Consider the following 57,089-nt stretch of genomic DNA (forward strand, 5'->3'; position numbering starts at 1 on the left):
CCTCCATCGCAACCTCCAGCACTGAGGAGGTTCCTAGGAATCACACACCGCACCGAAAGGGAATCCTACAAGCCCGATCTTCAAGCGATTGCCCTGAGCGTTGCGCCCGCCGGCGCGATCTTGACAATATTCCTATGATTTGCGAATCTGGGCTCCGCAACGGGCGGAGTGCGCCCGCGCACCCCCACACCACCCCTTCCCCGCCGCCGTGCGTCCTCCCCGGGCGGGCGCCAGGAGCCCGTGCGCCATGCCCCAGCCCGTTTCCCTGTCCGACGCCGTGATGCTTCCGGTCGCGGCCATCGCCCTACCCGACACCCTGGCCCGCCGCCGCATCGACCCGGAAGGCGTGGACGCCCTGGTCCGCTCCATCGGCGAGCATGGGTTGCTGCAGCCGGTGCTCGTCCGCCCGCTACCCGACGGCCGCTACGAGTTGCTGGCCGGCCTGCGGCGCCTGCGCGCGGTGCAGGCGATCCGCCAGAGCACCGTCCCGGCGCGCCTGCTTCCCACCGGCGCGCCGGCCGTGCTGTCGCTGGTCGAGAACCTGCAACGCGACCCCCTCGACGCGCTGGAGCTGGCCGAGGCGCTGAAGCGCCTGGAGGACGATGGCCGCAGCCGCGCCGCCATTGCCGCGCTGGTCGGCAAGAGCCGCACCTGGGTGGCCGACGCGCTGAGCCTGAACACGCTGCCGGATGCCATCAAGGCGGAGTACCCGGCGGTGCGCAAGGCGGTCACCCGTTCGCTGCTGGTGGAAATCGCGCGGGTCCGCGACCCGGAGGCGCAGTTGGTGCTGTGGGAGGAGGCGAAGGCCGGCGCGCTCACCGTCCGCGCGGTGCGGGCGAAGCGGCGCGAGATGCCGCCGCTGCGGGTGCGCGCGGTGGCGACGGCGCAACGGTGCGCGAAGCAATTGGGGAGGCTGGACGCGGCGGCGCTGGAGGACGCGGATCGGAAAGCGTTGATGGCGTTGCGGGAACGAATCGACGCGCTGCTGGAACCCTCTCCCGCCCCGGGAGAGGGTGGCGCCAAAGGCGCCAGGTGAGGGTGGCGCAAGGATCCTTGAACTTGCCCTCACCCTCCCGCCCTGCGGACGGGCCCCTCCCTCTCCCGGGGCGGGAGAGAGAATCGCCAAGATCACCAACATGCGATTGCGTGTTGTCGCCAACGCCTTCTGGATTGTACAATTGAGGCGCATGACACAACCGCGCCGCCCGCTCACCGACGCCGAACGGATCGACTGGCTCCGCCTCATCCGCACCGAGAACGTCGGGCCCGTCACCTTCCACCGGCTGCTGGAGCAGTACGGCTCGGCGAAGAAGGCGCTCGACGTGCTGCCGGACCTCGCGCGGCGCGGCGGCCGGGCCAAACCGCTGACGATCCCCGCCAAGGCCGAGGCCGAGCGCGAACTCGCCGCCAACGCCAAGCTCGGCGCCCGGCTGCTGTGCGCGTGCGAGCCCGACTACCCCGAACCGCTGGCCGCCATCGACGACGCGCCGCCGGTGATCTCCGTGCGCGGGCATGCCCATCTGCTGAAGCGGCGCGCGGTGGCCCTGGTCGGTGCCCGCAACGCCTCGCTGAACGGCAAGAAGTTCGCCGAGTCCATCGCCCGCCAGCTGGGCGAGGCCGGGCTGCTGGTCGCCTCCGGGCTGGCGCGCGGCATCGACACGGCGGCGCACAAAGGTTCCCTGGGCTCGGGCACCATCGCGGTGATGGCCGGCGGGGTGGACGTGGTGTACCCGGAGGAGAACCAGGGCCTCTACCGCGACATCGTGGCGCAGGGCGCGGTGGTTGCGGAAAGCTCGATCGGCACCCAGCCGCAGGCGCGCCATTTCCCGCGGCGCAACCGCATCATCTCCGGGCTGTCGCTCGGCGTGCTGGTGGTGGAGGCGGCGATGAAGTCCGGCTCGCTGATCACCGCCCGCATGGCGCTGGAGCAGGGACGCGAGGTGTTCGCCGTGCCGGGTTCGCCGGCCGACCCGCGCTGCCAGGGCACCAACAACCTGCTGCGCCAGGGCGCCACCCTGGTGGAGACGGTGGACGACGTGCTGCGCGTCTTCCAGCACCTCAAGGCCCCACTGCTGCGCGAACGGCAGCCGGACTTGTTCGCCCCGTCCGCACCGGCGATTCCCAAGGAGTCGGAGGTCGATAAGGCACGCGGCATTGTTATCGAAAACCTCTCCCCCTCCCCCGTCGCCATTGACGAACTGGTCCGCGGGTGCCAATTGTCCGCACCGGTGGTGCTGACCGTCGTGCTGGAACTCGAACTGGCCGGCCGCGTGCAGCGCCTGCCGGGCAACCAGATCGCGCTGATCTGACAGCCGGTTCCACACGAGGCAGCATCGGGGCGAGGGGCTCTTGACGGGCAGCAACGTCGTCATCGTCGAGTCGCCGGCCAAGGCGAAGACCATCAACAAGTACCTGGGCGACGACTTCACCGTCCTGGCCAGCTTCGGGCACGTGCGCGATCTTCCCGCGCGCGACGGCTCGGTGCGGCCGGACGAGGACTTCGCCATGGAGTGGGAGCTGGGCGACCGCTCCAAGCGCCACATCGACGAGATCGCCAAGGCGGTCAAGGGCGCTAAGCGCGTCTACCTCGCCACCGACCCGGATCGCGAGGGAGAGGCCATTGCCTGGCACCTGTCGGAGCTGCTGAAGGAAAAGCGCCTGTCCGACAAGGTCGAGGTGCAGCGCATCACCTTCAACGAGATCACCAAGAACGCCGTGCAGGCCGCCCTCAAGGCGCCGCGCGACGTGAGCCGCGAGCTGGTCGACGCCTATCTGGCGCGCCGCGCGCTGGACTATCTGGTGGGCTTCACGCTGTCGCCGGTGCTGTGGCGCAAGCTGCCGGGCTCCAAGTCCGCCGGCCGCGTGCAGTCGGTCGCGCTGCGGCTGGTCTGCGAGCGCGAGGCGGAGATCGAGGCCTTCCGCCCGCAGGAATACTGGAGCATCGACGTCGGCTTCACCACGCCGGCCGGCGCCGCCTTCAACGCGTCGCTGACGCACCTCGACGGCAAGAAGCTCGACAAGTTCGGCCTGCCCAACAAGGACGCGGCCGACAAGGCGGTCGTCAAGATCAAGGCGGCGGCCAGCTACACCGTCTCTTCGGTCGAGCGCCGGCAGGTCCGCCGCAACCCGTACGCGCCGTTCACCACCTCGACCCTGCAGCAGGAGGCCTCGCGCAAGCTGGGCTTCGGGGCGACGCGCACCATGCGCCTCGCGCAGAAGCTGTACGAGGGTGTGGACATCGGCGGCGAGACGGTCGGCCTCATCACCTACATGCGTACCGACGGCGTGACGCTGTCGCAGGAGGCCATCGAGGCTTCGCGCCGCCTGATCGGCGAGCATTGGGGCGAGAAGTACGTGCCGGCGAGTCCGCGCGTCTACAAGACCGCCGCCAAGAACGCCCAGGAGGCGCACGAGGCGATCCGCCCGACCGACCTGTTCCGCCGCCCCGAGGTGGTCTCCGCCTACCTGGAGAAGGACGAGCTGCGGCTTTACGAGCTGATCTGGAAGCGCACGCTGGCCTCGCAGATGGAAAGCGCGGTGCTGGATCAGGTCTCGGTGGACGTGGCGTCGACGACGAAGGACGTGGTTCTGCGCGCCTCCGGCTCGATCCTGGTGTTCGACGGCTTCATGCGCGTCTACCAGGAGGACAAGGACGATGGCGCGGACGACGATCAGGACCGCCGCCTGCCCGCCATGGCCGAGCGCGACCCGCTGACCCGCGGCCCCATCGAGCCCGCCCAGCACTTCACCCAGCCGCCGCCGCGCTACACCGAGGCGAGCCTGGTGAAGAAGCTGGAGGAGCTGGGCATCGGCCGCCCCTCCACCTACGCGTCCATCCTCCAGGTCCTCCAGGACCGCGAGTACGTGCGCCTGGACAAGCGCCGGTTCGAACCGTCCGACCGCGGCCGGCTGGTCACCGCGTTCCTGAAGAACTTCTTCAACCGGTACGTCGAGTACAACTTCACCGCCGATCTGGAGAACCAGCTGGACGAGGTGTCCGGCGGGCGGATCGACTGGAAGACGGTGCTGCGCGAGTTCTGGAAGGCGTTCTCGGGCGCCGTCGAGGGCACCAAGGACCTGACCATCACCCAGGTGCTGACCGCGCTTGACGAGGAACTGGGGCAGCACTTCTTCCCGGCCGGATCCGGCAACGGCGGGACGGACCCGCGGGTCTGCCCGCAGTGCGGCAAGGGGCGCCTGGGCCTGAAACTCGGCAAGAACGGCGCCTTCATCGGCTGCAACAACTACCCCGAGTGCCGCTACACCCGGCCGCTGGCCGTCGCCAACGACGACGGGCAGGAGGCGGAGGGCCCGCGCGACCTCGGCGACGATCCGGAGACCGGGATGCCGGTCACCGTCCGCCGCGGCCCCTACGGCGTCTATGTCCAGCTCGGGCCGCCGCGCGGCCATGAGGAGAAGCAGGCCGAGGAGAAGCGGCTGGCCGAGGAGGAAAAGGCCAAGACGGGCAAGAAGCCGAAGGCCAAGAAGGACGACACGCCGAAGCCGAAGCGCGTGTCGCTGCCGCGCGGCATGGCGCCGGCTGACATCGACCTGGAAACGGCGCTGGCCCTGCTGGCGCTGCCGCGCGTGGTGGGCAACCACCCGGAGACCGGGCAGGAGATCCAGGCGGGCATCGGCCGCTTCGGCCCGTACCTGAAGCACGGCACCATGTACAAGTCGCTCACCGCCGACGACGACGTGCTGACCGTCGGCATGAACCGCGCGGTCGACCTGCTGGGCGAGGCGGCGAAGAAGGCGAGCACGCCGGCGGTGGCGCTGGGCAACCACCCGAAGACCGGCAAGCCGGTGACCACCGGCTCCGGCCGCTTCGGCCCGTACGTCAAACACGCCTCGCTCTACGCCTCGATCCCCAAGGGGACCGACGCGGCGACGCTGACGCTGGCGCAGGGACTGGAGCTGCTGGCCGCCAAGGAGGCCAAGGACGCCGCCAAGAAGGGTAAGGCCCCCGCCGAGGCCGAGGCTCCGGCGGAGGAGAAGAAGGCGGCTCCCAAGGCGCCCGCGAAGGCGAAGGCGGGAACCAAGACCGCCGCCAAGGCGTCGACCACGAAGAAGGCCGCCGCCAACACCGACAAGCCGAAGGCGCCGGCCAAGAAGCAGGTGCAGGCGTAAGAGGGCAAACCTCGCCATGACGGCGGTGAACCACAGAGACACAGAGACACAGAGGATGGGACTCTCCGTGTTTCTCTGTGCCTCTGTGTCTCTGTGGTAAAGCCGTCCGTCGCGAGGATCCCCCACCGGTCCTGCACCCCAGCACTGGGGGCCCGATGACCATCGCCGTGGACGATCTGGAAGAGCTGCGCGTCGCCGTGCAGCGCCTGGAGAACCCGAGCCTCGCCGCCCGCCTCGCCTCGATGGTGGGAGCGCCGGTGGAGATGCTCGGCGGCGTGCTGCCGGAGAAGGCCAAGGCCGTCATCACCAAGGCCACCAGCACCGCGCTGGAGAAGGCGCTGAAGGTCGCGCTCGCCACCATGCGCGGCCAGACCGGCGGCCCGGCCGATAAGCTGCACAAGTCGGCGGTCGGACTGTCGGGCGCCATGGGCGGGCTGTTCGGCCTGCCGGCTCTGGCCATCGAGCTGCCGGTCTCCACCACCATCATGCTGCGCTCCATCGCCGACATCGCGCGCTGCGAGGGCGAGGACCTGCACAGCCCGGAGGCCGCGCTGGCCTGCCTGCAGGTCTTCGCGCTGGGCGGCCGGACGGAGAGCGACGACTCCATGGACGCCGGCTATTTCGCCGTGCGCGGCGCGCTGGCCCGCACCATGGCGCAGGCCGCCCAGGTGATCGCCGAGCGCGGCTTCGTCGCCGAGGGGGCGCCGGTGGTGGTGCGCTTCCTGGGCGGCATCGCCGCGCGCTTCGGCGTCACCGTCGGGCAGAAGTTCGCCATGCAGGCGGTGCCGATCATCGGCGCGGCCGGCGGGGCGCTGGTCAACCTCGCCTTCATCGACCATTTCCAGGACGTGGCCCGCGGCCACTTCACCGTGCGCCGGCTGGAGCGCAAGTACGGTGCCGAGACCGTCCAGGCCGCCTACGAGGCGTTGCGCGACGGCCAGCCGGTTCCTGTGAGCTGAGCCACAGAATCGGGCCGGCCGCTCGGGCACGCTCGCGGAATCCATCACCCCATGGAGGCCGCCATGCGCCTGCTTGCCAGTCTGATCGCCGCGTCGATCGCCACCATCGTCCTGTCCGCCCACAACCGCCGGGCCGAGCTGCTCGCCGACCTCACCGTGCCGCGCGACGAGGGAATCATCATCCGCGACGCCCAGGGCCGGCTGGTCGGCAGCCTCGAACGCGAGGGTGACCGCAGCATCGGCCGCGAGGCGCGCCGGATGGCGCGGGCGGCACGGTTCATGCGGGTGTTCAAGGACCGGTAGCGTGGTTCTCCGGCAACCTCGATCGTCCTCTGTACCGTCATGCCCGGGCTTGTCCCGGGCATCCACGCTCTTGAACGTCCACACAGGTTTGGGTCCGTGGATGGCCGGGACAAGCCCGGCCATGACGGCATGGGATGCCGGTGGCGGGTTGGAATCCGCGCGGGTTGGCTTTACTTACCGCTGATCTCTCCCCACCGCCGGACCGCCCGTTGCCCCCCTTCCCCACCAAGGACACCGTCCTCGCCTTCATCCGCCAGAGCAGCGTGCCGGTCGGCAAGCGGGAGATCGCCCGCGCCTTCAAGCTGGGCGGCAGCGCCGACCGCGAGCGGCTCAAGGACCTGCTGAAGGAGTTGGAAGCCGACGGCGCCGTCGAGCGCGGGCGCGGCCGGCGCATGGCGCCGCCGCAGAGCCTGCCGGAGGTAGCGGTCTTGGAGGTCACCGGCGCCGATCCCGACGGCGAGGTGCTGGCCCGCCCCCTCACCTGGAACGGCGAGGACGCCCCGCCGCGCATCTTCATGATGCCGGAGAAGAAGGGCCACCCGGCGCTCGCCCAGGGCGACCGCGTGCTGGCCAAGCTCTCCCGCCTGAACGACCGCCTGTACGAGGCGCGCACCATCCGCCGGCTGGAGGGCACCACCGGACGGATCCTCGGCGTCTACCGCCTGGGCCCCGACGGCGGCCGTGTCGTCCCCACCGACCGCCGCAACAAGGCCGAGCTGCTGGTTCTGCCCGCCAACGCCGCCGGCGCGGCGGAAGGCGACCTGGTGCTGGTGGACGTGCTGCCGGCCACCCGCCTCGGCCTCGCGCAGGGCCGGGTGGTGGAGGTGATCGGCCCGACCGCCGAGCCGCGGTCCGTCAGCCTGATCGCCATCCACACGCACGGCCTGCCCACACTCTTCCCGCACGCCGCCGAGCGCGAGGCGGAGCGCGCCAAGGTTCCGCCGTTGGGCGACCGCGAGGATCTGCGCGCCGTTCCCCTGGTCACCATCGACGGCGCCGACGCCCGCGACTTCGACGACGCGGTGTTCGCCGAGCCGGACAACGATCCGGCCAACCCGGGCGGCTGGCACCTGATCGTCGCCATCGCCGACGTCGCCTACTACGTCCGCCCCGGTACCGCGCTGGACCGCGCGGCGTTCGAGCGCGGCAATTCCTGCTACTTCCCCGACCGCGTCGTGCCGATGCTGCCGGAGGCGCTGTCCAACGACCTGTGCTCCCTCAGGCCCCACGAGGACCGCGGCTGCCTCGCCGCCCACCTGTGGATCGGGGCGGATGGTGGCCTGCGCCGGCACCGCTTCGCGCGCGGCCTGATGCGCTCCGCCGCCCGCCTGACCTACGAGCAGGTGCAGGCCGCCCGCGACGGCCGGCCGGACGACACGACCGAGCCCCTGCTGGCCGGCGCCATCGCCCCCCTGTACGCCGCGTACGCCTGCCTGTGGGCCGCCCGCGAAAAGCGCGGCACGCTCGACCTCGACCTGCCGGAGCGGCGCGTACGGCTGGACGAATTCGGCCGGGTCGCGGAGATCTCTCCGCGCGAGCGCCTGGACAGCCATCGGCTGATCGAGGAGTTCATGATCTGCGCCAACGTCGCCGCGGCGGAGAGCCTGGAGGCGGCCGGCATGCCCGTCATGTACCGCGTCCACGACCAGCCCGCCCCCGACAAGCTGGAAGCGCTGCGCGAGTTCCTGGAGGGCATCGGCTACAGCCTCGCCAAGGGGCAGGTCCTCACCCCAGGACACTTCACCCGCATCCTGAAGAAGGCCCAGGGAACGCCGGAGGCGCAGCTGGTCAGCGAGGTGGTGCTGCGCTCACAGGCGCAGGCGGTGTATGCGCCGGACAACCTGGGCCATTTCGGACTGGCTCTGCGCCGCTACGCCCATTTCACCTCGCCGATCCGCCGCTACGCCGACCTCGTGGTGCACCGGGCGCTGATCCGCGCACACCGGCTGGGCGTCGGCGTGCTGGACGACGCGGCGATGGCGGCTATGGCCGACATCGCCGAGCACATCTCCGTTACCGAGCGCCGCGCCGCCGCGGCCGAGCGCGACGCCATCGACCGCTACACCGCGTCCTTCCTGTCGGCGCACGTCGGGGCGACGTTCAGCGGGAGGATCACCGGCGTCACCCGCTTCGGCCTGTTTGTCCGCCTGGACGAGAGCGGCGCCGACGGGTTGGTGCCGGCCAGCACGCTGCCCGACGACACGTACGAGCACCGGGAACACGAGCACGCCCTGGTCGGCGAACGCTGGGGTCGGGTGTACCGCCTGGGCGCGCCGGTGAAGGTGGCGGTGAAGGAGACCGACCCGCTGACCGGCAGCACGCTGTTCGCCCTGCTCGACCGCGAGGGCGCCGACTTGCTGTGGCGCTCCGGCAACACACCCTCCGAAGGACGCAAATCCGCCCTTCGCAAGGCTCATTCGAAACAGCGTGGCGGGCGCGCCACATCACGTGGGAATTAGGGCACGAGGCACTGCCGACTCAAAAATTGCGCAACACGACGCCCTCGCGGAAGTGCTATTCCATACCTCCATCGAAGTGTGTCGGACCGGTGCGGGCGCGTCGCCCGCCGTACGTGCGGTCCGGCGTACGGGCGGAGGCGCGTTCGGCCGTCATGGGTATCGGGCATCGCGGATCAGCATCGCTGCGGCGGCACTTGGCCGTCCCCCTCGCCGCCCTGGCCTTCGCGGTCGGCTGCACCGGCGACGCGCCGAAGCAGGCCATCGCCGCCCCGGCCGCCGCCGAGGCGCCCGCCCTGATCAGTGAACAAGTCTTTTCCGTGGGTTACAGCCGCATCGCCGAGGCCTACCTGCAACCGGTCGACCTGCGCCAGCTTGGCACCGACGGGCTGAAGGCGCTCGCGACGATCGATCCGGGCATCAGCGTCGTTCGCGACAAGGACAGCGTACGCCTGTACGTCTCCGGCGCTTCCGCTTTCGAGGCGCCGGCGCCGAAGCCCGGCGACGCCGCCGGCTGGGCCAACCTGACCGTCCGCGCGGTGGAACGCGCCCGCCTGCACTCGGTCGCGCTGCGCGCCGCGCCGGCGGAGCGGATCTACCAGACGGTCTTCGACGCGGTGGTCGGCGGCTTGGACGGCTTCTCCCGCTACACCGGTGCGCAGCGCGCCACCGGCGAGCGCGCGCAGCGCGAGGGCTATGGCGGGGTCGGGCTGGCGCTGAGGTCCTCGGGCGACCGCCTGCTGGTCAGCGAATCGCATGGGCCGTCCGAGCGCGCCGGCATCCGTCCCGGCGACGTGCTGCTGGCGGTGGACGGCGCCGCGGCCGGTGCCGACGAGTCAGCCGTGGCGGAGCGCCTGCGCGGCCCGACCGGCACGCTGGTGCTGCTCACCGTCGGGCGGGACGGGCAAAGCCCGCGGCGCCTGCCGGTCCGCCGCGAGCGGGTGATCCCCAACACGGTGGCCAGCACCGTCACCGCCCACGCCGCCCTCATCAAGGTGGAGCGCTTCAACGCCGGCACCGTCGCCAACCTGCGCGAGGCGGTGCTGAACGCCCGTGCCGCTCTGGGGCCGGCGGCGCACGGCATCGTGCTCGACCTGCGCGGCAACCCCGGCGGGCTGCTCGACCAGGCCGTGGCGGTGGCCGACCTGTTCATCCGCCGCGGCCGCATCATCACCACCGAGGGCCGCCACCCCGACAGCCGCCAGCGCTTCGAGGCGGCGCCCGACGACGTCGCCGACGGCCTGCCGCTGGTGGTGCTGGTGGACGCCCGCACGGCCAGCTCGGCCGAGGTGGTCGCCGCGGCACTGCAGGACAGCGGGCGGGCGGTGGTCGTCGGCTCCGCCTCCTACGGCAAGGGCAGCGTTCAGACGGTCACCCGCCTGCCCAACGACGGCGAGCTGTTCCTGACCTGGAGCCGCATCTACACCCCGGCCGGCTATTCCCTGCACCGCCAGGGCGTCCAGCCCATGGTGTGCACCAGCGTGGACGGCCGCGCCGCCGACTCGCTGGTGGAGGAATTGCGCAGCGGCGGCGCCCGGCCGCACGCGGTGCAGCTGGCCGGCTGGCGCGCCCAGGCCTCCAACGACGAGACGGCGCTGACCCGCCTGCGCGAAGCCTGCCCCTGGAAGGAGCACGGCGCCGAGCTGGACGTCGATGTCGCCAAGCGCCTGCTGGCCGAACCGCAGCTCTACCAGCGCGCTGTGGCGCTGGCCACCTCGTCGGCGGTGGCGGAGCGCTGAGGCCTCCCGCCCGCTTCCATCATCCTTCCTTTTGATCGTCATGCCCGGGCTTGACCCGGGCATCCACGGCCATGCGCCAACCGTCCGCAGCGGCATGGATGGGAGGGTCTGGGCCCGGCCATGACGGATGGGGAAAAAGCGTTGGCATGCTTGACATCCCGGCGGATCTGCGTATCTTCGCGCTCTCAGTCGCCGTCCTGCCGGGCCGGCGGGTCACGGGATTTTTGTCAGGATTTGCGATCATGGCCAAGCAGAACACGGTCCTCATCAAGCTGGTGAGCACGGCCGACACCGGCTTCTTCTACGTCAAGAAGAAGAACCCGAAGAAGACCACCGAGAAGCTGTCGTTCAACAAGTACGACCCGGTGGCCCGCAAGCACGTCCAGTTCAAGGAAAGCAAGATCAAGTAAGGCTTTCCGCGACCCTTCGCCGGTCGCCGAACGGAACAAAGGCCGCGCACCCGCGCGGCCTTTTGTGTTTTTTGCATTTCGTGTTGTGATTTCCGTGAGACACAGCCAGTTATGGTGGAGTAAGCCCTCCGCCCAGGCTCTACAACCTTTTAACGCTGCCATCTTATCGACCTCCCGTTGCTAGTCTACGTGAACGCCGCCACCAACGCGGCATCACAGCACACTGGAGAGTCGGTCATGGCCATCCTGCGCGGCAACCACGGGAACAACACGATCTGGGCGCCGGCCGGCAACAACACGATCTACGGCTACGACGGCAACGACGTTCTGGGCGGAAACAACAATTCCGACGTGATCTACGGCGGCAACGGCAACGACACCCTGTATCCCGGCGACGACTCCGCGCCGGACACGCTGTATGGGGGCTGGGGCAACGACGTGTACTACGCCAACGGGCCGGAGGACACGATCATCGAGCTGGCCGGCCAGGGCAACGACACGGTGATCGCCAAGTACTCCTGGACGCTGGGCGCCAACATCGAGAACGTGACGCTGCAGGAGAAGGGGGCGTCGGCCAACGGCTCCATCACCGGCAACGGACTCAACAACGTCCTGACCGGCAACAGCGGCAACAACGTCATCAACGGTGGGGCCGGCAACGACACGCTGGCCGGCGGGGCGGGCAACGACCACCTGGACGGCGGCACCGGCAACGACCGGCTGCTGGGCGGCGCCGGCGACGATCTGCTGCTGTACTACAGCGGCAACGACACCATGGTGGGGGGCGGCGGCCGCGACATCTTCATGGTCAACGGCGTCACCACGCCCGGCTGCACCGTCACGGTGGACGACTTCCAGCTCGGCGAGGACCGGCTGTACCGCACCGACTACCTGAGCATCACCAGCGTCACCGCGGTGAACGGCGGGCGCGACACGCGCTTCGTCTACGAGGACTTCCTGCACACGCCCGACGGCGCGCCGCCGGTGTCGGTGGTGCTGACCGGCGTGACCACGGCCGAGATCCAGGAGTATCTGGCGCCGATCAACGGCGGCACCAGCTACGCCCCGCTGTTCATCGACCGGCGCGACGTGCCCTGGTGAGGCGTCGCCCCGGCGAGGGGGGCCTCACGGCAGCGTGCGGTCCCCCTCGCCCAGCGGCCGCTGCATCAGCACGCTGTCCACCCAGCGGCCGTGCTTGAAGCCGACCGCCGGCAGCAACCCGGCGTGCGCGAATCCCAAGGCGGCGTGCAGGCCGATGGAACCGGCGTTGCCGCTGTCGCCGATCACCGCCACCAGCTGCCGGGCGCCCCAGCGCTCGCACTCCGCCACCAGCCGGGTCAGCAGCGCCCGGCCGACGCCCAGGCCGCGGCAGCCATCGTCCACGTACACCGAGTCCTCCAGCGTGTAGCGGTAGGCGGAGCGCGCCCGGTACAGGCTGGCGTAGGCGTAGCCGACGAGCCGCCCGTCGATGTCCGCGGCGAGGTATGGCAGGCCCTGAGCCAGGATTGCCTCGCGGCGCCTCGCCAGCTCGGCGGCGTCGGGCGGCACCTCCTCGAACGAGGCGAGGCCGTGCAGGACATGGTGCGCGTAGATGGCCTGTATGGCGTCGATGTCCTCGGCGCACGAGGGGCGGACGACGACGGCGGGCATTCGGGTCTCCCTGCTGATCCGGCACCATTGTGGCGGGGAACGACGCGCCGGGCAACCGGCGCTCAGGGCACGCCGGGGAGCACGATCCAGAAGGTTGAGCCGACGCCCTCGGTGCTGGAGACGCCGACCTCGCCGCCCATCGCCTCGATCATCCGCTTGGTGATCGCCAACCCGATGCCGGTGCCTTCGATGGCGCTGCGCTCGGCGTTCAGGCGGTTGAATGGCTCGAACAGCTCACCCAGACGGTCCTCCGGGATGCCGCGGCCGGTGTCGCTGACCAGCAGGCGCGGCCGCGCCGGATCGGAAACGTCCACGGCCACCGTCGCCCGGCCGCCGGGGCGGTTGTACTTCACCGCGTTGGACAGCAGGTTGACCAGCGCCTGGCAGATCCGCCGGCGGTCGCCCCTCACCACCGGGGCGCCGGCGCCGGCCTCGTCGACCAGGTCCACGGCGGCGGAGTCGGCGGTCGGCCCGACGATGCCCATCGCCTCCTCGATCACATCGGCGAGCGCCACCGGCTCGACCGCCAGCTCGATCCGCCCGGCCTCGATCTTGGCGAGGTCGAGCACATCCTCGATCAGCGCCAGCAGGTGCCGGCCGGCACGCAGGATGAACTGCACGTACTCCGCCTGCTTGGGCGAGCCGGCACGGCCCGCGTCCATCTCCAGCAGCTGCGCGAAGCCGAGGATGGCGTTGAGCGGCGTGCGCAGTTCGTGGCTCATGCTGCTCAGGAACTCGGTCTTGGCGCGGTTCGCCTGCTCGGCGTCGTCGCGGGCGGCGATCAGCTGGCGCTCGATCGCCTTGCGGGCGCTGATGTCGCGCAGCGCGCCGATGAACAGCCGGCCCACGTCGGTCTCCAGCTCGGCCACCGCGATCTCCAGCGGGAAGGCGGTGCCGTCCGGGCGCCGCCCGACCACCTCGCGCGAGCGGCCGATCACCTGCGAGTGGCCGTCGTGGGCATAGCGCTCCAGCGCGTTGCGGTGCGCTGCGGCGTCCTCCGGCCCCATCAGGATGGCCAGCTCGCTGCCGATCGCCTGCGCCGCCGTCATGCCGAAGATCCGCTCGGCCGCCGGGTTGAAGGCGCAGATGACGCCGCGCTCATCGGTGACGACGATGCCTTCCAGCACCGTGTCCATGATGGCGCGCAGCCGGCTCTCGCTGGCCGCGAGTTCGGCGGTGCGGCGGGCGACGCGGACCTCGAGGTCCTCGTTGAGGCTGCGTTGCTCGTCGATCAGGGCGCGCAGGCGGGCGGTCATCTCGTTGAAGGCGCGGGCGAGGTCGCCGATCTCGTCGTTGCGCCGGGCCTCTGCGGTGCGGGTCAGGTCGCCGGCGGTGACGGCCTGCACCGTCTCGACCAGCGCGCGCAACGGCCGGGTGATGCCACGCCGCGCCCGGCGCATCAGCAGCGCGGCCACCGCCACACCCCCCAGCAGCAGCACCAGGAGAACGCCGAGCAGCCGCAGCGTCGGCTCCAGCGCTTCCGCCGCCGGCACCTCGACCACCGTGGTGAGCGGCTCGCCGCCCAGCGTGCGCACCGCCGACGCGCGCGCCACCAGACCGCCGTCCAGGCCGCGCGTCAGGCCGTCGGGCAGCGGCAGCACGACACGCCGGCCGCCCAGCACCACCGACGGGTTGCGGTGCGCGATCACCCGGCCGGCGGAATCGACGATGTAGGCGTCCAGCCCCTGCGCCGCCCAGGCGTGCCCCACCACATGCCAGATCGGCTTCAGGCGCAGGCGGCCGACCAGCGCCCCCTCGATTCCCCGACGGTCCGGGCTGGGAGCCGGCAACACGACGAGCATGGTCGGCTCGCCAGTCTCCGCGTCGAACTCGGCCGGACCGTAGGCGGTGACGCCGGTCCGCAGCGCCCGCGCGACCGGCTCCAGCCCATACAGGTCGCGGCGGTCGGCGGGAGCGACCACGACGTCATACTCGGCCCGCGCGGTCTCCACGCCCAGGCCGTCCACCAGAGACACCGCGGCGAAGCGGTGCTCCTCGGCGATCAGCGCGTCCAGGCGCAGCAGCAGCGGAAGGCCGCGCAACCGGTACGCCTGCACCTCGCCCAGCGCGGCGCGCAGGGCGCTTTCGGCCTCGCCGAACAGCGCGGCGACGTCCTGGGTGACGCGGCGCGCCGCCTCGTCCTGGCGCAGCAGCGAGGCGTCGAGGCGCGTGTAGACGCTGTAGGGCAGCAGGAACAGCGCGAGCAGCAACAGCGGCCCGAGCGCCAGCCCGAAGAAGGCGGCGATCAGCCGGGTGCGGATGCTGCGCCGCGGCCCGGCGGCCAGGGCCCGCACCGCCCCGCTCACGGCGCCACCACGTAGGCTTGGCGCAGCAGCAGCGGCGACACGTCCAGGCCGATGCGGTGCGCCGCCTCCAAATTGACGGACAGCGAGAACTCCGCCAGTTCCACCGGGATCTCGGCCGGCGGCACGCCGGACAGCACCAGCAGCGCCTGCCGGGCCGCCTGCCGGCCGACGCCGTGCAGGTTGAAGCCGTAGGACATCAGCGCCCCCTGCTCCACCCCCTCGCGGTGCGGCATGGACAGCGCGACGCCGTGCTCCATGGCGAAGGCGGCAAGTTCGCGGGAATGCGAGGCGATGCCCGGGTCGGCCGGCACCAGGATGGCCCGCGTCCCCGCCGGCAACCGCGCCAGCGCCGCCCGCAGGGCCTCCCAGCCGTCCACCACCTCCTCCGCCAGCGACACGCCGAGGGTCTTCGCGGCCTCCCGCAGCACCGGCAGGCTGGCGAGCGGACTGGGATCATCGCGCGTGTAGGGGATGTAGACGGACTCGAGGTCCGGAACCAGCCGCAGCAGCCATTCCAGGCGCCGCGCCTCCTGCCGGCCGAAGGTTACGCCGGTGGCGTTGCCGCCGGGGTAACGCAGCGATTGCGCCAGCCCGGTCTGCAGCGGGTTGCTGGCCGGCGCGAAGACCACCGGCACGCCACGCTCCCGCCCGGCCTCCAGCGCCGCCTGCGCCGCCCGGGTGGTCAGCGTCAGGATCAGGTCGGCGCCGCCCGCCACCAGCCGGCGCGCCTCGGCGGCCAGCGCGGCATCCCCGGGAACGACGCCGCCGTACAGGAAGGACACCGGCGGCCCGCCCATTTCGGCGAGGCCGGCGCGGAAGCCCTCGTAGGCGGGCAGCGCCACCGCCGCGTTGGTCAGCACGCCGACCACCCGCGGCCGGCCCGCCGCCTCCGGCTCGCCACCGCGCACAAGCAGAGCGAGCGCCGCCAGGGCAAACACGACCGCACACGCCGGAAGCCAGCGTGTCAAAGAGCGCATCCAGTCCAAACCGTCAGAAACCCTCGATGCGCGGGCTAACAGCCCGGATAATACGGAATACCAATAATATGTGTCAAAACCAAGCTGGGCAATCGGTTATGCGCGGGGCGCGCGGGATACCGTGGCCTTCCCGGGCCACAAGCGACGCGATCCGTCCACGCGGGCCACCGAAGCGTTCATACGTCACCGCGGCGATCGCCCAGTGCGTGAGCGCATGTAGCCGACGGCGGTGAAGACCAACCAAGCGGACTGCGTGATGAACGATGGAAGATTGAAATCGAATATCAGCGAATAGAGAATAGCCAGGGCGCCCGCGCCATTCAGCGCCGCATAGCGACCATCCTCGACCTTCAGTTTCCCGAGCTGCAACAGGCCATAGGCCGACAAATAGGCCACGACCCCGACCAGCCCGACGACATCAGCCACGCCCATAAGGATCGCCCACCAGCGTTCTTGTTGGAATCCAGCATCGCACGCTCCGCCCTCGCTAAGGGCTCCGGCGTGCGGAGCTACCGCACGCCTTCCGGCTCCGGGTGCAGAGGCGCCGGCGCGACGCGGGGCAGGCGCAGGGTGAAGGTGGTGCCGCGACCCAGGCCGCTGTCCACGGCGATGCTGCCGCCCAGCGTCAGCGTCACCCGGTTGAAGGCGACGTGCAGGCCCAGGCCGCTGCCGCCGGCGCTGCGCCGCGTGGTGACGAACGGGTCGAAGATCCGCGGCAGCAGGTCCGGCGCGATGCCGCAGCCGTCGTCGGAGATCGTCAGCTCCACCGTGTCCAGCTCGTCCCGGCGGGCGGCGAGGACGATACGGCCGCGGCTGCCGTCGGGGAACGCGTGCAGCAGCGCGTTCAGCAGCAGGTTGGTCAGCACCTGCGCCAGCGCGCCGGGGTAGCTGTCGAGGTCGAGGTCCGGCGGGATGTCGATCTCGACGGCGATCGGCGTGCGGCTGAGCCGGGGACCGAGAGTCGCCAGCACGTCGCGCACATAGTCGTCCAGCAGGAAGGTGCGGCGCTCCTCGCTGGCCTCGTCCACGGCGACTCGCTTGAAGCTCTGCACCAGCTGCGCGGCGCGGCGGCCGTTGGACAGCACGATGCTGCCCGCCTCGGTCACGGCGTTGAGGAAGGCGTCGAGGTCGGCGCGGCGCAGGCTGCCCTCGCGGGCGCGCAGCTCCATGCGGCGGGCCTCGTCGATCAGGTGCGAGGAGGCGGTGACCACGATGCCGACCGGCGTGTTGATCTCGTGCGCCACGCCGGCCACCAGGGTGGCGAGCGAGGCCATCTTTTCCGCCTGCACCAGATGGGCCTGGGTCTCGCCCAGCTCGGCCAGCGCGCGTTCGGCGGCGCGGCGGGCGGCGTCGGCCTCCTCGGTGCGGCGGCGCACCTCCGCCTCCAGCCCGGCCTCCAGCCAGTTGCGCGCCTCGGTCTCGGCGCGCAGGCGGCGCACCAGGTCGGCGAAGGCCTGCGCCAGCTCGGTCAGCTCGTCCTTGCGGTCGGACGGTGGGACGACCGGCGGGCCGTGGCCGGTGCGCGGGTCCATCTGCTCCACCGCCTCGGTCAGGCGGGCCAGCGGCTGCACCAGCAGGCGGCGGGCGACGAAGACGAAGATCAGCCACAGCGCCACCGTCTTCACCACGGCACCGCCCAGCATGAAGGCGATGGGCACCCAGACGCGGTCGAACACCGCGTGGGAGTTGCTGTAGATGGTGACGTAGCCGACCAGCGCCGTCCCCATGGCGTGGGTGTGCTGGACGGCGTGCTCCTGCCCGAACAGGCCGGTGAACGCGCGCGGGTCCGGCGGCGGCGCCGGCTGGCCGTCGCGGCCGTACCAGAGCGGCGTGCCGTTGCCGTCCTGCACCGCGCCGGACACCGCGAAGGTGCGGGACCGCCGGTGGTCCACCACCTTGACGCCGGCGATGCCGGGAATGCGCGTCATGCCGGCGACGATGGACTGGAGCTCCTCGGTGTCGAGCGCCCACAGCGCGCTGCCCAGACCGTTCTCGAAGCCGCCGGCGTAGACGGTCAGCTCGCGCTCCATCTCGTGGAGGGTGCCCAAATACTCCTCGGCGATCTGGGCGCCGGCGATCAGCGCCGCCACCAGCACGTACAGGCCGAAGGTGACGCGGATCAGCCGGATGGCGATGGGCGAGCGCAACGCGGGCGCGATGCGCCTGGGCGTGTGCGGTTCGGGGCTGGCGAGGGGGGCGTCCATGCGGCGTCAGTCCGCATAGCGGCGGACGATCGCCGCGAACGCGTCGGAGGCGTTGACCTCCGCGATGGCGTCCCAGATCCGCTCCGCCACGTCGCGGTGCTCGCTGTAGAAGGCCCGCGAGAACACCAGGTAATAGGGCTTGGAGACCAGCGGCGGCATCACCTTGACCAGCCGGCCGTACTTGTCCGGGTGGGCGGCGATCAGCGCGTCGGTCATCGCCTCCAGCCCGGCGTAGGCGGCGATGCGTCCGCCGACGAGCTTGTCGAGGTTGTGTTCCTGCGTCTTGGCCTCATCCACCGGGATGCCGAGGCGGGCGAGTTCGTCCACCACGGAATAGCTGGAGATGGCGCCGACCGGCCCGTCGGTCCCGGTCAGCCGGGCGCCGTCCCACGCCACCGGGCTCCCGGAACGCTTGTAGAGGACGTAGCGCTGCTCCATGAGCGCGCGGGCCGGGTCCGGCCGCCCCGCCTTCATGGGAAAGGCCATGACGCCCATACGGTCGGGCAGATGGCTAGCCTGGAACAGGCCGTCGGCCTCGCCGGTCTCGACCAGGAAGAGCCCGCGCTTCCACGGCACGCGCTCGAAGGTGAAGGCGACGCCGGCGCGCACGGCGACGAGGCGCAGCAGCTCCGGCGTCAGGCCCGGCTTCTCCCAGTCGATGGCGGTGCCCTCGCCCATGACGCGCGGCGGGTTGGCGTCGGTGGCGAAGACCAGCCGCACCCGCGGCGCCGGGTCGGCCAACGCCGGAAGCGCCAGCAGGACGAGCAGACACGTCAGGCCCAGCCACCAGACTCTGCGAACCATGCGGGGCCCCACGGGAAGTGTGGTCTTGGTCTAGAGAAGTTCGCTCTCGTCGGAACGGATGACGTCGGTCCACTTGCGCTCCAGGCGGCGCAGGGTCTTGTAGGTGACCTCGAAGTCCTGCATGTCGCCGTCGGCGCGGATCAACGCGTCGGCGTGCAGCGTCGACATGCGGCGCAGCTGCTCGCACAGCTCGGTCCCGCGCGCCGACAGCTTGAGCCGGGCGGCCCGCTTGTCGCGCGGCGAGGCGGCGCGGTCGACATAGCCCTGGTCGACCAGCTGCTTCAGGTTGTACGAGGCGTTGGAGCCGAGGTAGTAGCCGCGCTCGATCAGGTCGCGCACGCTGATCTCGCCGGACGAGATGTTCAGCAGCATCATGACCTGCACCGGACTGATGTCGTCGATTCCGATGCGGCCCAGTTCGATGCGCAGCACGTCGAGGTACCGGCGGTGCATCCGTTCGATGATCCGCGCGATCTCATGGTACATCTGGCTCGGCGAGACCCTGTCCTTGCGGGCGGCATCGTCGGGTTGGGTTTGAACGAGCGTCGTTGTCATGGGACGGGGTTACAGTCCGTGAGGCCACCGGAAGGGACCAAACACGTTAGGGACGGAAGTGTTTAAGATATCTTAACCGTGACCGACGAAGCTGCGCCGACGAACACCTTGGGAATTTCTGGAACCGTGGGCTCGACCACACGCTCTGCACACGTTTTGGTGGCGACACTGGCGCTGATGCTTGCCGGTTGCCAGACGACGAAGGACACGACCGGGACCGGGGCCGCCAACAGCGCCAGCTACGAGGCGCTGATGCGGCTTGCCGACACCACGCGCGGCCAGGGCGACCTCTACACCGCCGCCACGCTCTACCGCCGCGCCCACGCCGCTGACGGCGCGCGGATCGAGCCGCTGCTGGGCCTGGGCGACGTGCTGATCGACCAGGGCACCCCGCGCGAGGCGCTGGACGTCTGGCGGCAGGCGCTGACGCAGGACTCCGGCAACGCCGCGGCGCTGCGCGGCTACGGCCGAGCGCTGCTGGCACTCGACCAGCCGGAGGAGGCGGCGCGCCAGTACGCCGCCGTGCTGGCCTCCGACCCCAAGGATCGCCGTGCGCTCAACGGCCTGGGCGTGGCCAAGGACATGGCGGGCGACCACAAGGGCGCGCAGGAGCAGTTCCGCACCGCCCTGGCGCTGGCGCCGGACGACCGGACGACGCTGAACAACCTGGGCTTCTCGCACCTGCTGGCCGGCAACGCGGCGGAGGCGATCCGAATCCTGGAACCGCTGGCGCGCGTGCCGACCGCCAGCGCGCTGCAGCGCCAGAACCTCGCGCTGGCGTACGGTCTGGCCGGCCGCGACGAGGACGCCGCCCGCATGGGCCGCCTGGACCTGGGCGAGCCGGAGGTGCAGCGGAACCTGCTGTACTACCGGCAGGCGCGCGACGGTGCGGTCGAGACGCCCGCCGCCGCGCCACGGCCGCCGGTGCTGGTGGCGCCAGGACCTGCGAAGAAGTGAAGCGAAACCCCTCTCGCGCAAGGGGAGAGGGGTGACAGCTACCCCACCACCTTCGGGAACGTGATCGTGAACACCGCGCCGCGTCCCGGCGCGCTGTCCAGACCGATGCGGCCCTTCAGGGTCCGTGTGGCGATGTTGTAGACGATGTTGAGTCCCAGCCCGCTGCCGCCGTTGCCGCGGCTGGTGGTGAAGAACGGCTCGAAGACGCGGGCGTGCAGGTCGTCCGGGATGCCGCGGCCGTCGTCACCGTAAACCAGCTCCACCCGCTCCGCGTCCAGGCTGCGCGCGGCGATCCGGAGGTGGCCGCGCTCGCCGGGGCCGTAGGCGTGGGCCAGCGAGTTCATCACCAGATTGGTCAGCAGTTGGCTCAACGCCCCCGGATAGCTGTCGAGTTCCAGATCCTCCGGGCACGTCACCTCGACGTGGTGCGCGGCGCGCTTCAGGCGGACGCCGAGGCTGCGCAGCACCTCGTGGATGTAGTCGCGCAGGTTGAAGGCGCGGCGCTCCTCGCTGGCCTGGTCGACGGCCATCTGCTTGAAGCTCTGGATCAGCTGCGCGGCGCGGTCGACGTTCAGCATCATCAGCTGGCTGGCCTCCGCCGCCGTGTCCAGGTACTCGGCGAGGTCGGCCTTGCGCAGCCGGCCGGCCTCCAGCGCAGCGCGGACCTCGGCGGTGCGCTCGGCCAGCAGCGAGGCGCCGGTCAGCGCGATGCCGACGGGGGTGTTGATCTCGTGCGCCACACCCGCCACCAGCGAGCCGAGCGCCGCCATCTTCTCCGACTGGATCAGGTGGGCCTGCGCCTGCTTCAGCTCGTCCAACGCGCGCTCGGCCTGCTCCTTGGCGGCGCGCACCGCCTCCTCGGCGCGGATACGCTCGGTGATGTCGGTGTGCGATCCGACGAGGCGCAGCGGCGTGCCGTCGGTGTCGGTCACCTTCACCGCGCGGGTGTAGAAGACGACGACGTGCCCGTCCTTGTGGCGGAAGCGCTGCACCAGCTGGCACTCGTCGATGACGCCGGCGATGAAGTCCTGCGCCAGGCGCAGCGACGGCTCGCGGTCCTCGGGCAGGATCAGCTCGGCCCAGCGTTCCAGCGTGTTGACCGCCTCGTCCTCGCGGTAGCCGAGCAGCGCCCACCATTGCGGCGAGAACCACAGCTCCCCGGTGGCGAGGTCCCAGCGCGAGATGCCGTCGCGCGCCGCGCGGATCGCCAGCTCGAACAGCTCGCGGCTGTCGGCCAGCTCGCGCTCGGTCCGCTTGCGGCCGGAGATGTCGCTGACGCAGGCGAGCAGCGCGTCCTCGCCGTGGAAGCGGAAGCCGCGGACCGACAGCAGCACCCACGCCTCGCGCCGCCCGGCGGCGTACATGCGCGTCTCGAACGCCTGCAGGCAGCCGCCGCTGTCGCGCAGCGCCTGCAGAATGCGCCGACGCTCCGACGGGTCGATGTAGAAGCCGGCCGCGTCCAGGCCGTCCTCCGACTCCCGGCGCGAGACGCCGAAGAACTCCAGCGCCGGCCCGTTGGCCAGCATCACCGAGCCGTCGGTCGCCCGCGTCACCACCAGCGGCACCGCCATCGCCTCCAGCACGGCGCGCTGCGCCTCCTCGGCGCGGGCGTCGTCGGTGACGTCGACGTAGCGCCGCAGGAACCCGCCGCCCGGCAGCGGCAGGTGCTGCATGTCGAAGACGGAGGTTCCCCACAGGGTGAATCGGGTGCGGAACGCCTCGTTGCGCCGCGCCGCCGCCACCCGTTCGGCGACGAAGGACTCGGCGTCCACCGGGCCGAAGTCGCCGCGCTCCGCCATGGCGCGCACGACGTCCTCGAAGCGCGCGCCGGCGCGGATCATGCCCGGCAGGCGCGACAGGTCGTTGTAATGGCGGTTCCACAGCACCAGCCGCAGGTCGGCGTCGAAACCGGAGATCGCGTCCACCATGGTGTCGAACGCGGTCTCCAGCAGCGCCTGACGGTTCTGCACCGTGAAACCGGCCGTTCCGGTGCCCGTCATTGCAGCGGCCTCTCCTCGTCGCCCCCGCCGGACCAGCCCGGCGGGGGCCAGGATATCCGAGGCGACCATCCGGACAGAAGCCGAATTCCCGCAGCGCACACGGCGCACGCCCACCCCGATCCCGGGGCGGTCATTGGGGGTACGGGGGCGCCGTGCGCTTGCCCGGCGGGGTTTCCGCGCCACATCGCTGGGAAGGGCTTCTGCACGATATGATCCGGCGCCGCGCGCGGTACCGACCGTGCTTCGTCGCGCCGGCACAGCTATTCGGAAGGCCTCCCGATGCCCGAAGCCCTCTCGCAGCACGCGCTCGACCATGTCCTGGCCGCGCACCGGCGCTGGCTGATCAGCGCCGGCACCGAGGGGAAACCGGCCGACCTGCGCGGCCTGGACCTGCACGGCCGCGCCCTGTGGCGCGCCGACCTGCGCCACGCCCGGCTGGACGGCTGCATCCTGCGCGGGGCCGATCTCGACCACGCCGACCTGTCCGAGGCGTCGCTGACCGGGGCCTGCCTGGAGCGCGCCTCGCTGTGGTCGGCCCGGCTGCAGCGGACGCGGCTGGCGGAGGCCGACCTCGGCGGCGCCAACCTCGACCACGCCGACCTGTGCGAGGCCGACCTGACCGGCGCCATGCTGGCCGGGGCGTCGCTGTGGGGGGCGCGGCTGTACGGCGCCACGCTGCGCGACGCGCAGGGGCTGACCGCGGCGCAGCTTGCCACGGTCTGCCGGGGCGGCGGCACCCGCGTCGCCGCGGCCGGCGCCTGAGAGGCAACGACAAGAACCTTCAAAGGAGAGACACATGTCCCGCGCCCACTACGTGGTCGTCGAACGGGAAGACGGCTGGTACGTCTCGTTCGAGCACAACGTCTACGGCCCCTGCCCCGGCGGCCGGGCCGGCGCGCTGATCACCGCCGTGCAGGCGGCCCAGCAGGCCGGCAAGGACGGTCACGACGCCCGCGTCCTGGTGCGCAACGCCGCGGGATCGCTGGCGCGCGCCTGGACCTTCGGCACCGACCCCTACCCCTGCCCCTGGGCCGAGGAGGCGCGCGAAGGCGCATTCCCGGGGCGCCGCGGAGCGGTGGTCAAGACGGCGCCCTAGGTCGCCCGCTCCGCCGTTTCCCCGCGGTTCGGCGCGAGGTCGATGGCTTGGCGCAGCGCTTCCAGCATGCTGCGCTCGTCGGCGATGCCCCGGCCGGCGATGTCGAAGGCGGTGCCGTGGTCCACCGAGGTGCGGATCACCGGCAACCCCACCGTGATGTTCACCCCGGCCTCCAGCCCCAGCACCTTGACCGGCCCGTGCCCCTGGTCGTGGTACATGGCGACCACGAGGTCGAAGTCGCCGCGCCCGGCGCGGAAGAACAGCGTATCGGCCGGCAACGGCCCCTCGACGCTCCAGCCCTTGGCGCGGCAGGCGGCGATGGCGGGCTCGATCTTCGTTTCCTCCTCTCCATGGCCGAACAGGCCGTGCTCGCCGGCGTGCGGGTTGATGCCGCACACCGCGATGCGCGGGTCGGTGATGCCGGCCTTCGCCAGCGTGGCGTGGCCGCGGGCGATGGTGCGCTCGACCAGACCCGGCTCGATCCGGTTGATGGCGTCGATCAGGCCGATGTGCGTGGTCACGTGGATGACCCGCATCTTCGGCGTGGTCAGCATCATCGACACCTCGGGCGTGCCGGTCAGGTGGGCCAGCAACTCGGTGTGGCCGGGGTACGCGTGGCCGCCGGCGTGCAGCGCCTCCTTGTTGAGCGGCGCGGTGCAGATGGCGTCCACCGCGCCGGACATCGCCAGCTCGGTCGCCCGCCGGATGAACCGGTAGGCGCCGTTCCCCGCCACGCCGGACAGCTGTCCCCAGGGCAGGTCCCCCGGGATCAGGTCGAGGTCGACGCAATCCACCGTGCCGGCGCGGAAGCCGGCGTCGTCCGGCCCCTGCACGCGCGTGACGACGAGGGCGGTGCCGACGATCTCCCCCGCCCGCCCCAGCCGACGGGCGTCGCCGATCACCAGGGGGCGGCAGCGCTTGTACAGGTCGGCGTGCGCCAAGCTCTTCATGATGATCTCGGGGCCGACGCCGGCGGCGTCGCCCATGGTGATCGCGATGATCGGTCCGGGCATCCTGGTTCCTATGGCATGTGCGGGGCGGCGGCGCGCAGGCGTTCGCGGCAGCGCACCAGCGTGTCGGGCGAGCCGAACGCGCCGGCCTTGGTGATCACTGGCAGGGTCCGCGCCCCCTCCGCCAGGCCGAGCGGCACGCCGGGCTCCACCTCACCCAACAGGCGGATGGCGTTGATGCCCAGCGCCGCCAGCACGGCGCGCGCCGTCTCGCCGCCGGCCACCACGAGGCCGCCGATGCGCGGTGCCTGCTCGTGCACCAAGCGGCCAAGCGCCACCGCCAGCGCATGCCCCTCGGTGAGGTCGGCACCGATATCGGGCGAATCGCCGGTCTCCATGGTCAGCAGCAGGTCGTCGCCCGACCCCAGCGCCTCACGCAGGTCCTGCTCGGCGTGCCCCCACTCGGCGGTGCCCGGGCCGAGGCGCAGCACCGGCGGCGCGATGCTCAGGCGGCGCACGCCGGGCTGCGCCGCCAGCTCCTTCGCCTGGGCGCGGGCGACGCAGGACAGGCTGCCGACGATGGTCAGCACCGGATCGGGCGGCGTGGGCATCGCGGGCACCGGCAACGCGCTCTCCCGCGCCAGCCCGAGCGCGCTGGCAAGATGCCGCGCCAGACCGGCCGATCCCACCCAGAACACCCGCCGCCGCACCGCGGCGGTGGCGCGGGCGAGCGCCGCCAGATCCTCCTCGCTCTCGGCGTCGCAGGCGAGCGCATTCACGCCCTCCTCCAGCCAGCCGGCCAATGCCGCACGCAGCGCCTCCCCGCCGCGGCGGATCAGGGCGAGGTCGGCCAACGCCACCGTCAACCCCGCCGCCCGCAGCAGCGCCGGCAGGTCGGCGACGCCGGGGATGCCCTCCCGGCGCCAGATCTCCGTCTCCTCCAGCGGCGTACCCTCGACCAGCAGGCGGCCCTGACGCGTGGTGCGGCCGGTCGCCGGGAAGGCCGGGGCCACCACGGCCAACGGTGCCTCGCCGCCCGCCACCAATGCCGTATGGATCGCCGCCGTCTCCGCCGCCCAGTTCCCGCGCAGGGTCGAGTCGATCTTCTTGTAGAGCGGCGAGCCCGGCGTGTGCAGCAGCCGCACCGCGTCCACGGCCAGCGCCGCCGCCGGCCCGGCCGGCAGGCGCCGCGTGTCGAGGTCGAGCGCCAGCGCGTCGGCGTCGGGCAGCGCGCCGCGCTGGTCCAGCAGCACCACCGTGTCCAGCCCGACGGAGGCGAAGGTGATGCCGCAATCGGCTGCCCCGGACAGATCGTCGGCGAGGATGAGGATGTCGGGCATCACGCTCTCCTTCACGGGTCTGCACGCGCAACAGACCGCCCGGATGAAGGTTGCCCGGTTCCGCGCTGGACAGGAAGCCCGGGTTTGGACTACCGCCTGACGGCATGAGCGACGTGACCGCCTATGGAGGGCTGTTCCTGGCCGCGCTGGTCGCGGCGACGCTGCTGCCGGCGCAGTCGGAACTGCTGCTGGCCGGCCTGAGCGCGTCCGGATCCTACGACGTGGGCCTGCTGCTGGCGGTGGCGACGGCGGGGAACGTGCTGGGCTCGGCGATCAACTGGGTGCTGGGGCGCTATCTGATGCACTTCCAGGACCGGCGCTGGTTCCCGGTGAGCGCGCGGCAGGTGGAGAAGGCGACGGCATGGTTCCGGCGCTTCGGCGTGTGGAGCCTGCTGTTCGCCTGGCTGCCGCTGGTCGGCGACCCGCTGACGCTGGTCGCCGGGATCCTGCGGGTGGACCTCAGGCTGTTTTTGCTGCTGGTGACGGTGGGAAAGGCGGGACGGTACGCCGCGGTGGTGGCGGGGATCGGTTAGGGAGGAGGCCGCAGCGGCATCACCCCCCAGCGTGCAGCCCTTCGAACACCCCGGCCAGCCGCGCGTCCTCGTCCGGACCGACCAGCGCCGCCACGGCGGCCAGCAGGCCCATCTCCTCCTTCTGGATGTGGAACAGCTCGCGCTCGCAGAACTCCAGGCCGGCCTCGCGGAACTCGGCCCAGTCCTCCGGCGTGAAGGACCCGGAGGCCAGCGCCGCTCCGGCCAATTCGCCGGCCACCTCGGCCACCGGCAGGATGGCGCGGTGCTCCGAGATCAGCAGCATCGTCATGCCCATCTGTCCGGCATCGGCCAGCACCGGGAACAGGTGGTTCTCCTCGAAACCGAAGTGGCGGCTCACCTCGCCCTTCACCACCGCGACCAGCGTCTCCAGCGCGGCGCGCACGGCCGGCTTCGCGAGGTCGGGGGGCGTGGCGCCCTGGCCGACCAACAGCTCCTCCAGCTCCTGCAAGGTGCCGAGGGTGGTCAGATGGTCGGCGTGGAGAAGCTGGCCGATGCGCGAGTTCACGTGGAGCATGCAACGTTTCCTGGTGTGCGGGAGCGGGGAGCCGGCGGGGCGGCGTGCAGCGCCTTGAGCGCGCGGGCACGGACCTGCAGGGCGAAGACGATGATGGCGATGGCGGCGCCGACGCCCGCCACCGCGCCGACCCGCGCGATCCACTCGATATCGGCGAGGTTGCCGAGCACCAGCAGCGCGATGGCCGACAGATGCAGCGCGGCGTGGGCCTTGGTGGGGCCCTCCGGCGCCAGCGAGGAGACCAGCGGCGGCCGGCGGCCGGGCATGGTGACGTGCACCGAGGCGAGAAACGGCGCGATGCGCTGCAGGACTCCGAACAGGAAGGTCATCAGCCAGCCGCCCACCGCCAGGATGACGAAGACGGTCGGCGCGTTCAGCCGATCGAGCCCGGCCGCCAGCGACAGCGCGACGATGAGGCTGAGCGGCAGCATCGCCCAGCCGGCGCGGATCATCAGGAAGGGCACGCCCAGCCGCTTGCGCATGCGCCCGCGCATGACCCCCTCCATGGCCTGGAGGTGCAGCGCCGCGGCCACCAGCCCGGCCAGCACGGCGCCGACGGTGAGCATCCGCCCTTCGGCGAAGACGCCCGCCACCAGAAGCGCCAGCCCGACGCCGGCCGCCGCCGCGGTGGCCAGTCCGCTGCGCACCGGCGGCGCCTGCCCCAGCGTCAGCATCGGGACCAGGATGCTCGAGAAGCCGGCGACCAGCATCCCCATGAAGCCGAACAGCGCCAGCCCCAGGTGCACGCCGGTCAGCGCCCGGTGATCGGGCAGGAAGCCGAAGCGCAGGTCGGCCAGCAGCGTCAGCCCGAGGGTCGCCATCGCCGCCAGGCAGCCCAACGCCGCCCAGGCGCTGGCCCGCACCGCCGGCATCTGGTTGGCACCGCGCAGGTTGCCGGCCATCAGCGCGGCGAACACCACCAGCGCCGCCGCCGTCAGCCCGCCGCCGATCCACGCCAGCGTGTGGCTCAGCGTCGCCAGCCCGGCGGCCATCAAGGCGACGCCCGGCACCATCAGCCAGAAGCTCGCCTGCGCCCAGCCCACCGAGCCGACCGGACGGATCGTCGCCATGGGCAGCAACTGGTATGACGCGCCCATGGCGGTTGTCGCCAGCGTGCCCAGCGTGAACAGGTGCAGCGCCGCCATCACGGTGCCGGGGCCGCCGCGCGACCCGGCCAGCGAGTCGCCGCCCAGCGCCAGCAGCAGCCAGCCGGCGAGATGGAACGCCAGCGCCGCCGCGAAGAAGCGGAACGGCACGGACGCCGGCAGCAGCCGATCCCGCGACCCGAAGGCCATGTCAGGGGACAGCATACACCCCCCTAGCGTTGACGAAGGTCAATCCCAGCGCGCGAATCCGGCGAAAAACCAGAACAGTCGGACACAGCGGAGCGCCGGTTGCCGACAAGATAGGGGGGCGCGGCGAAATGCCTCTTGACCGCGGTCAAGGATGGACACAGCAGGTGCGGCCGAGTATTCCCCACGACTGGTGATAGGCTGCCGAAGACTGCCTTTGGCTGGTCGCGAAGGGGAAAGCGCCAAGCATGTTGGAACGGAATTCTGGAGCGTCGGCGGACGACGGTGTCCGCCGGATGGAGGCCATGCTGGCCGGTGTCGCGCTGCGCGCTGCGGCCCGGCTGGGCGACGGCGTCACCGCGCCGGTGCTGGACCGCGTCCTGCGCACGCTGGCGTACCGCCACCGCCGCGCCTTCGAGGCGATGGCCGAGATGCGCGAGGCCGCCGTGCTGATCGATCCCGTCGACCAGCCCGTCGCCTTCCTGCTGTCGGTCGGCCCGCAGCCGAAGCTGCGCGTCGCCGCCAAGGACGCGCCGGCCGACGCCGGCATCCGCGGCCCGCTGGTCCACCTGATGGACCTGCTGGAGGGGCGCATCGACGGCGACGCGCTGTTCTTCCGGCGCACGCTCTCCATCGAGGGCGACACCGCCCTGGTGGTCGGCCTGCGCAACGCGCTGGACGGCGAGGACATCGACCTCGTCACCGATCTCGCCGGCATCGCGGGCCCGTTCCGCCACGCCGTGCCGCGCCTGCGCCGCGAGGCCGCCCGCCTGACCGGCATGCTGGAGGGCGCGCGCGCCCTGCTGCTGGCCCCGGTCATGGGCCGGCTCGACGCGCTGGAACGCCGCATCGCCACCCCCGCCCCTGCCCCACGTTCTTCCCGATCCGGCCCTTCCCGCACCGTTCAAGAGATCTGAGCAACATGGCCTTCGAGCTGATCTGCCCGGCGGGCACCCCCGCCGCGCTGCGCGCCGCCGTGGACGCCGGCGCCGACGCGGTCTATTGCGGCTTCCGCGACGAGACCAACGCGCGCAACTTCCCCGGTCTCAACTTCTCCCGCGAGGAGCTGGGCGAGGCGGTGCGGTACGCGCACGCCCGCGACCGCAAGGTGTTCGTCGCCATCAACACCTACCCCACCGCCGGCAACCTCGCCCCCTGGCACAAGGCGGTGGACGACGCCGCGCGCCTGGGCGCCGACGCGGTGATCCTGGCCGACCTCGGCCTGCTCGACTACGCGGCGCGCCGGCATCCAAATCTTCGCCTGCACCTGTCCGTTCAGGCGTCGGCGGCGAACGCGGAAGCCGTGACGCTGTTCCGCGACGCCTTTGGCGTGCAGCGCGTGGTGCTGCCGCGCGTGCTGACGGTGGCCGACATCAAGGGCCTGACCGCCACGACCGGAGTCGAGGTGGAGGTGTTCGTGTTCGGCGGCCTCTGCCCGATGGCGGAGGGGCGCTGCTCGCTGTCCAGCTACGCCACCGGACTGTCGCCCAACAAGCAGGGCGTCTGCTCGCCGGCCAGCCACGTGCGCTACGAGCCGCGCGGCAGCGAGTTGATCTCGCGCCTCGGCGACTTCACCATCAACGTGTTCGGCGCCGACGAGCCGGCCGGCTACCCGACGCTGTGCAAGGGCCGCTTCGCGGCGCAGGGCGCGGACGCCGGCTATCTGTTCGAGGAGCCGACCAGCCTGAACGCCCTGCAGCTGCTGCCGGAGCTGAAGAAGGCCGGCGTGCACGCCCTGAAGATCGAGGGGCGCCAGCGCGGCAAGGCCTACATCGCCTCGGTCGTGCAGACCTACCGCAAGGCGCTGGACGCCTTCGAGCGCAACGGCACGGTGCCGAACGTCGACCTGGACGCGATGGTGGAGGGCGCCCGCGAGACGGCCGGCGCCTACCAGAAGTCCTGGCGCTGAGGAGAGCACACATCATGGCAACTCGTTCCCTGCTCACCCTCGGCCCGGTGCTGTTCAACTGGCCGGTGGACCAGTGGCGCGACTTCTACGCCCGCATGGCCGACGAGGCGCCGCTCGACGTCGTGTACCTCGGCGAGGTGGTCTGCTCGAAGCGGACGCCCTTCTTCGAGGACGCCATCCCCGACGTGATCGAGCGGCTGACGGCCGCCGGCAAGCGCGTGGTGCTGGCCAGCCCGATCCTCGTCACCACCGACCGCGAGCGCAAGGCGGTCCGCGACCTCGTCGAGATCGGCGAGCTGGAGGTCGAGGCCAACGACCTCGGCGCCGTCGCGCAGCTGGCCGGCAAGCCGCACGCCGTCGGCCCGTTCGTCAACGTCTACAACGAGGCGACGCTGGGCTGGCTTGCTTCGCGCGGCGCCACCTCGGTGTCGCTGGGTGCGGAGATGCCGGCGGACTCGGTCGCCACGCTGGCGAAGGAGGCCACGCGGCTGGGGATGGAGACCGAGGTGCAGGTGTTCGGCCGGGTGCCGCTCGCCATCTCGGCGCGCTGCTACCACGCGCGGGTGCACGGGCTGCACAAGGACGGCTGCCAGTTCGTCTGCGGGCAGGACCACGACGGCCTGGGCGTCGAGACGCTGGACGAGCAGCCGTTCCTGGCGGTCAACGGGCTGCAGACCATGTCGCACACCTACCTCTGCCTCGCCGCCGAGATCGCGGAGCTGCAGCGCCTGGGCGTCGGCCGCTTCCGCCTGTCGCCGCACACGGTGGACATGGTGCGCGTGGCGCAGGGCTTCCGCGCCGTGCTGGACGGCGAGCGGGACGGCGCCGACCTCGCCGCCGAACTGGCCGGGCTTGTGACCGATGCGCCGCTGGCAAACGGATTCTTCCATGACACGGCCGGTGCGGCGTACATTGGCTCACACGAGCGTATGACGGCGTAACCCTTCCGGTGGAGGACGAGGCGATGGCAGCAGTGTCGGACAAGCCCCCCGACCCGCCACGCCCGCCGTCCGCCCCCCGCCGTTCGGCCGCGACCTTCGGTGAGCTGGAGCAGATGCGCCGGCTGCTGGACACGGCCGAGATGCGGGTGGCGCTGGTCGGGCCGGACCGCCGCTACCGCTATGCCAACCGCGCCTACTGCGACTTCGTCGGCCTCGCGCCGGACGCCATCGTCGGCATGGCGGCGCCGGAGGTGCTGGGGGAGCGGCTGTACCGCGAGCTGCGCTCGGCGGTCGAGGCGGCGCTGGCCGGCAACACGTCCCAGGTCGAACAGTGGGTCGACTACCCGCGGCGCGGCCGGCGCTTCGTGCGGCGCGTCCACACGCCCAACGTCATGCCGGACGGGCGGCTGGACGGCTACGCCGTGTTCGTCCACGACATCACCGAGCACCACCGCGCCGAGGACGAGCTGCGCGCCAGCGAGGCGTTGAAGGCGGCGGTGGTCAACGGCGCGCTGGACGGCGTGGTCGCCATCGACGGCGGGCACCGCATCGTCGAGTTCAACCCGGCCGCCGAGCGCATCTTCGGCCGCCGCCGCGCCGACGTGCTGGGCCGGGACGTGGCCGACATCCTCATCCCGCCGGAGCTGGTGCCGGCGCACCAGGCCGGCCTGCGCCGCTACCTGGAAACCGGCGAGCAGCGCGTGATCGGCCGCCGCTTCGAGGTGGAGGCGATGCGCTCCGACGGCTGGCGCATCCCGGTGGAGCTGACCGTCAGCGAGACCAGCGCGTCCGGCGGCCGCCTGTTCGTCGCCAGCATCCGCGACATCAGCGACCGCAAGCGCATGGAGCGCGAGCTGATGGACCTCGCCTACCGCGACCAGGAGACGGGGCTGGCCAACCGCCAGGGCATGCTGCGCACGCTGGGCGACACGCTGGCGGCGGGCAAGCCGGCGACGCTGCTGTGCATCGACCTCGACCGCTTCTCCAAGCTGCGCCACAGCTTCGGGCACGAGTTCGCGCACGCCATGCTGGCCGGGCTGGCAGCGCGGCTGATGGGCAGCTTCGTCGGCAAGGCGCGGCTGGCCCGCGTCACCGACGACGCGCTGGGCCTGCTGCTGGAGGGCGCCCCGGACGACGCGACCCTGGCCGCGCACGTGGAGAGCATCGCCGCGCTGCTGCGCCGCACCCGCGGCATCGCCGGCGGCCCGGTGCACCTGACCGCCAGCATCGGCGCGGTGACCGTCGGCGGCGCGGACCACACGCCCGAGGACCTGCTGCGCGACGCCGAGATCGCCGCCTTCCACGCCCGCGAGCTGGGCGGCGCGCGCTGGGTGCGCTTCGAGCCGGGCCTGCGCGATCGCCTGGTCAGCCAGACCCGCGTCGAGCATGACCTGCGCGAGGCGCTGGAGCAGAACAGCGGGCTGTGGCTCGCCTACCAGCCCATCGTGGATCTGTCCGGCGGACGGCTGCGCGGGTTCGAGGCGCTGCTGCGCTGGACCCATCCGGAGCTGGGCAACGTCCCGCCCGTCGAATTCATCCCCGTGGCCGAGAGCACCGGCCTGATCGTCGCGCTCGGCCGCTGGGTGCTGGCCGAGGCGTGCCGGCAGCTGGCGGCGTGGACCGCGCTGGACCATGGAACCGACCCGGCGCCCTTCATGAGCGTCAACCTGTCGCCGGTGCAGCTGGGCGAAGCGGGATTCATCGAGGAGGTGGCGCGCGTCCTCGAGGAGACCGGCGCCGATCCGAAGCTCCTCAAGCTGGAGATCACCGAGGGCGCGGTGATCGCCCACGGCGAGCGCAGCCTGGAGGCGCTCGACGCCCTGAAGCGCATGGGCGTGCGGCTGGCCATCGACGATTTCGGGACGGGCTATTCGTCCCTGAGCTACCTGACGCGGCTGCCGGTGGATTCGCTGAAGGTGGACCGGTCGTTCCTGCAGGACCTCCAGCACTCGATCCAGGGCGACGCCATCCTGCGCGCCATCATCGACGTCGCCCACACCTGCGGCTTCGACGTGGTGGCGGAGGGCGTCGAGACCGCCGCCATCGCCGAGCACCTCAGGGCGCTGTCCTGCGACTACGCCCAGGGATACTACTTCGCCCGGCCCCTGACGCCGGACGCGGCGGACGCGATGGTCAGGAACCGGAGCGAGGCGGCGGTTTAACCCTCTCCCGTCCCGGGAGAGGGAAAAATCAATCCAGCACCACCTTCAGGTCGCGCTCCACGTCGTCGATCAGCGTGTCGGGATTGCAGTAGGCGCGCAGGCGCTCGATGCTGCCCACCGTCACGGTGCGGCCCTTGATCTGGATGTCCTGCTCGGCCAGCGTGGCGAAGGCGCGCGACAGGTTCTCCGGCGTCATGCCCAGCCGGCTCGCCAGCACCTGCTTGTTGACCGGCAGTTCCACCTTCACTCCATCCTCCGCCGGCACGGCGAGGCGCATCAGATAGGCGGCCAGGCGCTGCGTCGAGGTGCGCAGCTTCAGGTCCTTGATCTGCCGCACCATGCGGCGGAACTGCGCCGCCAGCGACGCCATCATGACCAGCGCCAGCTTCGGCTGCGTCGCCATTTGCTCGCGCAGGTTGCGGGCGGGGAGCATCAGGATGGTCGAGGGCTCCAGCGCCTTCGCCGACATCAGGTAGGGCGTGTCCGTCAGCGCCGCGGCGAGGATGAAGGTGTCCACCGGCGTGAGGATCTCGATCACCGTCTCGCGCCCCTCGGCCGTGCCGCCGTAAAGCATCACCGAGCCCTCGACAAGCACGTGCAGGAAATCCGGCCGCTCGCCCTGCTCGAACAGCACCGTCTCGCGCGGGAAGCGCTGCAACAGGCTGCCGGTGGCGACGGCGGTCAGTTGCTCATCATCAAGTTCCTCGAAACACGGAAGGGCACGGATGGTCTCTAGATCCCTAGGCCGCATGATTTTTGACTTTCTCTAACTTTCACTCCCCAGGCCATCATATCGCCGGGATACGCTTGTTAACAGTGCACCATACGCATAGAGGCGAACGAAAAAAGCCCCACGTCGCAGGACGCGGGGCTTCAGTGATTCCCTGGAAGCCAGGCCACGGTCGTGGCCAGGCACAACGACACGCTTTGGTCGGCGACTATAGCGTGCCGCGCCCCGCGTTCCTTGACGGTTATCAAGGAATCCGGCGGGCCGGCGCTTTTTTCGCCAGAACGGTGTGGGCGGTCATCACGATGAACAGCGCCAGCGCCGCCGCGTTGGCCAGCCCGCCCCACTGCCGCACCGCCAGTTCGCCCGACAGCACGCCAATGGTGCGCAGCGCAACTCCAAAGTGCAGCGCCGCCAGCGGCAGGTACAGCCGCGGGGCGAACGGCACGGCGAGGCGCAGCACCGCCGGCAGGATGATCGGCGCGTGGCCGAACACCATGGCGAAGACGAATCCGAGGAACAGCGCGTGCAGCACGGCGTCGTACTGCCCGCCCGTCGGGTCGGCGCCGGCCAGCGCCACCGCCCCGGCGACCGCCAGCCACGCGTAGCCCGACAGCAGGCAGGCCGCCACGTAGCGCGGCAGGCCGCTGCCGCGCACCGTCCGCCGCGCCACGTCGAATCGGGCCAGCCAGCCGGCCAGCGCCAGCATCCCCAGCCCGGCGACGCGGAACCCAGCCTCCGGCGCCGCCACGGCGACCGCGGCCCCCAGCACCAGGATCGCCACCGCCGCTGCGAAGGCCGGCCCGGCCCAGCGGTTCGGCGGCTGGAAGCGACTCAGCTCCAACCGCTCGCCGGCGATGGTCAGCACCAGGAACAGCGCCCACCAGAGCACCGCCGCGCTCACCGGCGCGCCCAGCAGCCACAGCGCGTTGCCAACCAGCCAACACGCCGCCCCGCCGGCCATGGTGGCGGTGAAGCCCTCCTTCTGCCGCGTCCACACCCAGACACCGGCGGCCAGCAGGACGCCCGACGCGACGGTCATCAGCAAGGCCGCGAGCAGCGGCGGCGCGCCCGCCACCAGCAGCGCACCCGACAACCCGGCCGTCAGCGGCCCGGCGAAGATCCAGCGCCTGCCCAGCGCCGCCGCGCGCTCCAGCGCGATCACCGTGCCGAAGAAGCCGGAGACCATCAGCGGCCCGTGCAGCATCGCAAGATCCAGGTGCGGCAGCGGCACCGCCAGTCCCAGCCGCGCCAGCCCGGCCAGCACGCCGCCCAGCAGCGACACGAAGCCCAGCGCCAGCAGCGGCAGCCGCCGCGCCCGCAGCGCGGCGGCCGAGGCCGGGACCGTGGCGGCGGCGGCCACGCTACGCCTCCGGCCAGCCGAGCTGGCGGCGCGCGGTCTCGGAGATGCGGTCGGAGGTCCAGGGCGGGTCGAACACCAGGGCGACGTCCACCGCCGGGGCTTCCGGCACGGCGTCGCGGATCGCGCACTCGGCGCTCTCGCGCAGGAATTCGCCCAGCGGGCAGGCCGGCGAGGTCATGGTCATGCGCACGGCGACCGCGTTGTCCGGCGCCACCTCGACGCCGTAGACGAGGCCGAGTTCCACCACGTCGATGCCCATCTCCGGGTCGATGACCGTGCGCAACGCGTCGCGCACCTTTTCCTGCAGCATGGGAAACCTCACGGGGAACGGTTGCGGTGGAAACCCTAGATCCGGAGTCTCGCGGCCATCTTGATCCTCGTCAAGCCGCACCCGGGACCACCCCGTCAAATGGAAACACCAATTCCGTCAAGAACTCGGGGGCGGCGAGCGCTTTTGGACCGCGCGCCAAGACTTTCAAGGGCCGTGCGATGCAGGTGGGGAATGGGTGCCGCGCCGTTCATGCGTCGCACTTGACCGGAAGTTTGATCCCGGTCAAACACACGCGCGCGCGCTTCGACTAGGGTGCGCCGCAAAATAAACATCCTATGGACGAAGGCCAACCCCATGCCCGACGGCAGCGCACCCCCGCCCGCCTCAGCGACAAGCCTGTACGAGAACCATAAGACGATCCATCCCAAGGCGGTGTCGGGCCGGTTCCGCACGCTGAAGTGGGCCGCCGTGGCCGTGCTGCTGGGCATCTTCTTCGTCCTGCCGTGGATCCGCTGGGACCGCGGCGCCGACGCGCCGGGCCAGGCCGTGCTGTTCGACCTGGAGCAGGGCCGCTTCTTCATCTTCGGCATCGAGATCTGGCCGCAGGAGATCTACTACCTGACCGGCGTGCTGATCCTCGCCGCCGTCGGCCTGTTCCTGGCGACCGCGCTGGCGGGCCGCATCTGGTGCGGCTTCGGCTGCCCGCACACGGTGTGGACCGACCTGTTCGTCCGCGTCGAGGCGTTCTTCGAGGGCGACCGGGCCGAGCGCATCCGCATGGAGAAGACGCCCTGGACCGCGAAGAAGGTCGCCCGCAAGGCCGGCAAGCACGCGGTGTGGCAGCTGATCTCCGTCGTCTCCGCGTTCGGCATGTGCGCCTTCTTCACCGACGCGCCGACGCTGGCGATGGACGCGCTTACGCTGAACCTGTCCAGCAACGCCCTGACCTTCCTGGGCCTGTTCGCCGCCTCGACCTACGTCATGGCCGGCTGGACGCGCGAGCAGATGTGCATGTACATGTGCCCGTGGCCGCGCATCCAGACCGCCATGCTCGACGAGCACTCGCTGGTCGTCACCTACCAGGACTGGCGCGGCGACAATCGCGGGCCGAAGCGCAAGTCGGAGAACTGGGAGCAGCGCGCCGAGCGCGGCTTCGGCGACTGCATCGACTGCACGCAGTGCGTCCAGGTCTGCCCGATGGGCATCGACGTGCGCACCGGCGCCCAGGCCGACTGCATCAACTGCGGCCTGTGCGTGGACGCCTGCGACCGCATCATGGACCAGATGGGCCGCCCGCGCGGGTTGATTCAGTTCGCCTCCATGGCACAGACCAGCGCGCAGGCGGCCAAGGCGCCGTACAAGCTGCCGGTGATCCGCACCCGCACCATCATCTACACAGCGGTGATGGGCGTGGTGGCGACGGCCATGCTGTTCGTCTTCGGCAACCGCTCGCACCTCGACGTGACGGTGCTGCGCGACCGCGCGCCGCTGTTCGTGACCCTGAAGGACGGCGGCATCCGCAACGCCTACACCTTCAAGATCACCAACAAGACCCGCGACAACCGCAGCTACGACCTGATGCTGTCCGGCATCCCCGGCACCGCGCTGAGCGTCGCCGGCGAAAAGGAAGAGGCCGCGCAGGCGCTGACCCTGGAGGCCGCGCCCGACAGCGTCGCCACCTACCGCGTCTACGTGACCGTGCCGGCGGGGACGCTGACCGCCGCCTCGACCCCGCTGGTCTTCCAGCTGTCCGACACCGGCAGCCGGGAGAAGGGCACGTACAAGTCCGTCTTCCTCGGACCCAACTAAAAACCCTCAAACGCCGGGCGGGGCCGTCCGGCCCCTTGGCTTCGCGGCCATGGGGCCGCGGGGCCTCAACGGCCCAGTCGCGCTTTGCGCTCCAGACAGGAACCACCATGACCACGCCCGGCCGCCAGCGTCCCCTGAAGATCGGCATCGTCACCGTGTCGGACCGCGCCAGCCGCGGCATCTACGAGGACAAGGGCGGCCCGGCAATCCATGCGGAGCTGTCAGCGATCATCGCCTCGCCCTGGGAGCCGGTGGCCCGCGTCATCCCCGACGACCTGGAGGGGATCGTCGCCACCCTGACCGAGCTGGCCGACGCAGAGGGCTGCGACCTGATCGTCACCACCGGCGGCACCGGCCCCGCGCCGCGCGACGTGACGCCGGAGGCGACCGAACGCGTCTGCCAGAAGATGATGCCCGGCTTCGGCGAGCTGATGCGCACCGTCAGCCTGACGGTGGTGCCGACCGCCATCCTGTCGCGGCAGACTGCCGGCATCCGCGGCACCAGCCTGATCGTCAACCTGCCGGGCAAGCCCTCGGCCATCCACGACTGCCTGATGGCGGTGTTCCCGGCGATTCCCTATTGCCTCGACCTGATCGGCGGCGCCTGGATCGACACCGACGCGGCGGTGTGCAAGGCGTTCCGGCCGAAGTCCTGAGCGGCGCCGGTGCTCGCGCTGCCGCCCGGCACCGTCCATGTCTGGGTCCGCCCGGTTCCGCCGGGCCCGGAGGATGAGGGACTCGCCCTGCTCGACCAGGGCGAAACCGCGCGCTGGCACCGCTTCCACCGGGCGGAGACGCGCCGGCTGTTCGCCGCAGCGCACGCGCTGCTGCGCACCGCGCTGTCGCAGTACGCCGCGGTGGATCCGCGCGACTGGCGCTTCGCCGCCGAGGCGCACGGCCGGCCGTATCTCACCGGGCCGGAGACCGGGCTGACCTTCAACCTGACGCACGCCGACGGGCTGGCCGCCTGCGCCATCGCCCGCGGCCTGACCGTCGGCATCGACGCCGAGCGGACGGACCGCCGCCTCGACCTCGACGGCATGGCGCGCGTCGCCTTCGCCGAGTCCGAGCGCGCGCAGGTGGCCGCCGCCCCGCCGGAGCGGAAGAACGCGGTGTTCTTCGGCGTATGGACGCTGAAGGAGGCCTACATCAAGGCGCGCGGCCTGGGCTTGGCACTGCCGTTGAAGAGCTTCTCGGTGACGGTGGAGGCGCCGGCGATCACCCCCTCCCCCGACGACCCGCAGGCCTGGGACGCGACGCTCACGCGGCCCACGGCCGAGCACCTGCTGGCGCTGGCGGTGCCGCGGGGGGCCGCGGTGGAGTGGCGGGGCGAGGGTTAGACCGCCCCGGTCAGGCTCGCGTAGTTCAGCGAATCCGTGGTGTTGCGGTGCTTGAACACGTCGGCGGTCTGGTTGCGGTCGTGCTTCTGGTAGCCGCCGGTCTTGATCAGCGTGCTCTCGTCCAACTCGCAGTTCAGCACCTCGTTGAGGTGGCTCAAGCCGCGCTTCACCTCGCCCTGGAACTGGTCGTCGGACATGGTGGTCATGTTCATCACCAGATCCTGGCGCTCGGTGACGTCCGTCAGGAACTGGTGCGGGTCGGTGATGTGGCCGTGCTCCAGCGCGTGCTTCCACATGCCGGTCGCCGGCAGCGGCAGCAGGTAGCCGACGCTGGGGTAGACCCGCGTCTCCTCGCACATGCGGATGGTGTCGGCCAGCGTCTCCGGTGTCTCCTGCGGGTAGCCGACCACCACGCTGGTCGAGCACACCACCCCCGCCTCGCGCAGAACGCGGACCTGCTCGCGGAAGAAGTCGGCGCGCACCCGCTTGTTCATGGCGGTGAGGATCTCGTCGTTGCCGGACTCCAGCGAGAAGCCCAGCGAGGTGCAGCCGGTGTCGGCGAACTTCTTCGCCACGCGCAGGCGGTCCTCGTACGGCACGTCGTCGCGGCCCAGCAGGTCGGAGCGCACCGCCGCCGTCCAGTGGATGTCGAGGCCCGACGCCGCCAGCGCGTCGAGGAACTTCTCGGCCGGGCCGATCTTGTGGAAGGACAGTTCGTCCCAGAAATTGATGTAGTTGGCGCCGTACTTCTTGTTGAGGTGCCGGATCTCTCCGAGGATCGAGTCCACCGAACGGTGCCGGTACGGGTCGTGCCAGAAGACGTAGTGGCAGAACGTGCACTTGAAGACGCAGCCGCGCGCCGTGTTCACCGGGAACACCACCGCCTCTTCCAGCGGGTAGCGCCACACCGAGGAATGCGCCGTCTCGCGCCCACGCTCGATGTAGGTCTGCACGTCGAACAGGTCCCAGTCGGGCCAGGGCAGTTCGTCCACCAGCTTGGTCGCCGGGCGGCGGTCGTTCTGCACGATGCGCCCCCGCTCGTCGCGGAAGACGATGCCCAGCACGCCGGCGCCCTTGACGGTCGCCGGGTACGGGCCGTTGTCGTGCGGGATCTCGACCGGCGGCTCGACGGCGTGGCCGAGCGGCTTGCCGTCGCGCAGCGTCTCCAGCACCTCGACGATGGTGATGTCGGCCTCGCCCAGCACCACGACGTCGACCGGCGTGGTGTGGAACAGGATCTCCGGGATCGAACCGCCGACCGAGTTGCCGACGATGGCGACGCAGCCCGGGTTCACCCGCTTCGCCGTCTGCACCAGCCAGCGCACCCAGCGGTAATGAGTGACGATGGAGCCCACCGCCACCACGTCGTACCGGCCCTTGGTGAGGAACGCCTCGACCTGATCGTCGGTATAGTCGGTGGCGTCCACGTCCAGGATGTCGAACGCGAAGCCCGCCACCTTCGCCGCCGTGACCACATAGCCCAGGCCGACCGGCAGGTAGCGGTGCGAGGCCGTCGGGCGCAGGCTGGGATTGACGAACAGGATCTTCATGGTGTGTCGCTCCATCGCGGCCGCTTTTGCGGCGGCGCCGGCCACATCCGGCGCATGCTTTGCCAGTCAAACCGGTAAAGGATCTTCGTTAATGGAACGTGTATTCCGGGCGCGGCGCTAGGGTACTGCCGATTCATGCGCCGTCGCATATGCGCGCAGGTCGGCGGCCAGACGCTCGATGGCGGCGGTCCAGTCCAGCGGGCGATCCTGGCGGTAGAGGCGCAGCGTCGGGTACCATGGGCTGTCGTCGCGCCCCAGCAGCCAGCGCCAGCAGCCGTCGAAGCGCGAGAGCACCCACACCGGCTTCGCCAGCGCGCCGGTCAGATGGATCACCGAGGTATCGACGCCCACCACCAGGTCGAGGTTGGCGACCAGCGCCGCGGTATCGGCGAAGTCCCCCACCCCGTCCATGAGATCGAGCACGTCGAGCCCCGGCGGCGGGTCGCGCAGCTGCTCGGCCGGCGGCCCCTTCTGCAGGCTGACGAAGCGCACGCCTGGAATGCCGGCCAGCGGCGCCAGCTGCGACAGCGCCAGCGAACGCTGGCGATCGATGCGGTTGGCGTGCGGCACGCCCTTGCGCGCCTCGCCGGCCCACACCAGCCCGACGCGCAGCCCATCCGCCGGCAGCCGCGCCCGCCAGGACTCGACCTCCGCGGGATCGGCGCGCAGGTAGGGCTCGGCGCCGGGAATGCCGTCCAGCCGCGTCGCGAAGGCCCGCGGCAGGCCGAGCAGCGGGGCGTGCACGTCGAACTCCGGCAGAGGGTCGCCCTGGGCGATCACCCGCTCGGCGCCGGGCACGCCCTGCATCAGGCGCAGCAGCGGCCTCTGCACCTCCAGCAACACGCGCCCGCCGCGCGCCGCCACCAGGGGGGCGTAGCGGACGAAGTGCAGCGTGTCGCCCATGCCCTGCTCGGCGTGCAGCAGGATGGTGCGGCCCTCCAGCGGCTCGCCGGCCCACTGGGGTTGGGTGAAAGGGCGCGGCCGGACCATGCCGGTCCGCCAGCGCGCCTCGTACGCCTCCCAGCCCTCGTCGAAGCGGGCGAGCGTCAGCAGCGCCAGTGCGTGGTTCAGGCGGATCAGCGGATCCCGCGGCGCGCGCGACACGGCCGCGGCGAACGCCCGTTCCGCCGCCTCCATGCGGCCCAGCGCCTTCAGCGCGTTGCCCAGGTTGTTGTGCGGCGCGGACGGCGCGGGGGCGAGCGTGACCGCGGCACGGCACACGGCCAGCGACTCCTCCGCCAGCCCGAGCGCCAGCAGCGCGCTGCCGAGCTGCACGCAGGCATGAACGAATCCCGGCGACAGCGCGACGGCCCGGCGGTAGGCGGCCACCGCCTCCTCCAGCCGCTCCTGCCCGTACAGCGCGTCGCCCAGCGTGGCGTGCGCCGCCGCGCCCATCGGTTGCAGGCGGATCGCCACGGCGCAGGCCGCTTCGGCGTCGGCGTACCGCTCCAGCCGGCGGAGCGCGCTGCCCAGCCCGCCGAACGCGTCGGCAAACGTCGGGTTCAGCCGCGCCGCGCGGGCGAAGCACACGGCGGCGTCCGCCGCCCGCCCCTGCTCCAGCAGCACCTTGCCCAGGGCGACGTGCGCCATCGGCGCCTCGGGGCGAAACAGCAGCGCGGCGCGATAGGCCGCCGCCGCCTCGATCCGATGGCCGGCCGCCGCCCGCGCGTGCCCGAGCTGCTCGTACGCCACGCCCAGCGCGAAGGATGGTTCGGCGGCGTTGGGCGCCAGCCCGGCGGCGGCGCGGTAGGCCTCGACCGCCTCGTCCCAGCGGCCGCCGTGCGCCAGCGTGTTGCCGAGGTTGAAGTGCGCCTCGGCGAAGGTCGGATCGGCATCGACCGCGTCGCGGAAGGCGGTGACGGCGTCCTCCAGCCGGCCTTGCCCGTGCAGGCCGATGCCGGCGTTGTAGAGCATGGTCGCCCGCATGCGGGCCAGGCCGGGCGGGGACAAACGCGCCTCCCTCAGACGGTGCAGAGGTCGACGAAGCCGGCGGCGAAGGACGCCCAGGTGCGCTCGGTCCGCATGAAGTCGAGCGCCCGCCCGGCCATGGCCTGCGCCGCCGCGTGGTCGGTGTAGAGCGTCTCCAGATGCTCGACCAGCTCCTCCACCGAGGAGTCCATCCAACCGGCGCGGGCGCCGTGCAGGTCGGGCAGCGGCGTCTGCCGGGTCAGCGGCAGCGCGGCGCCCGGGCGGAGCACGTCCCGATGGCCGGTGTTGGCCGACAGGATCACCGGCACGCCGCAGGCCATCGCCTCCATGGCGACGAGGTTGGTGGCGCCCTCGCAGCGGTTGGGGAACACCGCGGCGTGGCAGTCGGCCAGCACCGCCGCCACCGCGCGCCGGCCGAGGAAACCCAGGTCGACGAAGGCGTCCGCCGGCACACCGTTGGCCACCGCCCAGGCGTGGATTCCCAGCCCGCCCTCGCCATCCGGCTCGGGGGCGCCGTCGACCAGCGGCGATTCGGCGATGGTGCGGGCGGAGGCCGGCCACAGATTGTGCCACGCGGTGACCAGCAGCGCGTCCGGGTGCCGGGCGTGGAAGGCACGGAAGGCGGCGAGCACCACGTCCTGCGCCTTGCGGAACTCCAGCTTGCCGCCGGAGAACACCACGAAGCGGTCGCCGAAGGCGCCGGACGGCGGCAGCGGGGTCATCTCGGACGGATCGATGCCCTGGAAGACGATGCCGACGTCGGTCAGGCCGCGGTCCAGCAGCAGGTCGCGGTTGTAGGTGGAGTGCACGATCACTCGGTCGTAGCCGCGCGCCCGCGCCAGCACCGCGCCGTCGAGCCGCGTGTCCTCGAAGGCGATGACGCCGACGTTGCGCCAGCCCTGGAAGGGGATCGACACCCCGCCGCTCTTCAGGAAGCCGTTGCCCAGCGCGTGCAGGATGTCCACCTCGCCGGTGCGGATCACCTGTCCACCGACCTGCGCGCTGATGCTGGCAAGCTGGTCGTGTTCCTGCGCCAACGCGCCCAGGCGCAGGCGGTTCTCGGGACGCAGAGTCTCCATGGCCGGTCTGGCCAGCAGCAGCGGCGGCCGGCCGCGCTCCGTCAGGTGCAACGCGGTGTGCACGCCCACGAGGCCCCAGCCGTGCGCCTCGGAAAGCTGCCAAGTGAAAGCCAGTCTGTTCGCCACTGCGCCTGATCCCCGCGTCGGGTGCCGCGCCAGTCTCGGTCAGAATTCTTAACCAACATTTACGAAAGCCTGCCTAAGCTGGCGGCACGCCACTCCGGGAATCCGCAATGACCAGCGACGCCGAGGTCCTGCCCCGCCTATCCCTCGCGGTCCGCCTGCACCAGGGCGGACAGGTGGAGACGGCGGCCGGCCTCTACCGCATGGTGCTGGCGCTGAACCCCGCCGAGGCCGACGCGCTGCACCTCTCCGGCCTGATCGCTTATCAGGGGGGCGACGCGGCGCGCAGCGCGGCGCTGGTCGGCCGTGCGGTGCGGCTGCGCCGCTCGCCGGAATTCCTGTGCAACCATGCCCTCGCGCTGGAGGGCGCCGGGCGCCCGGCCGAGGCGGCGGCGGCGGCGCGCGGCGCGGTGGACCTCGCCCCCGACTTGGCCGAAGCGCACCTCAATCTCGGCAACGCGCTCAATGGGATGCAGCGCTGGGCCGATGCGGTGGCGGCGCTCAGCCGCGCGGTGGCGCTGCGGCCGGCCTTCGCCAACGCGTGGAGCAGCCTGGGATTCGCTCTGGAGAAGCTGGGCGAAGAGGCGCAGGCGGAGGTCGCCTACCGCACCGCCGCCGGACTCAACCCGGCGCTGGGCGAGGCGTGGGGCAACCTCGGCCGCGTGCTCACCGCGCAGGGCCGCTGCGCCGAGGCGCTGGAGGCCTTCGTCCAGGCGGTGCGGGCGCGGCCGGACAACCCGAAGGACCATTGGAACCTCGCGCTGGCGCTGCTGCTCAACGGCCGCCTCGCCGAGGGCTTCGCCGAGTACGAGTGGCGCTGGCTGTACAAGGACTTCTCCTCGCCGCGCCGGAGCTTCGCGCCGCCGCTGTGGACCGGCGGGCCGCTGGAGGGCCGCACCATCCTGCTGCACGCCGAACAGGGCCTGGGCGACGCCATCCAGTTCGCACGCTACGCGCGCGAGGTGGCACGGATGGGCGCGCGCGTGGTGCTGGAGGCGCACCCGCCGCTGCGCCGGCTGTTCGCCGGGCTGGAGGGGGTGAGCGCGCAGGCCGACCTGTGCGGCCCGCTGCCGGATTTCGACCTGCACGCCCCGCTGCTCAGCTTGCCGCGGCTGGTCGGTCGCATTGCGGCGGAGGTGCCGTATCTGACGGCCGAGGCGGATCGGGTGGAGGCGTGGCGGCACCGGCTGGGCGGCGGCGTGAAGGTGGGTCTGGTCTGGGCCGGCAACCCCGGCCACGCCAACGACGCCAACCGCTCGCTGCCGCTGGCGGCGCTGGAGCCGCTGCTGCGCACGGCCGGCGTGCGCTTCTTCGCCGTGCAGAAGGAGCCGCGCCCCGGCGACCGCGCGATCCTGGCCGCGCACGGCGTCGCCGAGCTTGGGCCCGATCTGCACGACTTTGCCGACACCGCGGCGGCGCTGGAGGCGCTGGATCTGCTGGTCACCGTGGACACCGCGGTGGCGCACCTCGCCGGGGCGTTGGGCCGGCCGGTGTGGCTGCTGCTGCCGTTCGTGCCGGACTGGCGCTGGATGCTGGAGCGCGCCGACAGCCCGTGGTACCCGACCATGCGCCTGTTCCGCCAGGACCGCCGCGGCGACTGGCCGGGCGTGGTGGAGCGGGTTTCCGCCGCCCTACAGGATGCCGTATCATGACCCTGCGCCTCGGCGCCATCGGCTGGCGCAACCACGCCGCCCGCATCATCGAGCTGGCCGACGCCTCCGGCCTGGGCCGGGTCGAGGTGGTCTACCACCCGGACTACGTCCCCGACCGCCCCGGCGGCACCACACGATTCGAGGACCTGCTGGGCTGCGACGCGGTGCTGATCCTGTCGCCGAACGACACGCACGGCGGCTATCTGCGCCGGCTCGCCGGCTATGACGGGTACGTGTTCTGCGAGAAGCCGCCGGTCACCACCCGGGCCGACTGGGAAATGCTGCGCACCCTGGACCCGACCCGCACCTACTTCGGCTTCAACCTGCGCTTCAGCCGCTGGGCCGAGCGGGCGCGCGAGGCGGTGGCCGATGGCCGGCTCGGCCGCGTCCTGCACGCCGAGGTGCAGTCGACGCACGGGCTGGCTTTCAAGGACATTTTCCCCGGCTCCTGGCGCGCCGACGGGGCGCGGCACCGGCACAGCGTGCTTGAGACGGTGGCGGTGCATTTCGTCGACCTGCTGGGCCACCTGCTGGGGCCGGTGGAGCGCTGGGACTACGCGCCGTCCACCGTGGCCGGGCGCGGCACCGCGTATGACACGTGCCACCTCGCCACCCGGCACGCCGGCGGCGCCACGTCCAGCGTGCTCGCCTCCTACGCGGCGCCGTTCGCGTTGCGGCTGTCGCTGCTGGGCAGCAACGGCGTGCTGACCTGCGATCCGCGGGGCATCACGCTGCACGGTCCCCGCAACACCTTCGACGCCAGCGGCAACTTCGCCGCTCCGCCGGAGCGGTTCCGCGAGGCCGCGGCGTTCGACACGGTGTTCCGGGAGTCCCTGACGCGCTCGCTGGCCTTCTTCCTGGAGCACGCGCGCGACCGCCGCCCGTTGCCGCGGGATCTGTTCGACCTCAGCGTGCGCACCACCGGGATGGTGCTGGACGTGACGGACGGCACCCGACCCGATGTGGCATAACGTTCGTCCCAGGCCAAGGAAGGGATTCGCCGTGATCGCACGCTGGGCACACCGGGCCGCCGCCGCGGCCCTGATCGTCGGGCTGGGCGGAGCCGCGCACGCCGCGGACAAGGTGCGCGTCGGCGGCACCGGCATCGGCTTGGCCACCGCGCAGGCGCTCGCCGACGCGCTGCAGACGGCCGATCCGGGGATCTCGGTCGAGGTGCTGCGCAGCCTCGGCACGCCGGGTGGGCTGCGCGCGCTGGCGCAGGGGGCCGTCGAGGTCGCCATCGCCGCCCGCCCGCTGCTGCCGGAGGAGCGCGCGCAGGGCCTGCGCGAGGCAAGCTGCCTGAAAACGGCGCTGATCTTCGTCACCTCGCACCCCTCGGCGGCGGGGGTCGAACGGAAGCGGCTGCCGGCGATCTACGACGGCAGCGTCGGCAACTGGCCGGACGGCGCGCCGCTGCGCCCGATCCTGCGCCTGCGCGCCGGCATGGAGATGCCATACCTCGCCCAGGCCATCCCGGGCATGGAGCGCGCGATCGAGGCGGCGTTCGCCCGGCGCGGCATGCCCGTCGGCACCACCGACCAGCAGAACATCGCGCTGGCGCAGGAAATCCCCGGTTCGTTCGCGGTGGCGACGCTGCTGCAGGTCCTCAGCGAGCGGCCGGGCGTGCGGGTGCTCGCCCTGGACGGGGTGGCGCCGACGGCGGCGTCCGTCGCCGACGGCTCGTACCCGCTGCCGGTGCGCGTCTGCTTCGCGGTGCCGGCCAGCCCGACGGCCGGCGCGCAGCGGTTCGTGGCGTTCGCCAATTCGCAAGACGGCCGCGCCATCCTGCGCGGCTTCGAAGCGGCGCCGGATCCGGTGCCCTAAAGCTTCAGCCCGGCCACGCCGTCGAGGATCACGCCTTCCAGCGCCTTGCGTTCCAGCTTGGCGCCGAACAGCTTGGCGTGGCTGAAGTCGGCCTTGGCCATGTCGCAGCCGATCAGGTTGGCGAAGGACAGGTCCGCTCCGGCGAAGTTCACGCCGCGCAGGCAGGCGCCGCGGAAGTCCACGTAGCGCAGCCTCGCCCCGGCCAGCTCCGAGCGCATGGAGCGCTTCTCGTCGAACACCAGCGGGCGCAGGTTGGCGTTGCGCAGGTCGGCGTTGTTGAGCTTGGCGCCCTTGAGGTTGATGCCGCGCAGGTCGGCGCCGTGCAGCTTGCACACGCGCATGTCGGCGCCGTCCAGCACCGCGGCCTGCAGCTGCACGCTGGTCATGTCGAGGCCGTAGAAGGTGGCGCGCGGCGCCCGCAGCATGGTCAGGCAGCCGTGCGCGAAGCTCGGCGCATCGTGGCGCAGGTCGAACTCCGCCAGATCGAGCGGCGCGCCCTGGGCACCGCCGGTGCCGACCCAGATGATGTGGTCGCGCAGCAGGTCTTCCAGCGGCCGGTCGAACTCGGCCAGGGTGCGGCCGACGGGCGCGTCGGTGAGGGTGTCCTCGATGTCGGCGTCGGTGAGGTCGGTCATCGTCATCGACGCGCCGGTCAGGATGGCGCCGCGCAGGCAGGCCCCCCGCATGTCGGCGCCCGAGAGGTCCGCCCCCTCCAGGTTGGAACCGCTGAAGTTGGCGCCGCGCATGGTGGCGCGCACCAGCTTGCAGCCCTTCATCACCGCGTCGGTGAAGTCGGTGTGGATGGCCATGGCACCCGACAGGCGCGCGTTGGTCAGGTTGGCGCCGGAGAGGTCGGCGCCCGACGCTTCGGTCGGCTGGTTGTCCACCTGCACGGTGCGCAGGTTGCCCTGGCGGTCCTTCTCGGCCAGCGAGCCGTCGCGCAGGTCGGCCTCGAACAGGTTGGCGCCGATCAGCACCGCGCCGCGCAGGCAGGCGCCGCGCAGGTCGGTCTTGATCAGGCTGGCGTTCTCCAGATTGGCCTGCCGCAGATCACAGGCGAACATCGCCGCGCAGTCCAGCCGCGCCTCCGACAGGTTCGCCCCCTTCAGCGAGGCGCCCACCAGATCGGCGTGCGCCAAGTCGCGCCCGGCGAGGTTGAGCCCGGACAGGTCGCAGAAGGACAGCGTGGCGCGGGCACCGCCCATGCGGGCGTTGCGGAACATCTCGTGCCGCCGGACGACGGCATCCAGCTGCGCCTGGTCGAGCCGTGTGAGCGAACGTGGCTGGTTCATACGCGGAGACTCCGATCCGAGCCGAACCCTACGTTGCGCCGCTTAAGAACTTATTAATTATGAACATCCCTCACGCCGCCGTCGCCGCGCGCTGGGCGCCGCGGGCGGCGGGTGCCGGTTCGACGGCGGCCAGCGCGTCGCGCAGCAGCTCCGGCGAGAATGGCTTGTGCAGCAGCCGGCAGCCGGTCGCCACCGCCTCGCGGATGCGTTCGGGCGCGGTGTCTCCGGTCAGGATGATGCCCGGCACCGGGTGGCCGACCGCCTCGCCGACGCGGGTCACCACCTGCACGCCGGTCATCGGCCCGGGCAGGCGGAAGTCGGTGACCACCACGTCCGGCGCCCGCGGGGCTCCGCGCACGCGCTCCAGCGCCGAGAAGCCGTCGGCCGCCGTGATGACCCGGTGCCCCCAACCCTCCAGCAGCAGCTGCACGCCCGAGCGCTGCACCGGATCGTCCTCGACCACCAGGATCAGACGCTCGGCCGGCGCCGCCGTCTCCGGCCCGGTCGGCGCAGGGGCAGCCTCGGCCACCGCCTCGGGCGCCGCCACCGGCACCATCACGGCGAACACCGAGCCACGGCCGGGGCGCGAGCGCACCTCCACCGCGTGGCCGAGCAGCGCCGCCTTGCGCCGCACCTTGGCGAGCCCGAGGCCGAGGCCCTGGGAGCGGTCGCGCTCCGGGTTGCCGAGCTGGACGAAGTCCTCGAAGATGCTGTCCAGGTGCTCGGCGGCGATGCCGGCGCCGGTGTCCCACACCTCGATGCGCAGCCACTGCCCGCGCCGCCGGCAGCCGATCAGGATGCCGCCCTCCCCGGTGTAGGCCACGGCGTTGCCGACGAGGTCGTGCAGCATGCGGGTCAGCAGCACCGGGTCGCTGCGCACCGTGCAGCCGCAGGCGTGCACGCGCAGTTCCAGCCCCTTGGCCGCGGCGGCCGGGCGGAACTCCGCCACCACCTCTTCCAGCACGCCGTCGATGGACACCGCGCCGATGTTCGGCCGCACCACGCCGGCGTCCAGCGTCGCCACCTCCAGCAGCGCGTGCAGCAGCTTCTCGCCGCTGTCCAGCGCATCGCCCATCTTGTCGGCGATGGCCTTGTCGCGCGGGTCCTTCAGCCGCTCGTTCAGCAGGTGGTGGAACAGCCGCAACGCCTGGAAGGGCTGGCGCAGGTCGTGGTTGGCGGCGGACAGGAAGCGCGCCTTGGCCTGGTGCGCCCGCTCCTTCTCGGCCAACGCCGCGACCAGCTTCTGGTTCAGCGCGCGCAGGTCGGAGGTGCGCTCCTCGACCCTCTGTTCCAGCCGGGCGTTGGCCTCGGCCAGCGCCTTCATCGCCATCTCCTCGCGGCGCAGGCTGCCCCAGCCGAGGCCGGCGAGGCCGAGCAGCGCCAGCAGGCTGGTCCCGGTGACCAGCACGCCGCGCTCCAGCCGCGAACGCCAGGGCGCCAGCACCGCGTCGCGCGGCACCGCCACCGCCGCCATCACCGGCAGCCGGCCGACGCGGCGCCACGCCAGCACGTTGTCGTGCCCGGCGGCAGGCCAGGAGTCGGCGACCTGCGTCTCGTCGTCGTCCACGGCGTGCAACCCGCCGAGGGCGACGACGCCGCTTCCGGCGATCAGCCCGCCGTCCGGACGGTACAGCCCGGCGTGTCGCTGCGGCCCGTCCAGCGCGTTGAGCACCGCCGACAGCGCCGACGCCGGCAGCGCCACCAGCACCGCGCCGTCGCGCCCGCCGTCCGGCCCGCGCACCCGGCGGCCGAGCACCAGCGCCGGCACGCCGTCCACGCTGCCCGCCCCGGCCAGCAGGCCGCTGCCGTCGTCGACGCGGTCCAGCGCGCCGTCCGGGGGGCCGTCGAACAGGATGGTGGGGCCGAACGCGCCGCTGCCGTCGGCATCGACGATGGCCAGGGTGCCGGGCGGCGCCGACAGCGCCTCGTCCAGCGCGCGGTCGGCCAGCGCGCCCATCCCGCGCCCCTGCAGACGGTCGGCGACGCGGTCGAGCAGCGCGACGTGCGGCTCCAGCATCGAGCGGGCATGCCCTTCGAGCAGCTGCGCCGTCGCGCGCGTGTCCTGAACGGCACGCCCGATGGTGTCGATGTAGTCGAGCGCGGTGACCGCGCACCACGACAGGCCGCCCAGCACGCTCACCGTCAGCACGATGCCGAGCAGGACCGCCCGCGGGTCGAGGGTCAGAAGGCTGCGGATGGGTTTCCGACGCATGATGCCATGGGGTGCTGCGCGGCGCGGCGCGGAGCGCGCTGCCGCCGGACGGGTGGGCGGAGCCGGCCCCGGCCGCTGCCTGGGGCGTGCTCCGCGTGCGGTCGCGCGGTCGTCAGACGTCTCCGCGTGATGACGCGCGCGGCACCCTTCGCGATAAAGTCCAGGATTTCATGTCGGTCACCCTCGCCTCAAACGCCAGGACCAGCGCTTCCGTGAAGCAGGAGACTGTCGGGATAAACTCCCCCGGCAGCCCTGCGGTGGAACACGCCAACCAGTATTTAGTCTTTATTTGCTTACCTCGATCATAGCATGCGGGGCCAGCAGGGGCGACCTGCCTTGACGACTAGGCCGATTCTCATAAAGGCACCTGCACGGAAGTGAATTGGTTACCGCACGAACCCCGTGCATCGTGGATCAACCCGGCGTTTCCCGCGTTGTCCGTTCGCCCGCCGGTTTCCCCAATTCCTGCGTCGAGGTTCCTCCGTGAAGAAGCCGTTCGCTCCGCAGATCCAGCGCCACTCCCGTATCCGCGAAGGCCTGCCCTATCCGCTGGGCGCCACCTGGGACGGGCTGGGCGTCAATTTCGCGCTGTTCTCCGCCAACGCCACCAAGGTGGAGCTGTGCCTGTTCGACCGCGAGGGACGGCGCGAACTGGAGCGCATCGAGCTGCCGGAATACACCGACGAGGTCTGGCACGGCTACGTGCCCGACGCGCGGCCCGGCACCGTCTACGGCTACCGCGTGCACGGGCCGTACGAGCCGCGCGCCGGCCACCGCTTCAACCCCAACAAGCTGCTGATCGATCCCTACGCCAAGCACCTGATCGGGCCGCTGCGCTGGTCGGACGCGCATTTCGGCTACCGCATCGGGTCGAGCAAGAACGATTTGTCCTTCGACCGGCGGGATTCCGCGCCGGGCATGCCGAAGTGCGTGGTGGTCGACCCGGCCTTCACCTGGGGCAAGGACCGCGCGCCGGCCATCCCCTGGGAGAACACCATCGTCTACGAAACGCATGTGCGCGGCTACACCATGCGCCACCCGGCGGTGCCGCCGCAGTACCGCGGCACCTTCGCCGGCATGGCGCAGCAGGACGTGGTGGACTACATCAGGGCGCTCGGCGTGACGGCGGTGGAACTGCTGCCGGTGCACGCCTTCATCGACGACCGCTACCTGCTGGAGAAGGGGCTGCGGAATTATTGGGGGTACAACTCCATCGGCTTCTTCGCGCCGGACCCGCGCTACCTCGCCTCTGGCGCGATCTACGAGTTCAAGGAGATGGTCGCCCGCTTCCACGAGGCGGGAATCGAGGTGATCCTCGACGTCGTCTACAACCACACCGCCGAAGGCAACGAGATGGGGCCGACCCTCTCGTTCAAGGGGATCGACAACGCCAGCTACTACCGGCTGGCGCCGGACCCGCGCTACTACATCAACGACACCGGCACCGGCAACACGCTGAACCTCAGCCACCCGCGCGTGCTGCAGATGGTCAACGACTCGCTGCGCTACTGGGTCACCGAGATGCACGTGGACGGGTTCCGCTTCGACCTCGCCACCATCCTCGGCCGCGAGCCGCACGGCTTCGACCAGGGCGGCGGCTTCCTCGACAGCTGCCGGCAGGATCCGGTGCTGAGCCGCGTCAAGCTGATCGCCGAGCCGTGGGACTGCGGCCCCGGCGGCTACCAGGTCGGCGGCTTCCCGCCGGGCTGGGCGGAATGGAACGACAAGTACCGCGACACCGTGCGCTCCTTCTGGAAGGGCGACGAGGGCAAGCTGCCCGACCTCGCCTCGCGCATGACCGCGTCGGGCGACCTGTTCAACCGGCGCGGGCGCAAGCCGTGGGCCTCGGTGAACTTCATCACGGCGCACGACGGCTTCACGCTGCGCGACCTCGTTTCCTACAACGACAAGCACAACGACGCGAACGGCGAGGGCAACAACGACGGCCACTCCAACAACCTGTCCTGGAACCACGGCGCCGAGGGGCCGACCGACGATCCGGAGATCCGTGAGCTGCGCATGCGCCAGATGCGCAACCTGCTGGCGACGCTGCTGCTGTCGCAGGGCACGCCGATGATCCTGGCCGGCGACGAGTTCGGCCGCACCCAGCACGGCAACAACAACGCCTACTGCCAGGACAACGACCTCTCCTGGATCGACTGGGAAGGCATCGACGACGAGGGGCTGGATCTGCTGGACTTCACCCGCCGGCTGATCGCGCTGCGCCAGAGCCATCCCCTGCTGCGCCGCCAGCGCTTCCTGACCGGCGCGTTCAACCCGGAGTTGGAGGTCAAGGACGCCACGTGGCTGACGCCGGCCGGCGTGGAGAAGACCAGCGAGCAATGGCAGGACCCGATGGCCCGCTGCCTGGGCCTGTTGCTCGACGGGCGGGCGCAGGCGACCGGCGTCAAGAAGGCGTCGTCGGAAGCGACGATGCTGCTGATCGTCAACAGCCACCACGACGTGGTGCCGTTCACGCTGCCCGAGGTGGTTGGCGGCAGCCAGTGGCTGAAGCTGCTGGACACCGGCGAGCCCGACCGCATCGACGTCGCCACCGCGCGCAGCGGCGACGAGTTGCCGGTCACCGGCCGCTCGCTGCTGCTGTTCGAGCTGATGCCCGACCGCCGCTCCGAATCCGCGCTGCGCGCCGCCGCGCGGGCGATGCGGGAAGCCGGACGCCCGTCCGAGGCCCGCACCGACGAGCCGGTGAAATGACCGGACGGTAATGCAGGGGGCGCCCCAGCGCCCCCTGCGGCAACGCGCCGCAGGGGGAAAGATCCAATTTTACATAAATGAAATCATCTTGCTGCAGGGCCGCGGTATCGTGCGGCCATGGGCCAGACCGATTACCTGCGATTCCTCGTCGCCGCCGAGAGCGACCCCGACCTGAGGGCGGACCTGCGCCGCTCTTCGGCGGCGCTGCGCACGCTCGAGGATCTGGTGGACTTCGGCGAGCGGCACGGCTTCCGGTTCGACACCGCGGATGTGCCGGTGACGTCGCCGGCGGAGCCGCGGTAGGACGGCAGGGCCCTCCCCCTCACGACGTCGGCGACACGGTCCGCGTCTGGCCGGAGATGGTCAGGCTGATGGAATCGCCCTGCGCGGTGATGTCCTTGTCGGCGTCGCGCGGGATCGGGATGCGCTGCTTGCGGCAGAAATACAGCAGCACCGCCAGCGTCTTGCTGGCGTTGAACGACACCTCGCGGTTGCGCGACGCGCCGCTTTGCTGCACCAGCACGCAGACGCCGCCGCCCGGCTTCGGAGTCACCGTGGTGATGGCCCCGAGCGGGAGGTCGGTCTGGTTCGGTACGGTGGCGTACCAGGCGAACGCCTTCTTCAACGCCGCATTGGTGAAGAGAAGCTCACGGGTCTCGATGATCATCCAACCGCCAGGCTACGCCGCGCGGCAACCCAGTTCCGGATTGAGACGGAACGTGATCGCCCGGCCCAGCTTGGACTCACGCAGAAGAATCTGCTTGGTCTCCAGCAGCTTGATCGCGCGGTTCACGTTCGGGCGCTGCATGCCCAAGGCGTCGGCGAGTTCGGACTGCAGAACCGGGATGGAGCGATCGAAGTGCAGGCGCCGGCTGAGATAGGTGAAGACACGAAGGGCCTCCAGGGTGATTTCACGATCCGTGGAAACAGCCTTGGAGATGTAATCATGATGGTGCATGGCCGCCTCGATGCGCAAGGGACTTGAGGTTGAATCAGTGTGGCGCCCGGGCGCCGCCGCTGCGCCGGTCACGGCGCGCGCTCCCGCCCGGCAAAAACGCCGGCACCGCGCACCTGGAAGCTCATTTCGTGCTGAGTCCGCCCTGCGGATCGTCCATCCGCCCCCACACGGTACACGCGCATTTCCGTTCCCCCAGAACGCCGGTGATTTCCGGTCTCGATTTCCGCTGGAGGCAACTGTAGGAGGCGATTGTTATCCGGATATGTCTTAGCGATTACGCGGTTGAAACAGAGCGGAGCAACACCGCCTACCCGTCCAGCAGCCCGCGCGCCGCAGCGGCGACCGCGGCGGGATCGACGGCGAAGTCGTAGTCGAACTCCGACGGGCCGCGGTTGCCGCGCATCGGCCCGACGATCTGGCGGTAGCGCTGGCCGAGCAGCGCGGTGAGGATGCCGTACTGCGGCAGCGCGATGCGGCGGTGCACCAGTTCCACGTACGCCGCCCCCGGCGGCGCGAAGGCGATGGCGGCCGAGCCGCCGCCGATCGGCCCGACGATCAGTTCGGCCGAGGCGAACAGCGCGATCTGCTCGGCCATCGGGAAATCCTCCGGCACCACCGGCTCGACGCCCAGCGGCGCCAGCGCGGCCAGCACCTCGGCCTCGTTGACCAGCGCGCGGTAGCCGGCTTGTCGGCGCGACAGAAAGATGCGGCGGCGTGGCCGCGCCATGCCCTCGGCGATCAGCGGCGCCAGCCGGCGGCGCAGAAACCCCGTGTGGGTCGGCGAGGTGAACTGGTAGCTGTGCGTCAGCGACGGCACCCACAGCCGGCGCGCCCGCAGCGGCTCCCCGGCCGGCAGCGGGCGCATCCGCGCGCGCGGCACGCCCAGCAGTTCGAACAGGTCGCGGATCGAGCCGGGCAGGGTCGGCGCCACCAGGACGGGCAACCCCGCCAGTTCCGGGAACCGTTCCAGCACCGCCAGCTTGGACGACCAGTCGAGCACCCCGTGCGACCAGTTCGGCCCTCCGCCGAGCAGGATCGCCTCCTCCTCCACCGTCTCCGCCGCCGCGGGCAGGTCGAGCAGCATGCGCTCATCCGCCGCATGCGCCACGACGTGCGGAAGCAGCGCCACGCTGAGCCGCGAGTTGGTGCTGAGCCCGTCGAGCAGCAGCGACTCGCCGGCGACGACCGTGCAGCTCGATGGCACCACCTCGGCCCCGTCGATGCGGGCGAGGAAGACCTCCGGCACCGCGAAGCTGCGCTCGCCGTCCGCCGTGGCGGCGTGGCAGAGGCGCGGTGCTTCGACTTGATGGTAGGTCCAGCCCTGCTCCCGGCACACCTCGGCAGCCGGACGGACGGTCAGGCGGCGCAGCGCGGCGTTGGGGAAGCGCCGGCGGTCGTCGGTCAGCGCGGCGAAGCGGCGGTAGACGGCCTCCGCCGCGTCGGCGTCGCCCAGGTCGAACAGCCGCCGCGTGAAGCGCAGAAGGTCGTCGGCCGGCCACGCATCCGCCGCCGCCACGGACAGCTGCGCCGCCGCCTCGTCCCGGCGCCCAAGCGCCTCCAGCGCCGCAGCGAGGCCCAGGTGCAGGTCCAGCGCGTCGCCGCCGGCGGCCAACGCCGCCTCGTAGGCCGGCAGCGCCTCGGCCGGACGGCCGCGCGTGGTCATCATGGCGCCGAGCGCCGCGAGGGTCACGGGGTTGCCGCCGTCCGCCGCCAGGGAGGCGCGCAGCCAGCGCTCGGCCTCGGCCACCTCACCGCCCTCCATCAGCGCGCCGGAGAGCTGGTGCATCAGCCCGGGATCGCCGGGCCGCGCCGCCAGCGCCCGACGGAACAGCGCCGCCGCCTCGGCCAGCTTGCGGTCCCAGCGCATCAGGCCGGCAAACTGACGCAGCGTCTCGGCGTCGGCCGGCTCCAGGGCCAGTGCGGCGCGGAAGTGGGCACCGGCGACCACAACGTCGAACTGAGCCGAAGCGGCGTTCGCCGCGGCCACGTGGGCACGCGCCTGCGCCGGATCCACCGCCAGCGCCGCGCGCAGGTGCTGCGCCGCCTCGGCGGGCAGGCCCTGCTCATAGCGGACGAGGCCCAGCAGGTAGTGCGCGTCCGCATGGCGCGGATCCTCGCGCAGCACGTTGGCGTAGGAATCCGCCGCCTTGTCGAGCCAGCCCGCCTGGTGCAGCGCCAAGGCCAGCGTGAAGGTCTTTCCGGTCGCGGAATCGGTCATGGGGCAACGCCGTCGGTGGAACCGCGCCCATCATGCCCCGGCGCGACGGCGCAGCACAACGTTACCCGGCCGCCGGATCCTTCAGCGCCTCCCAGATGCGTTCGAACTCCTCGTGACGGTCGGCGAACAGGGCGAGCAGCGACGGGTCGAAGTGGGTTGCGGGGGTCAGGCGGTCGTCGCCGCGGGTCATGATCTCCACCGTGCGCTCGTGGCTGAAGCCCGGCTTGTAGGGCCGCTCGCTGCGCAGCGCGTCGTAGCAGTCGGCGATCGCCACGATGCGCGCCGCCAGCGGGATGTCCTCCCCCCGAAGGCCGCGCGGGTAGCCGCTGCCGGCCCACTGCTCGTGATGGCACCACGCGATCTCCGCGGCCATCTTCAGGCGGTCGGACGCGCTGAGGATCTCGTAGCCGTACAGCGCGTGCCGGCGCATCTCGGCCATCTCGCGCTCGTCCAGGCGGCCGCGCTTGTGCAGCACCGCCTGGTCGACGCTCATCTTGCCGACGTCGTGCAGCGCCGCCGAGTAGCGGATCTCCTCGCAGAAGGCCGGGGAGCAGCCGGCGGCGCGGGCCAGGGCGTGGGCGTACTCGTTGACGCGCAGGATGTGGTTGCCGGTGTCCTCGTCGTGGATCTCCGCGGCGCGGGCGAGCAGGCGCACGGAGACCATCAGCGCCCGCTCCGTCTCCGCCTGCAGCTCGGCGATGCGGCGGCGCTGCTGCTGCAGGGCGCGGTTGCGCTCGGCCAGCCGCTCCAGGCCGGCGGCGCGCTCCAGCGCGCGGCCGACGATGTGGTTGACCGGGGCGATCATCCGCTCGTGCTCGG

At 71.6% G+C, this 57,089-nt stretch carries 49 protein-coding genes (1 of these 49 running past the window's edge); 25 read left to right on the forward strand and 24 right to left on the reverse strand.

From position 1 onward, the window contains the following. The first annotated feature begins 247 nt into the window (after positions 1-247). From ACRWK7_RS17010 to ACRWK7_RS17050, 9 genes are all read left to right on the forward strand, one after another. A complete protein-coding gene (locus ACRWK7_RS17010) occupies positions 248-1,036 on the forward strand; it encodes a ParB/RepB/Spo0J family partition protein (RefSeq protein ID WP_431857455.1) in 789 nt (262 codons plus the stop codon). Positions 1,037-1,187: 151 nt separating this feature from the next. Beyond that, complete coding sequence (gene dprA / locus ACRWK7_RS17015) at positions 1,188-2,309, forward strand: DNA-processing protein DprA (RefSeq protein ID WP_431857456.1); 1,122 nt, start codon at positions 1,188-1,190, stop codon at positions 2,307-2,309. A 40-nt stretch (positions 2,310-2,349) separates the two neighbouring features. Continuing rightward, positions 2,350-5,130, forward strand: coding sequence for a type I DNA topoisomerase (gene topA, locus ACRWK7_RS17020; protein WP_431857457.1), 2,781 nt, complete (start codon positions 2,350-2,352; stop codon positions 5,128-5,130). A gap of 155 nt (positions 5,131-5,285) precedes the next feature. Next, positions 5,286-6,089: an EcsC family protein gene (locus ACRWK7_RS17025; protein WP_431857458.1), complete on the forward strand. Its 804-nt coding sequence runs from the start codon at positions 5,286-5,288 to the stop codon at positions 6,087-6,089. 63 nt (positions 6,090-6,152) lie between these two features. Beyond that, positions 6,153-6,392, forward strand: a complete 240-nt coding sequence (locus tag ACRWK7_RS17030; protein ID WP_431857459.1) for a hypothetical protein — start codon at positions 6,153-6,155, stop codon at positions 6,390-6,392. 209 nt (positions 6,393-6,601) lie between these two features. Continuing rightward, positions 6,602-8,851: a ribonuclease R gene (rnr, locus tag ACRWK7_RS17035; RefSeq protein WP_431857460.1), complete on the forward strand. Its 2,250-nt coding sequence runs from the start codon at positions 6,602-6,604 to the stop codon at positions 8,849-8,851. A gap of 194 nt (positions 8,852-9,045) precedes the next feature. Continuing rightward, positions 9,046-10,587: a S41 family peptidase gene (locus tag ACRWK7_RS17040; RefSeq protein WP_431857461.1), complete on the forward strand. Its 1,542-nt coding sequence runs from the start codon at positions 9,046-9,048 to the stop codon at positions 10,585-10,587. Positions 10,588-10,829: 242 nt separating this feature from the next. Then, positions 10,830-10,997, forward strand: a complete 168-nt coding sequence (rpmG, locus tag ACRWK7_RS17045; RefSeq protein ID WP_109118211.1) for a 50S ribosomal protein L33 — start codon at positions 10,830-10,832, stop codon at positions 10,995-10,997. A 237-nt stretch (positions 10,998-11,234) separates the two neighbouring features. After that, on the forward strand, positions 11,235-12,098 hold the full coding sequence (locus ACRWK7_RS17050) for a calcium-binding protein (protein WP_431857462.1): 864 nt from the start codon (positions 11,235-11,237) through the stop codon (positions 12,096-12,098). Positions 12,099-12,122: 24 nt separating this feature from the next. On the opposite strand, the gene ACRWK7_RS17055 is transcribed toward ACRWK7_RS17050, so the two are convergent. The 7 genes from ACRWK7_RS17055 to ACRWK7_RS17085 all read right to left on the reverse strand — a co-directional run bounded on the left by ACRWK7_RS17055 (position 12,123) and on the right by ACRWK7_RS17085 (position 19,493). Continuing rightward, the gene (locus ACRWK7_RS17055; RefSeq protein ID WP_431857463.1) at positions 12,123-12,647 is read right to left on the reverse strand and encodes an N-acetyltransferase family protein; all 525 of its coding nucleotides are present in this window, start codon (positions 12,645-12,647) and stop codon (positions 12,123-12,125) included. Between the two features lie 62 nt (positions 12,648-12,709). Beyond that, on the reverse strand, positions 12,710-14,941 hold the full coding sequence (locus ACRWK7_RS17060) for an ATP-binding protein (RefSeq protein ID WP_431857464.1): 2,232 nt from the start codon (positions 14,939-14,941) through the stop codon (positions 12,710-12,712). Between the two features lie 8 nt (positions 14,942-14,949). Then, positions 14,950-15,891 carry an ABC transporter substrate-binding protein gene (locus ACRWK7_RS17065; protein WP_431857465.1) on the reverse strand — a complete coding sequence of 314 codons (942 nt, stop codon included), beginning with the start codon at positions 15,889-15,891 and terminating at the stop codon, positions 14,950-14,952. A gap of 222 nt (positions 15,892-16,113) precedes the next feature. After that, a complete protein-coding gene (locus ACRWK7_RS17070) occupies positions 16,114-16,356 on the reverse strand; it encodes a CBU_0592 family membrane protein (RefSeq protein ID WP_431857466.1) in 243 nt (80 codons plus the stop codon). A gap of 83 nt (positions 16,357-16,439) precedes the next feature. Then, positions 16,440-18,134 carry a sensor histidine kinase gene (locus ACRWK7_RS17075; RefSeq protein WP_431857467.1) on the reverse strand — a complete coding sequence of 565 codons (1,695 nt, stop codon included), beginning with the start codon at positions 18,132-18,134 and terminating at the stop codon, positions 16,440-16,442. A 6-nt stretch (positions 18,135-18,140) separates the two neighbouring features. After that, the gene (locus tag ACRWK7_RS17080; protein WP_431857468.1) at positions 18,141-18,938 is read right to left on the reverse strand and encodes a substrate-binding periplasmic protein; all 798 of its coding nucleotides are present in this window, start codon (positions 18,936-18,938) and stop codon (positions 18,141-18,143) included. Positions 18,939-18,968: 30 nt separating this feature from the next. Continuing rightward, positions 18,969-19,493 (reverse strand): MarR family transcriptional regulator, encoded by a 525-nt coding sequence (locus ACRWK7_RS17085; RefSeq protein ID WP_431857469.1) that lies wholly within the window; start codon positions 19,491-19,493, stop codon positions 18,969-18,971. A gap of 177 nt (positions 19,494-19,670) precedes the next feature. Here ACRWK7_RS17085 and ACRWK7_RS17090 point away from each other — a divergent pair, with 177 nt between their 5' ends. After that, a complete protein-coding gene (locus tag ACRWK7_RS17090; RefSeq protein ID WP_431857470.1) occupies positions 19,671-20,450 on the forward strand; it encodes a tetratricopeptide repeat protein in 780 nt (259 codons plus the stop codon). 38 nt (positions 20,451-20,488) lie between these two features. Here ACRWK7_RS17090 and ACRWK7_RS17095 read toward each other — a convergent pair whose 3' ends face one another. Next, positions 20,489-22,450 (reverse strand): PAS-domain containing protein, encoded by a 1,962-nt coding sequence (locus tag ACRWK7_RS17095; RefSeq protein ID WP_431857471.1) that lies wholly within the window; start codon positions 22,448-22,450, stop codon positions 20,489-20,491. A gap of 279 nt (positions 22,451-22,729) precedes the next feature. Between ACRWK7_RS17095 and ACRWK7_RS17100 the strand changes: the two genes are divergently transcribed. Both ACRWK7_RS17100 and ACRWK7_RS17105 read left to right on the forward strand, forming a co-directional pair. Next, positions 22,730-23,212, forward strand: a complete 483-nt coding sequence (locus tag ACRWK7_RS17100) for a pentapeptide repeat-containing protein (protein ID WP_431857472.1) — start codon at positions 22,730-22,732, stop codon at positions 23,210-23,212. A 34-nt stretch (positions 23,213-23,246) separates the two neighbouring features. Continuing rightward, positions 23,247-23,546: a hypothetical protein gene (locus ACRWK7_RS17105; RefSeq protein WP_431857473.1), complete on the forward strand. Its 300-nt coding sequence runs from the start codon at positions 23,247-23,249 to the stop codon at positions 23,544-23,546. Here ACRWK7_RS17105 and pdxA read toward each other — a convergent pair. Both pdxA and ACRWK7_RS17115 read right to left on the reverse strand, forming a co-directional pair. After that, complete coding sequence (gene pdxA / locus ACRWK7_RS17110) at positions 23,543-24,559, reverse strand: 4-hydroxythreonine-4-phosphate dehydrogenase PdxA (RefSeq protein ID WP_431857474.1); 1,017 nt, start codon at positions 24,557-24,559, stop codon at positions 23,543-23,545. The two genes, ACRWK7_RS17105 and pdxA, sit on opposite strands and share 4 nt — an antisense overlap. 8 nt (positions 24,560-24,567) lie before the next feature. Continuing rightward, positions 24,568-25,836, reverse strand: coding sequence for a four-carbon acid sugar kinase family protein (locus tag ACRWK7_RS17115; protein WP_431857475.1), 1,269 nt, complete (start codon positions 25,834-25,836; stop codon positions 24,568-24,570). Positions 25,837-25,940: 104 nt separating this feature from the next. On the opposite strand from ACRWK7_RS17115, the gene ACRWK7_RS17120 reads away from it, so the two are divergent. Continuing rightward, positions 25,941-26,369: a YqaA family protein gene (locus tag ACRWK7_RS17120; RefSeq protein WP_431857476.1), complete on the forward strand. Its 429-nt coding sequence runs from the start codon at positions 25,941-25,943 to the stop codon at positions 26,367-26,369. A gap of 19 nt (positions 26,370-26,388) precedes the next feature. Here the strand turns inward: ACRWK7_RS17120 and ACRWK7_RS17125 are convergent, their stop codons facing one another. Beyond that, complete coding sequence (locus ACRWK7_RS17125; RefSeq protein WP_431857477.1) at positions 26,389-26,904, reverse strand: hemerythrin domain-containing protein; 516 nt, start codon at positions 26,902-26,904, stop codon at positions 26,389-26,391. Next, a complete protein-coding gene (locus tag ACRWK7_RS17130; RefSeq protein ID WP_431857478.1) occupies positions 26,892-28,214 on the reverse strand; it encodes a hypothetical protein in 1,323 nt (440 codons plus the stop codon). Before ACRWK7_RS17130 ends, ACRWK7_RS17125 begins: the two co-directional genes overlap by 13 nt. Positions 28,215-28,501: 287 nt before the next feature. Here ACRWK7_RS17130 and ubiT point away from each other — a divergent pair, with 287 nt between their 5' ends. The 4 genes from ubiT to ACRWK7_RS17150 are packed head-to-tail and all read left to right on the forward strand — an operon-like array spanning position 28,502 to position 33,208. Next, positions 28,502-29,113: a ubiquinone anaerobic biosynthesis accessory factor UbiT gene (ubiT, locus tag ACRWK7_RS17135; RefSeq protein ID WP_431857479.1), complete on the forward strand. Its 612-nt coding sequence runs from the start codon at positions 28,502-28,504 to the stop codon at positions 29,111-29,113. Between the two features lie 5 nt (positions 29,114-29,118). Beyond that, on the forward strand, positions 29,119-30,105 hold the full coding sequence (gene ubiU, locus ACRWK7_RS17140; protein WP_431857480.1) for a ubiquinone anaerobic biosynthesis protein UbiU: 987 nt from the start codon (positions 29,119-29,121) through the stop codon (positions 30,103-30,105). 14 nt (positions 30,106-30,119) lie between these two features. Beyond that, positions 30,120-31,046: a ubiquinone anaerobic biosynthesis protein UbiV gene (gene ubiV / locus ACRWK7_RS17145; protein ID WP_431857481.1), complete on the forward strand. Its 927-nt coding sequence runs from the start codon at positions 30,120-30,122 to the stop codon at positions 31,044-31,046. Positions 31,047-31,069: 23 nt separating this feature from the next. Then, on the forward strand, positions 31,070-33,208 hold the full coding sequence (locus ACRWK7_RS17150) for a putative bifunctional diguanylate cyclase/phosphodiesterase (RefSeq protein WP_431857482.1): 2,139 nt from the start codon (positions 31,070-31,072) through the stop codon (positions 33,206-33,208). 28 nt (positions 33,209-33,236) lie between these two features. Here ACRWK7_RS17150 and ACRWK7_RS17155 read toward each other — a convergent pair whose 3' ends face one another. From ACRWK7_RS17155 to ACRWK7_RS17165, 3 genes are all read right to left on the reverse strand, one after another. Next, a complete protein-coding gene (locus tag ACRWK7_RS17155; protein ID WP_431857483.1) occupies positions 33,237-33,959 on the reverse strand; it encodes a cyclic nucleotide-binding domain-containing protein in 723 nt (240 codons plus the stop codon). Between the two features lie 223 nt (positions 33,960-34,182). Then, a complete protein-coding gene (locus ACRWK7_RS17160; RefSeq protein WP_431857484.1) occupies positions 34,183-35,298 on the reverse strand; it encodes a hypothetical protein in 1,116 nt (371 codons plus the stop codon). A gap of 1 nt (position 35,299) precedes the next feature. Beyond that, positions 35,300-35,608 carry a metal-sulfur cluster assembly factor gene (locus tag ACRWK7_RS17165; protein WP_431857485.1) on the reverse strand — a complete coding sequence of 103 codons (309 nt, stop codon included), beginning with the start codon at positions 35,606-35,608 and terminating at the stop codon, positions 35,300-35,302. A gap of 315 nt (positions 35,609-35,923) precedes the next feature. On the opposite strand from ACRWK7_RS17165, the gene ccoG reads away from it, so the two are divergent. From ccoG to ACRWK7_RS17180, 3 genes are all read left to right on the forward strand, one after another. Further along, positions 35,924-37,378, forward strand: a complete 1,455-nt coding sequence (gene ccoG / locus ACRWK7_RS17170; protein ID WP_431857486.1) for a cytochrome c oxidase accessory protein CcoG — start codon at positions 35,924-35,926, stop codon at positions 37,376-37,378. 107 nt (positions 37,379-37,485) lie between these two features. Continuing rightward, complete coding sequence (gene mog / locus ACRWK7_RS17175; RefSeq protein ID WP_431857487.1) at positions 37,486-38,034, forward strand: molybdopterin adenylyltransferase; 549 nt, start codon at positions 37,486-37,488, stop codon at positions 38,032-38,034. Between the two features lie 9 nt (positions 38,035-38,043). Further along, positions 38,044-38,718, forward strand: a complete 675-nt coding sequence (locus tag ACRWK7_RS17180) for a 4'-phosphopantetheinyl transferase family protein (protein WP_431857488.1) — start codon at positions 38,044-38,046, stop codon at positions 38,716-38,718. Here the strand turns inward: ACRWK7_RS17180 and ACRWK7_RS17185 are convergent. From ACRWK7_RS17185 to ACRWK7_RS17195, 3 genes are all read right to left on the reverse strand, one after another. Continuing rightward, positions 38,715-40,268: a B12-binding domain-containing radical SAM protein gene (locus ACRWK7_RS17185; RefSeq protein WP_431857489.1), complete on the reverse strand. Its 1,554-nt coding sequence runs from the start codon at positions 40,266-40,268 to the stop codon at positions 38,715-38,717. The two genes, ACRWK7_RS17180 and ACRWK7_RS17185, sit on opposite strands and share 4 nt — an antisense overlap. A 117-nt stretch (positions 40,269-40,385) precedes the next feature. Next, positions 40,386-42,218, reverse strand: coding sequence for a tetratricopeptide repeat protein (locus tag ACRWK7_RS17190; RefSeq protein ID WP_431857490.1), 1,833 nt, complete (start codon positions 42,216-42,218; stop codon positions 40,386-40,388). An 11-nt stretch (positions 42,219-42,229) separates the two neighbouring features. Beyond that, positions 42,230-43,402: a glycosyltransferase family 4 protein gene (locus tag ACRWK7_RS17195; protein WP_431857491.1), complete on the reverse strand. Its 1,173-nt coding sequence runs from the start codon at positions 43,400-43,402 to the stop codon at positions 42,230-42,232. Between the two features lie 107 nt (positions 43,403-43,509). On the opposite strand from ACRWK7_RS17195, the gene ACRWK7_RS17200 reads away from it, so the two are divergent. The 3 genes from ACRWK7_RS17200 to ACRWK7_RS17210 are packed head-to-tail and all read left to right on the forward strand — an operon-like array spanning position 43,510 to position 46,875. After that, entirely contained in the window at positions 43,510-45,051 is a 1,542-nt protein-coding gene (locus tag ACRWK7_RS17200; protein WP_431857492.1) for a tetratricopeptide repeat protein, read from the forward strand. Further along, positions 45,048-46,022, forward strand: coding sequence for a Gfo/Idh/MocA family protein (locus ACRWK7_RS17205; RefSeq protein WP_431857493.1), 975 nt, complete (start codon positions 45,048-45,050; stop codon positions 46,020-46,022). The genes ACRWK7_RS17200 and ACRWK7_RS17205 overlap by 4 nt, the downstream gene beginning before the upstream one ends. 31 nt (positions 46,023-46,053) lie before the next feature. Beyond that, complete coding sequence (locus ACRWK7_RS17210; RefSeq protein WP_431857494.1) at positions 46,054-46,875, forward strand: PstS family phosphate ABC transporter substrate-binding protein; 822 nt, start codon at positions 46,054-46,056, stop codon at positions 46,873-46,875. On the opposite strand, the gene ACRWK7_RS17215 is transcribed toward ACRWK7_RS17210, so the two are convergent. Then, the gene (locus tag ACRWK7_RS17215) at positions 46,872-48,167 is read right to left on the reverse strand and encodes a pentapeptide repeat-containing protein (protein ID WP_431857495.1); all 1,296 of its coding nucleotides are present in this window, start codon (positions 48,165-48,167) and stop codon (positions 46,872-46,874) included. The two genes, ACRWK7_RS17210 and ACRWK7_RS17215, sit on opposite strands and share 4 nt — an antisense overlap. A gap of 70 nt (positions 48,168-48,237) precedes the next feature. Then, on the reverse strand, positions 48,238-50,379 hold the full coding sequence (locus ACRWK7_RS17220; RefSeq protein WP_431857496.1) for a hybrid sensor histidine kinase/response regulator: 2,142 nt from the start codon (positions 50,377-50,379) through the stop codon (positions 48,238-48,240). Between the two features lie 483 nt (positions 50,380-50,862). Between ACRWK7_RS17220 and glgX the strand changes: the two genes are divergently transcribed. Then, a complete protein-coding gene (gene glgX, locus ACRWK7_RS17225) occupies positions 50,863-53,094 on the forward strand; it encodes a glycogen debranching protein GlgX (RefSeq protein WP_431857497.1) in 2,232 nt (743 codons plus the stop codon). Between the two features lie 117 nt (positions 53,095-53,211). Further along, positions 53,212-53,397 carry a Nif11-like leader peptide family natural product precursor gene (locus ACRWK7_RS17230; protein WP_431857498.1) on the forward strand — a complete coding sequence of 62 codons (186 nt, stop codon included), beginning with the start codon at positions 53,212-53,214 and terminating at the stop codon, positions 53,395-53,397. Positions 53,398-53,416: 19 nt separating this feature from the next. On the opposite strand, the gene ACRWK7_RS17235 is transcribed toward ACRWK7_RS17230, so the two are convergent. The 4 genes from ACRWK7_RS17235 to ACRWK7_RS17250 form a co-directional block, all read right to left on the reverse strand. Continuing rightward, entirely contained in the window at positions 53,417-53,761 is a 345-nt protein-coding gene (locus tag ACRWK7_RS17235) for a hypothetical protein (RefSeq protein WP_431857499.1), read from the reverse strand. Between the two features lie 12 nt (positions 53,762-53,773). Further along, positions 53,774-54,124 carry a MarR family transcriptional regulator gene (locus ACRWK7_RS17240; RefSeq protein ID WP_431857500.1) on the reverse strand — a complete coding sequence of 117 codons (351 nt, stop codon included), beginning with the start codon at positions 54,122-54,124 and terminating at the stop codon, positions 53,774-53,776. Between the two features lie 235 nt (positions 54,125-54,359). Continuing rightward, positions 54,360-56,270, reverse strand: coding sequence for a glycosyltransferase 61 family protein (locus tag ACRWK7_RS17245; protein WP_431857501.1), 1,911 nt, complete (start codon positions 56,268-56,270; stop codon positions 54,360-54,362). A 61-nt stretch (positions 56,271-56,331) separates the two neighbouring features. Continuing rightward, positions 56,332-57,089: the 3' portion of an HD domain-containing phosphohydrolase gene (locus tag ACRWK7_RS17250; protein WP_431857502.1), read on the reverse strand. 457 nt of this gene lie beyond the right edge of the window; only the last 758 of its 1,215 coding nucleotides appear in the window; its start codon lies off the right edge, out of view; its stop codon occupies positions 56,332-56,334.

The sequence above is a fragment of the Azospirillum sp. genome, assembly GCF_050789165.1.

Coding starts and splice junctions, on each gene's coding strand:
- ACRWK7_RS17010 (WP_431857455.1), top strand. CDS start 248: ATGCCCCAGCCCGTTTCCCTGTCCGACGCCGTGATGCTTCCGGTCGCG.
- dprA (WP_431857456.1), top strand. CDS start 1,188: ATGACACAACCGCGCCGCCCGCTCACCGACGCCGAACGGATCGACTGG.
- ACRWK7_RS17025 (WP_431857458.1), top strand. CDS start 5,286: ATGACCATCGCCGTGGACGATCTGGAAGAGCTGCGCGTCGCCGTGCAG.
- ACRWK7_RS17030 (WP_431857459.1), top strand. CDS start 6,153: ATGCGCCTGCTTGCCAGTCTGATCGCCGCGTCGATCGCCACCATCGTC.
- rpmG (WP_109118211.1), top strand. CDS start 10,830: ATGGCCAAGCAGAACACGGTCCTCATCAAGCTGGTGAGCACGGCCGAC.
- ACRWK7_RS17050 (WP_431857462.1), top strand. CDS start 11,235: ATGGCCATCCTGCGCGGCAACCACGGGAACAACACGATCTGGGCGCCG.
- ACRWK7_RS17055 (WP_431857463.1), bottom strand. CDS start 12,647: ATGCCCGCCGTCGTCGTCCGCCCCTCGTGCGCCGAGGACATCGACGCC.
- ACRWK7_RS17075 (WP_431857467.1), bottom strand. CDS start 18,134: ATGGACGCCCCCCTCGCCAGCCCCGAACCGCACACGCCCAGGCGCATC.
- ACRWK7_RS17080 (WP_431857468.1), bottom strand. CDS start 18,938: ATGGTTCGCAGAGTCTGGTGGCTGGGCCTGACGTGTCTGCTCGTCCTG.
- ACRWK7_RS17085 (WP_431857469.1), bottom strand. CDS start 19,493: ATGACAACGACGCTCGTTCAAACCCAACCCGACGATGCCGCCCGCAAG.
- ACRWK7_RS17090 (WP_431857470.1), top strand. CDS start 19,671: ATGCTTGCCGGTTGCCAGACGACGAAGGACACGACCGGGACCGGGGCC.
- ACRWK7_RS17095 (WP_431857471.1), bottom strand. CDS start 22,450: ATGACGGGCACCGGAACGGCCGGTTTCACGGTGCAGAACCGTCAGGCG.
- ACRWK7_RS17100 (WP_431857472.1), top strand. CDS start 22,730: ATGCCCGAAGCCCTCTCGCAGCACGCGCTCGACCATGTCCTGGCCGCG.
- ACRWK7_RS17105 (WP_431857473.1), top strand. CDS start 23,247: ATGTCCCGCGCCCACTACGTGGTCGTCGAACGGGAAGACGGCTGGTAC.
- pdxA (WP_431857474.1), bottom strand. CDS start 24,559: ATGCCCGGACCGATCATCGCGATCACCATGGGCGACGCCGCCGGCGTC.
- ACRWK7_RS17115 (WP_431857475.1), bottom strand. CDS start 25,836: ATGCCCGACATCCTCATCCTCGCCGACGATCTGTCCGGGGCAGCCGAT.
- ACRWK7_RS17120 (WP_431857476.1), top strand. CDS start 25,941: ATGAGCGACGTGACCGCCTATGGAGGGCTGTTCCTGGCCGCGCTGGTC.
- ACRWK7_RS17125 (WP_431857477.1), bottom strand. CDS start 26,904: ATGCTCCACGTGAACTCGCGCATCGGCCAGCTTCTCCACGCCGACCAT.
- ACRWK7_RS17130 (WP_431857478.1), bottom strand. CDS start 28,214: ATGCTGTCCCCTGACATGGCCTTCGGGTCGCGGGATCGGCTGCTGCCG.
- ubiT (WP_431857479.1), top strand. CDS start 28,502: ATGCTGGCCGGTGTCGCGCTGCGCGCTGCGGCCCGGCTGGGCGACGGC.
- ubiU (WP_431857480.1), top strand. CDS start 29,119: ATGGCCTTCGAGCTGATCTGCCCGGCGGGCACCCCCGCCGCGCTGCGC.
- ubiV (WP_431857481.1), top strand. CDS start 30,120: ATGGCAACTCGTTCCCTGCTCACCCTCGGCCCGGTGCTGTTCAACTGG.
- ACRWK7_RS17150 (WP_431857482.1), top strand. CDS start 31,070: ATGGCAGCAGTGTCGGACAAGCCCCCCGACCCGCCACGCCCGCCGTCC.
- ACRWK7_RS17155 (WP_431857483.1), bottom strand. CDS start 33,959: ATGCGGCCTAGGGATCTAGAGACCATCCGTGCCCTTCCGTGTTTCGAG.
- ACRWK7_RS17165 (WP_431857485.1), bottom strand. CDS start 35,608: ATGCTGCAGGAAAAGGTGCGCGACGCGTTGCGCACGGTCATCGACCCG.
- ccoG (WP_431857486.1), top strand. CDS start 35,924: ATGCCCGACGGCAGCGCACCCCCGCCCGCCTCAGCGACAAGCCTGTAC.
- mog (WP_431857487.1), top strand. CDS start 37,486: ATGACCACGCCCGGCCGCCAGCGTCCCCTGAAGATCGGCATCGTCACC.
- ACRWK7_RS17185 (WP_431857489.1), bottom strand. CDS start 40,268: ATGAAGATCCTGTTCGTCAATCCCAGCCTGCGCCCGACGGCCTCGCAC.
- ACRWK7_RS17200 (WP_431857492.1), top strand. CDS start 43,510: ATGACCAGCGACGCCGAGGTCCTGCCCCGCCTATCCCTCGCGGTCCGC.
- ACRWK7_RS17205 (WP_431857493.1), top strand. CDS start 45,048: ATGACCCTGCGCCTCGGCGCCATCGGCTGGCGCAACCACGCCGCCCGC.
- ACRWK7_RS17215 (WP_431857495.1), bottom strand. CDS start 48,167: ATGAACCAGCCACGTTCGCTCACACGGCTCGACCAGGCGCAGCTGGAT.
- ACRWK7_RS17220 (WP_431857496.1), bottom strand. CDS start 50,379: ATGCGTCGGAAACCCATCCGCAGCCTTCTGACCCTCGACCCGCGGGCG.
- ACRWK7_RS17230 (WP_431857498.1), top strand. CDS start 53,212: ATGGGCCAGACCGATTACCTGCGATTCCTCGTCGCCGCCGAGAGCGAC.
- ACRWK7_RS17235 (WP_431857499.1), bottom strand. CDS start 53,761: ATGATCATCGAGACCCGTGAGCTTCTCTTCACCAATGCGGCGTTGAAG.
- ACRWK7_RS17245 (WP_431857501.1), bottom strand. CDS start 56,270: ATGACCGATTCCGCGACCGGAAAGACCTTCACGCTGGCCTTGGCGCTG.